The 57,671-nt window shown below is 44.6% G+C and carries 49 protein-coding genes, 1 pseudogene and 2 riboswitches; of the genes and pseudogenes, 41 read left to right on the plus strand and 9 right to left on the minus strand.

Translation table 11 applies throughout. The features are described from left to right. Positions 1 to 71 precede the first annotated feature (71 nt). From UF75_RS01860 to UF75_RS01975, 24 genes are all read left to right on the plus strand, one after another. On the plus strand, positions 72 to 383 hold the full coding sequence (locus UF75_RS01860; protein ID WP_045572902.1) for a PadR family transcriptional regulator: 312 nt from the start codon (positions 72 to 74) through the stop codon (positions 381 to 383). 27 nt (positions 384 to 410) lie between these two features. After that, positions 411 to 1,046, plus strand: a complete 636-nt coding sequence (locus tag UF75_RS01865; protein ID WP_045572903.1) for an ABC transporter ATP-binding protein — start codon at positions 411 to 413, stop codon at positions 1,044 to 1,046. A 2-nt stretch (positions 1,047 to 1,048) separates the two neighbouring features. Continuing rightward, positions 1,049 to 1,828, plus strand: coding sequence for an iron export ABC transporter permease subunit FetB (gene fetB / locus UF75_RS01870; RefSeq protein WP_045572904.1), 780 nt, complete (start codon positions 1,049 to 1,051; stop codon positions 1,826 to 1,828). 71 nt (positions 1,829 to 1,899) lie between these two features. Beyond that, the gene (locus UF75_RS01875) at positions 1,900 to 3,633 is read left to right on the plus strand and encodes a sigma-54-dependent Fis family transcriptional regulator (RefSeq protein ID WP_045572905.1); all 1,734 of its coding nucleotides are present in this window, start codon (positions 1,900 to 1,902) and stop codon (positions 3,631 to 3,633) included. 299 nt (positions 3,634 to 3,932) lie between these two features. Continuing rightward, positions 3,933 to 5,504 (plus strand): acyl CoA:acetate/3-ketoacid CoA transferase, encoded by a 1,572-nt coding sequence (locus tag UF75_RS01880; RefSeq protein ID WP_045572906.1) that lies wholly within the window; start codon positions 3,933 to 3,935, stop codon positions 5,502 to 5,504. Positions 5,505 to 5,508: 4 nt separating this feature from the next. Then, complete coding sequence (fabG, locus tag UF75_RS01885) at positions 5,509 to 6,255, plus strand: 3-oxoacyl-ACP reductase FabG (protein WP_045572907.1); 747 nt, start codon at positions 5,509 to 5,511, stop codon at positions 6,253 to 6,255. 215 nt (positions 6,256 to 6,470) lie between these two features. Then, entirely contained in the window at positions 6,471 to 7,868 is a 1,398-nt protein-coding gene (locus tag UF75_RS01890; RefSeq protein WP_045572908.1) for a GntP family permease, read from the plus strand. Between the two features lie 492 nt (positions 7,869 to 8,360). Beyond that, on the plus strand, positions 8,361 to 9,941 hold the full coding sequence (locus tag UF75_RS01895; protein ID WP_045572909.1) for an acyl CoA:acetate/3-ketoacid CoA transferase: 1,581 nt from the start codon (positions 8,361 to 8,363) through the stop codon (positions 9,939 to 9,941). Then, the gene (gene fabG, locus UF75_RS01900; protein ID WP_045572910.1) at positions 9,938 to 10,684 is read left to right on the plus strand and encodes a 3-oxoacyl-ACP reductase FabG; all 747 of its coding nucleotides are present in this window, start codon (positions 9,938 to 9,940) and stop codon (positions 10,682 to 10,684) included. Before UF75_RS01895 ends, fabG (UF75_RS01900) begins: the two co-directional genes overlap by 4 nt. 23 nt (positions 10,685 to 10,707) lie before the next feature. Next, a complete protein-coding gene (locus tag UF75_RS01905; RefSeq protein WP_045572911.1) occupies positions 10,708 to 11,886 on the plus strand; it encodes an acetyl-CoA C-acetyltransferase in 1,179 nt (392 codons plus the stop codon). Between the two features lie 62 nt (positions 11,887 to 11,948). After that, on the plus strand, positions 11,949 to 13,343 hold the full coding sequence (locus UF75_RS01910; RefSeq protein ID WP_045572912.1) for a GntP family permease: 1,395 nt from the start codon (positions 11,949 to 11,951) through the stop codon (positions 13,341 to 13,343). A 604-nt stretch (positions 13,344 to 13,947) separates the two neighbouring features. Next, positions 13,948 to 14,466 (plus strand): cob(I)yrinic acid a,c-diamide adenosyltransferase, encoded by a 519-nt coding sequence (locus UF75_RS01915; RefSeq protein ID WP_045572913.1) that lies wholly within the window; start codon positions 13,948 to 13,950, stop codon positions 14,464 to 14,466. Then, on the plus strand, positions 14,463 to 15,419 hold the full coding sequence (gene meaB / locus UF75_RS01920) for a methylmalonyl Co-A mutase-associated GTPase MeaB (protein WP_045572914.1): 957 nt from the start codon (positions 14,463 to 14,465) through the stop codon (positions 15,417 to 15,419). Before UF75_RS01915 ends, meaB begins: the two co-directional genes overlap by 4 nt. Continuing rightward, positions 15,412 to 17,049, plus strand: a complete 1,638-nt coding sequence (locus UF75_RS01925; RefSeq protein ID WP_045572915.1) for a methylmalonyl-CoA mutase family protein — start codon at positions 15,412 to 15,414, stop codon at positions 17,047 to 17,049. The genes meaB and UF75_RS01925 overlap by 8 nt, the downstream gene beginning before the upstream one ends. 21 nt (positions 17,050 to 17,070) lie before the next feature. Beyond that, positions 17,071 to 17,490: a cobalamin B12-binding domain-containing protein gene (locus tag UF75_RS01930; RefSeq protein WP_045572916.1), complete on the plus strand. Its 420-nt coding sequence runs from the start codon at positions 17,071 to 17,073 to the stop codon at positions 17,488 to 17,490. A 337-nt stretch (positions 17,491 to 17,827) separates the two neighbouring features. Continuing rightward, complete coding sequence (locus UF75_RS01935; protein ID WP_045572917.1) at positions 17,828 to 18,454, plus strand: TetR/AcrR family transcriptional regulator; 627 nt, start codon at positions 17,828 to 17,830, stop codon at positions 18,452 to 18,454. Between the two features lie 71 nt (positions 18,455 to 18,525). After that, positions 18,526 to 19,542 carry an HlyD family efflux transporter periplasmic adaptor subunit gene (locus UF75_RS01940; protein WP_045572918.1) on the plus strand — a complete coding sequence of 339 codons (1,017 nt, stop codon included), beginning with the start codon at positions 18,526 to 18,528 and terminating at the stop codon, positions 19,540 to 19,542. Between the two features lie 14 nt (positions 19,543 to 19,556). Then, on the plus strand, positions 19,557 to 20,330 hold the full coding sequence (locus UF75_RS01945; protein ID WP_045572919.1) for an ABC transporter ATP-binding protein: 774 nt from the start codon (positions 19,557 to 19,559) through the stop codon (positions 20,328 to 20,330). Then, on the plus strand, positions 20,330 to 21,475 hold the full coding sequence (locus UF75_RS01950; RefSeq protein ID WP_045572920.1) for an ABC transporter permease: 1,146 nt from the start codon (positions 20,330 to 20,332) through the stop codon (positions 21,473 to 21,475). The genes UF75_RS01945 and UF75_RS01950 overlap by 1 nt, the downstream gene beginning before the upstream one ends. Before the next feature lie 338 nt (positions 21,476 to 21,813). Continuing rightward, positions 21,814 to 22,500: a peptidylprolyl isomerase gene (locus UF75_RS01955; RefSeq protein ID WP_045572921.1), complete on the plus strand. Its 687-nt coding sequence runs from the start codon at positions 21,814 to 21,816 to the stop codon at positions 22,498 to 22,500. A gap of 71 nt (positions 22,501 to 22,571) precedes the next feature. Beyond that, on the plus strand, positions 22,572 to 23,765 hold the full coding sequence (locus UF75_RS01960; protein ID WP_045572922.1) for an aminotransferase class I/II-fold pyridoxal phosphate-dependent enzyme: 1,194 nt from the start codon (positions 22,572 to 22,574) through the stop codon (positions 23,763 to 23,765). Positions 23,766 to 23,987: 222 nt separating this feature from the next. After that, positions 23,988 to 25,346: an MATE family efflux transporter gene (locus UF75_RS01965; RefSeq protein WP_045572923.1), complete on the plus strand. Its 1,359-nt coding sequence runs from the start codon at positions 23,988 to 23,990 to the stop codon at positions 25,344 to 25,346. A 193-nt stretch (positions 25,347 to 25,539) separates the two neighbouring features. Next, positions 25,540 to 25,632: riboswitch (cyclic di-GMP riboswitch) on the plus strand. A gap of 153 nt (positions 25,633 to 25,785) precedes the next feature. After that, complete coding sequence (locus UF75_RS01970; protein WP_045572924.1) at positions 25,786 to 26,487, plus strand: DUF2225 domain-containing protein; 702 nt, start codon at positions 25,786 to 25,788, stop codon at positions 26,485 to 26,487. A 96-nt stretch (positions 26,488 to 26,583) separates the two neighbouring features. Next, complete coding sequence (locus UF75_RS01975) at positions 26,584 to 28,752, plus strand: Tex family protein (RefSeq protein ID WP_045572925.1); 2,169 nt, start codon at positions 26,584 to 26,586, stop codon at positions 28,750 to 28,752. 188 nt (positions 28,753 to 28,940) lie between these two features. Here UF75_RS01975 and UF75_RS01980 read toward each other — a convergent pair whose 3' ends face one another. Together UF75_RS01980 and UF75_RS01985 are read right to left on the minus strand one after the other, a co-directional pair. After that, positions 28,941 to 29,618 (minus strand): HD-GYP domain-containing protein, encoded by a 678-nt coding sequence (locus tag UF75_RS01980; protein WP_082074969.1) that lies wholly within the window; start codon positions 29,616 to 29,618, stop codon positions 28,941 to 28,943. 26 nt (positions 29,619 to 29,644) lie between these two features. Then, positions 29,645 to 30,004: a response regulator gene (locus UF75_RS01985; protein WP_045572926.1), complete on the minus strand. Its 360-nt coding sequence runs from the start codon at positions 30,002 to 30,004 to the stop codon at positions 29,645 to 29,647. A 122-nt stretch (positions 30,005 to 30,126) separates the two neighbouring features. Here UF75_RS01985 and UF75_RS01990 point away from each other — a divergent pair, with 122 nt between their 5' ends. From UF75_RS01990 to fdhF, 12 genes are all read left to right on the plus strand, one after another. Then, positions 30,127 to 30,483, plus strand: a complete 357-nt coding sequence (locus UF75_RS01990) for a helix-turn-helix transcriptional regulator (protein ID WP_045572927.1) — start codon at positions 30,127 to 30,129, stop codon at positions 30,481 to 30,483. A gap of 290 nt (positions 30,484 to 30,773) precedes the next feature. Beyond that, on the plus strand, positions 30,774 to 31,706 hold the full coding sequence (locus tag UF75_RS01995) for a DMT family transporter (RefSeq protein ID WP_045572928.1): 933 nt from the start codon (positions 30,774 to 30,776) through the stop codon (positions 31,704 to 31,706). Beyond that, positions 31,672 to 32,853 (plus strand): amidohydrolase, encoded by a 1,182-nt coding sequence (locus UF75_RS02000; protein ID WP_045572986.1) that lies wholly within the window; start codon positions 31,672 to 31,674, stop codon positions 32,851 to 32,853. Before UF75_RS01995 ends, UF75_RS02000 begins: the two co-directional genes overlap by 35 nt. 3 nt (positions 32,854 to 32,856) lie before the next feature. Further along, positions 32,857 to 33,792, plus strand: a complete 936-nt coding sequence (locus UF75_RS02005) for an EamA family transporter (RefSeq protein WP_045572929.1) — start codon at positions 32,857 to 32,859, stop codon at positions 33,790 to 33,792. A gap of 322 nt (positions 33,793 to 34,114) precedes the next feature. Beyond that, a complete protein-coding gene (gene tsaE / locus UF75_RS02010; RefSeq protein WP_045572930.1) occupies positions 34,115 to 34,642 on the plus strand; it encodes a tRNA (adenosine(37)-N6)-threonylcarbamoyltransferase complex ATPase subunit type 1 TsaE in 528 nt (175 codons plus the stop codon). After that, positions 34,639 to 35,364, plus strand: a complete 726-nt coding sequence (tsaB, locus tag UF75_RS02015; protein ID WP_045572931.1) for a tRNA (adenosine(37)-N6)-threonylcarbamoyltransferase complex dimerization subunit type 1 TsaB — start codon at positions 34,639 to 34,641, stop codon at positions 35,362 to 35,364. Before tsaE ends, tsaB begins: the two co-directional genes overlap by 4 nt. Beyond that, positions 35,357 to 35,824 (plus strand): ribosomal protein S18-alanine N-acetyltransferase, encoded by a 468-nt coding sequence (rimI, locus tag UF75_RS02020; protein ID WP_045572932.1) that lies wholly within the window; start codon positions 35,357 to 35,359, stop codon positions 35,822 to 35,824. Before tsaB ends, rimI begins: the two co-directional genes overlap by 8 nt. Continuing rightward, complete coding sequence (tsaD, locus tag UF75_RS02025; RefSeq protein ID WP_045572933.1) at positions 35,824 to 36,849, plus strand: tRNA (adenosine(37)-N6)-threonylcarbamoyltransferase complex transferase subunit TsaD; 1,026 nt, start codon at positions 35,824 to 35,826, stop codon at positions 36,847 to 36,849. Before rimI ends, tsaD begins: the two co-directional genes overlap by 1 nt. 801 nt (positions 36,850 to 37,650) lie before the next feature. Next, positions 37,651 to 38,250, plus strand: coding sequence for a 5-formyltetrahydrofolate cyclo-ligase (locus tag UF75_RS02030; RefSeq protein WP_045572934.1), 600 nt, complete (start codon positions 37,651 to 37,653; stop codon positions 38,248 to 38,250). 11 nt (positions 38,251 to 38,261) lie between these two features. Beyond that, positions 38,262 to 38,744 carry an NADH-quinone oxidoreductase subunit NuoE gene (gene nuoE, locus UF75_RS02035; RefSeq protein ID WP_045572935.1) on the plus strand — a complete coding sequence of 161 codons (483 nt, stop codon included), beginning with the start codon at positions 38,262 to 38,264 and terminating at the stop codon, positions 38,742 to 38,744. 12 nt (positions 38,745 to 38,756) lie between these two features. Further along, positions 38,757 to 40,553 (plus strand): NADH-quinone oxidoreductase subunit NuoF, encoded by a 1,797-nt coding sequence (nuoF, locus tag UF75_RS02040; RefSeq protein WP_045572936.1) that lies wholly within the window; start codon positions 38,757 to 38,759, stop codon positions 40,551 to 40,553. A 57-nt stretch (positions 40,554 to 40,610) separates the two neighbouring features. Further along, a complete protein-coding gene (gene fdhF, locus UF75_RS26735) occupies positions 40,611 to 43,292 on the plus strand; it encodes a formate dehydrogenase subunit alpha (RefSeq protein ID WP_082074970.1) in 2,682 nt (893 codons plus the stop codon). Positions 43,293 to 43,400: 108 nt separating this feature from the next. Here fdhF and thiC read toward each other — a convergent pair whose 3' ends face one another. From thiC to UF75_RS02080, 6 genes and pseudogenes are all read right to left on the minus strand, one after another. Continuing rightward, entirely contained in the window at positions 43,401 to 44,678 is a 1,278-nt protein-coding gene (gene thiC, locus UF75_RS02055) for a phosphomethylpyrimidine synthase ThiC (protein ID WP_045572939.1), read from the minus strand. Further along, a pseudogene (thiE, locus tag UF75_RS02060) lies at positions 44,679 to 45,376 on the minus strand (thiamine phosphate synthase). It lies immediately after the preceding gene. Next, positions 45,373 to 46,503 carry a 2-iminoacetate synthase ThiH gene (thiH, locus tag UF75_RS02065; RefSeq protein WP_045572940.1) on the minus strand — a complete coding sequence of 377 codons (1,131 nt, stop codon included), beginning with the start codon at positions 46,501 to 46,503 and terminating at the stop codon, positions 45,373 to 45,375. The pseudogene thiE and the gene thiH overlap by 4 nt, the downstream one beginning before the upstream one ends. Positions 46,504 to 46,506: 3 nt before the next feature. Beyond that, complete coding sequence (locus UF75_RS02070) at positions 46,507 to 47,310, minus strand: thiazole synthase (RefSeq protein WP_282433532.1); 804 nt, start codon at positions 47,308 to 47,310, stop codon at positions 46,507 to 46,509. Between the two features lie 4 nt (positions 47,311 to 47,314). Beyond that, positions 47,315 to 47,515 carry a sulfur carrier protein ThiS gene (gene thiS, locus UF75_RS02075; protein WP_045572941.1) on the minus strand — a complete coding sequence of 67 codons (201 nt, stop codon included), beginning with the start codon at positions 47,513 to 47,515 and terminating at the stop codon, positions 47,315 to 47,317. A 129-nt stretch (positions 47,516 to 47,644) separates the two neighbouring features. Continuing rightward, positions 47,645 to 47,745: riboswitch (TPP riboswitch) on the minus strand. 123 nt (positions 47,746 to 47,868) lie between these two features. After that, positions 47,869 to 48,177 (minus strand): DUF6506 family protein, encoded by a 309-nt coding sequence (locus tag UF75_RS02080; RefSeq protein ID WP_045572942.1) that lies wholly within the window; start codon positions 48,175 to 48,177, stop codon positions 47,869 to 47,871. 352 nt (positions 48,178 to 48,529) lie between these two features. On the opposite strand from UF75_RS02080, the gene UF75_RS02085 reads away from it, so the two are divergent. Next, complete coding sequence (locus UF75_RS02085) at positions 48,530 to 49,588, plus strand: biotin/lipoate A/B protein ligase family protein (RefSeq protein WP_242860075.1); 1,059 nt, start codon at positions 48,530 to 48,532, stop codon at positions 49,586 to 49,588. After that, positions 49,564 to 50,676, plus strand: coding sequence for a geranylgeranyl reductase family protein (locus UF75_RS02090; protein WP_045572943.1), 1,113 nt, complete (start codon positions 49,564 to 49,566; stop codon positions 50,674 to 50,676). The genes UF75_RS02085 and UF75_RS02090 overlap by 25 nt, the downstream gene beginning before the upstream one ends. Before the next feature lie 33 nt (positions 50,677 to 50,709). Here the strand turns inward: UF75_RS02090 and UF75_RS02095 are convergent, their stop codons facing one another. Further along, the gene (locus UF75_RS02095) at positions 50,710 to 51,756 is read right to left on the minus strand and encodes a lipoate--protein ligase family protein (RefSeq protein ID WP_045572944.1); all 1,047 of its coding nucleotides are present in this window, start codon (positions 51,754 to 51,756) and stop codon (positions 50,710 to 50,712) included. A 490-nt stretch (positions 51,757 to 52,246) separates the two neighbouring features. Between UF75_RS02095 and UF75_RS02100 the strand changes: the two genes are divergently transcribed. From UF75_RS02100 to UF75_RS02110, 3 genes are all read left to right on the plus strand, one after another. Continuing rightward, entirely contained in the window at positions 52,247 to 54,217 is a 1,971-nt protein-coding gene (locus tag UF75_RS02100; RefSeq protein WP_045572945.1) for a sigma-54-dependent Fis family transcriptional regulator, read from the plus strand. 168 nt (positions 54,218 to 54,385) lie between these two features. Next, complete coding sequence (locus tag UF75_RS02105) at positions 54,386 to 56,260, plus strand: sigma-54-dependent Fis family transcriptional regulator (protein WP_045572946.1); 1,875 nt, start codon at positions 54,386 to 54,388, stop codon at positions 56,258 to 56,260. Between the two features lie 391 nt (positions 56,261 to 56,651). Further along, positions 56,652 to 57,428 (plus strand): glucose 1-dehydrogenase, encoded by a 777-nt coding sequence (locus UF75_RS02110; RefSeq protein WP_045572947.1) that lies wholly within the window; start codon positions 56,652 to 56,654, stop codon positions 57,426 to 57,428. Positions 57,429 to 57,671: the final 243 nt, after the last annotated feature.

Consider the following 57,671-nt stretch of genomic DNA (forward strand, 5'->3'; position numbering starts at 1 on the left):
AAATGATGTTAAGATGATATCAAATACCGATATTGATATATGATATCAAATAATGATTATAGGTGATGTAAGTGGAAGAGCAAATCTATCGAAAACTATTCTTAGGGTTTATTCAGATTCACATCCTCCATCATGCCCAAAAAGAGGCTATTTTCGGTTCTTGGATGTTAGAGGAACTTCAAGAGCACAGATATCATTTAAGCGCAGGGACTCTGTATCCCCTTCTACACACCATGGAATCTGCTGGTTTGCTGGAAAAAGAAGATAAGAATGTAGAGGGGAAAATCCGAAAGTACTACAAAACAACTGAGAGAGGTAGCAAAGTATTACTGGAAGCAAAAAAGAAAGCCTATGAACTTTTTAAAGAGATAAAAGACGAGTGAAATATAGTAAGGAAGTGGTTGGCGCATATGTTTACACTGCGTGGTTTGAAATATAAAGAAATTTTAGATATCGTCGAACTGGACATTCATGAGCATAGAATCACCTGCATCGTGGGGGAAAGCGGAAGTGGTAAAACCACGCTGTTAAGGCTTTTAAACCATTTAATCAGCTGTGATGAAGGGGAAATCTGGTTTCAGAATACACCCCTATCTAAGTGGGATCCGGTTGAATTAAGACGGAAAGTCATGATGCTTTCGCAGATGCCGGCAATTTTTGAAGGAACGGTAAGAGATAACTTGTTGATTGGATTTAAGTTTTGCGAAAAGCCGCCAGTAGAGGATGGTCAACTGCTGGATGTTTTGAAAATTGTTCGATTGCCTAAAGATCTTTCACAAGATTCCAATTCCTTATCCGGAGGGGAGAAACAACGTTTAGCCATGGCAAGAGTACTGTTACTGGGACCGCAAGTTTTCCTTCTGGATGAACCCTCCTCCGCACTAGATGAAGAGACGACTCAATTTGTGATGGAACAACTGGTCCACCATGTCAAGCGCTTAAACAAAACTATGATTATGGTCACCCACTCCAGAGCTGTAGTTCAAGCCTTTGCCGAGCATGTCGTTGAAATCAAGAAAGGCAAAATTGTAACAAGGGAGGGCTAGCCATGCAAGGAAGCATCGACTTGTCGATTTGGCAATTGACAGCGGCATATATTTTTATTCTTTTGCTCATCCTCATTGTTAGACTCAAAGGGATTCCGAGAGAAAAAGAAATTCTAATTTCTTCTCTGCGGATGACGATTCAACTGGTACTTGTCGGTTATATACTTGCTTATGTTTTCGAACATAGCCATCCCTTTTATGCCCTCGTTATTACCGCCATTATGCTCATCTTCTCCATCTATAACATCTTTAACCGGACCAAATCGCCGTTGTCACCTGAGATAAAAAAGATTATCGCCCTTTCCATGACTTTGGGCATCCTCGTCAGTCTGATCTATTTCGTTCTTGTAGTATTGCAGGTGTCCCCTTGGTACGAGCCGAGATATGTCATTCCGATCGCAGGCATGATTATTGGCAATTCGATGACGGGCATCTCCCTTGGCGTTAAAACGCTTGTAGAAGGAATGACGACCCATAAACAACTTGTAGAAGCGGCTTTGATTCTTGGTGCGACACCAAAAATGGCCTCTAAGCAGATTGTGAATAATGCGTTTGATGCCGCAATGCTGCCAACGATTAATTCCATGGTTGGGATGGGCATCGTCTTTTTACCGGGCATGATGACCGGTCAAATTCTTGGCGGGGCTTCGCCCGTTGTGGCAATTGAGTATCAAATCGCAGTGATGCTGGGTATTGTTGGCAGTGTTTCATTGACGGTACTCCTTTTCGTACAGTTAGGCTACAAAACGTTTTTCAACTCCCGCTGCCAGATAAAGTCTTAATAAAGAATGAATTTGATTTACAATAGTATAGGACGGCCAAACGAATATCCGTAAACAGGAGGGAAATTGGAATGGAGTCTCACCAAATCATAAAACTAAATCGAATTTTTCAAGCAATTAATGCTGGCATCATTGTGATTGATGATCAGGATATAGTCTGTTATTGTAACATAACTGCGGCAAATTTTATGGGATTAGACGTAGAAGGTATTCTTGGTAAGAAAATAATTGATCTGATTCCAAATTCTAAACTTAACAGCGTGATTCAGGATGGAAAATCCAATTCTGAACAACTGTTCATCGGAGAGCGGATGTTTATTACGAACCGTTCTCCGATAAATCAAGCCGGAGAAACAATCGGTGCGGTGGCAGTTTTTCAGGATGGCAGTGAATTACAAAGTGTCTTATCTCGTTTAGATAATACGCAAACTAGCCTGACGAGCTTGGAAAGTATTTTTGAACAGGCCTATGACGGCGTTATGGTGGTCGACTCGAACGGCTTTATTACCCGGATTACGAAGAGCTACTGTCGGTTCCTTAATATTGAGCAAGAGGACGCGATAGGGCAATACTGTACTGATGTTCTCCCGAATAGTCGCATGCACATTGTTGCCCAGACTGGAGAAGCAGAAATCGGAGAGGTCATGGTCATTAATGGTAAAGAAGCCATGGTGATGCGCCTTCCTTTGAGAGAAGAAGGGAAAATTATTGGTGCAGTGGGGAAGGTTATGTTTCGCGATGTCCGGGAACTTCGAACATTAGCGGAAAAGTTGGATTTATTGGAGAACAAGCTTAAATTTTATGAGAAAGAATTAAAACACTATCAGAAATACCGCTACACATTTAGTAATATTATTGGTCAAAGCCCAGCCATTCTTCGGACGAAAGGTCTGGCAGAAAGGGCGGCTCACGGGAAGGCGACCGTCCTTTTGCGTGGGGAGAGTGGAACAGGTAAAGAGCTCTTTGCGCATGCCATTCACGCCGCGAGTACGCGCCATGACCAACCATTTGTGCGAGTGAATTGTGGAGCAATTCCGGCGGAACTTTTGGAGGCAGAACTTTTCGGATATGAGGAAGGGGCCTTTACCGGGGCTAAGAAGGGGGGCAAACCCGGAAAATTCGAATTGGCTAACCGAGGGACTATCTTTTTAGATGAGATCGGCGACCTTCCGCTTGCTATGCAAGCCAAAGTGTTACGGATCTTACAGGAGAAAGAAGTCGAACGAGTTGGCAGCAATCGCTTGCAGCAGCTGGACATAAGGGTTATTGCTGCCACGCATCGAGACTTGGAAAAAATGATTGGGGAAGGGGAGTTTCGCCGGGATCTTTATTATCGACTCAATGTCTTTACAGTGACGATTCCGCCTTTACGAGAGCGAGAGGGGGATGTCATGCTTTTAAGCGAACACCTCTTGGCGAAATTCCAACACGAACTGGGACTATCCTTAAGAAAGCTCGATCGTTGGGTTGTTGAACTATTTCAGCTTTACGCCTGGCCCGGGAACGTTCGTGAACTTCAAAATGCGCTTGAAAGAGCGATCAATGTGGCGGAAGGGGGTATGATTCAGCTTAAGGATCTTCCCTTATATCTTCAAGACTTAGAGGGACGTCGTGGAAACACAGCCCTGCAACCGTTAGCTCTAGAACTAGCAGAGGCAGAGCGTAAGGCCATAATAAAGGCCATGAAGACAACGGGTGGAAATAAAACGAATGCCGCGGAGATCTTAGGAATTCATCGAACCAACCTCTACCGGAAAATGGAGAAATACGGCTTAGCTGGAACGGATAGTGAAGGATTAGTGTAGCGATTTTGCGACGGGTTGCAAAATCGCTACACTAATCCTAAAATCAGGAATAGAGAGAGCTTTCACGTTTAAGAGTCGCATAAATGTAGCTTTTTAGCTACATTTATGCGACTCTTAAAGCACAGCCTTTGTATAATGAAACCCCTGAAGGATAAGGCCTTCAGGGGTTTTATAAATCTTGGCATAAATCTTGCTTAGTAATAAATTATTCGTAAATTTAGATTTTTCTGTTAATAAGAAATGAAGGCAGTGCTTGAGATTCAACAATTCCTGGAGAGGGTAAGACAGGAGGGTGAGAAATGAAGAAAGCAGTCTTGACAGCAGAGGAAGCGATTGCCTTGATTAAAGACGGAAGTATGGTCGCCGTCGATGGATTTGTAAGCATTGGACACCCAGAAGAATTGACGACCGCTTTGGAAAAAAGATTTGTCGAGACGGGTACACCCCGAAATTTATCCCTGGTGTATGCAGCTGGACAGGGAGATGGCAAGGATCGTGGCATGAACCATTTGGCGCATGAGGGTCTGATCAAACGCGTCGTGGGTGGGCACTGGAACCTAGCGCCTAAGTTAGGGAAGATGGCGGTTGAAAATAAAATTGAAGCCTATAATTTTCCTCAGGGGGTGATTACCCATCTCTTCCGAGATATTGCAGCCGGTAACCCGGGGTCGTTAACCCATATTGGCTTGGAGACCTTTGTCGATCCCCGTAATGGCGGAGGAAAACTGAATCAAGTCACCCAGGAAGATTTGGTGGAGCTTACCAGTTTTAGGGGTAAGGAGTATCTCCTCTATCATTCCTTCCCGATCGACGTAGCCTTGATACGAGGAACGTCGGCTGATGAATTCGGCAATATCTCGTTTGAACGAGAAGCACTCACCCTAGAAGGCCTCTCGATTGCCCAAGCGGTAAAAAACAGTGGCGGTATCGTGATTGTACAGGTGGAACGTGTTGTTCAAGCGGGAAGTATCAAGGCCAGAGATGTCCAGATTCCTGGTATTTTAGTGGATGCCGTGGTGATCGCCAGCCGACCTGAGTTCCACATGCAGTCGTTTGGCGAGCAATATAATCCCTCCTACAGCGGAGAAATACGCTTTCCCTTAACCGAACTCAAAGCAATTCCCCTTGATGAGCGTAAGATTATTGCCCGAAGAGCTTTTATGGAAGTAACCCCGGAAGCCATCGTGAATTTAGGAATTGGAGTGCCTGAAGGGGTCGCGTCAGTGGCTGCGGAAGAAGGGGTCTTAGACCAATTCGTCCTAACCGTGGAATCTGGTCCGATAGGAGGAGTCCCTGCTGGAGGGGCAAGTTTTGGAGCCAGTTTTAATCCGGACTGTATTGTGGATCAACCGTATCAGTTTGATTTTTACGATGGCGGAGGTTTGGACATCACAGTTCTGGGGATGGCTCAGTTGGACAGACAAGGTAATGTCAACGTCAGTCGGTTTGGGACGCGCATTGCTGGGGCAGGTGGGTTTATCAACATCTCTCAAACTGCTAAAAACGTTATTTTTTGTGGATCCTTCACAGCCAACGGAGCAGAGGTCGAGGTTAAGGAGGGCAAACTCGTCATCCTACACGAGGGGAAAATCTCTAAGCTAATTCAAGATGTTGAGCATATCACATTCAGTGGGAATTATGCGCGAAAGAAAGGGCAGAGGGTGCTATATGTTACGGAAAGGGCCGTTTTTTCCTTAGGAGAACATGGTCTAGTGCTTGATGAAATTGCCCCGGGTATTGATCTTCAAAGAAACATCTTAGATCTGATGGATTTTACGCCCATTATCTCGGAATCATTAAAAACAATGGATTCCAAACTGTTTTATCCAGAACTCATGAAACTGGCGAAGAACTTAGTGAAAGAAGTGTAACAAGATGAAGATAAACGATAGAGTTGCTTTAATTACAGGAAGCGGTCAAGGGATCGGTAAGGCCATTGCTCTCAAGTTTGCCCGTGAAGGCGCTAAGATCGCGGTCAATGATATTAAGTTTAATGAGGCAAAGGCACTAGAAACCGTCGAGGAACTCCGAAAACTAGGGGTGGAAGCTGAGCTTTTCCTCGCGGATGTCAGTCAAGAAGACAACGTGAGCAACATGGTGGAAAAAATTATTGCCCGGTTCAGGCGGGTGGATATTCTCGTCAATAACGCTGGGATCAATCGGGATGGACTGCTTCATAAAGGAAATCTAGCCAACTGGGAGGCGGTTATGGCGGTCAATCTAACCGGACCGTTTATCTGTACGAAAGCAGTGCTTCCGTCCATGCGCGCGCAGGAATATGGACGAATTGTCAATCTTTCGTCGCTGACAGCCCGCATAGGAATCTTTGGAACGGGCTACTATGCTACTTCAAAAGCTGGGTTGATTGGCTTAACAAAAGTCACGGCTGTTGAAAATGCGACTAAAGGAATTACCTGTAATGCCTTGGCGCCAGGCTATATCAATACGGACATGATGAATAAATACCCTGACGATCAATTAAAAGCACTAATCTCAAAGATCCCGGTGGGACGTTTTGCTGAACCGGAAGAAGTAGCGGACGCAGCCCTTTTCCTTGCTTCAGACTCCTCCTCCTATATCACGGGGGCGGTGCTCGATATTAATGGCGGAGTTTATATTTGAAATATTTGATAGGGTAAAGGACGGGAGTACGTGGTCTTTAATGGAGCCTTAGCGCTTCATTGAAGGATAGAGTAAAAAGGAAATTATTTTAGATCCATAGACGTGACAAGGATTTTGACCACTTTTAAATTAAGAAGGGGGGTGATTAAAGAAAAGCTGGTTTTGCAATTGCAAAATGTTAGTCGCGAACATAATTAAATTGGAGGTGTATTTTATTGGCGGTTCTTGGAATTATCTTGAGTTTGATTTTGCTGATGTACATGGCTTACCGTGGTTTTTCCGTTATCTTTTTTGCGCCAGTCTTTGCGTTGTTGGCAGCCGTACTCTCGGGCATGGCTCTAATGCCAACCTATACAGAAGTATTTCTCCCTAATCTGGCGAATTATGTTAAGGTCTATTTCCCATTCTTCCTACTCGGTGCCGTTTTCGGGAAAGTCATGGAAGAATCCGGGGCAGCTGAGTCGATCGCTAAAGCAATTGTAAATAAACTTGGACCAAAACAGGCAATTTTGTCAGTGGTCTTATCAGCAGCCATTCTTACTTATGGAGGGGTTAGCCTTTTTGTAGTTGCTTTTGCTGTTTATCCCTTCGGAGCTTCCTTATTTAGAGAAGCAAATATTCCAAAGCGACTTTTACCAGGAACGATCGCTCTAGGTGCTTTTACGTTCACTATGACATCCATCCCTGGTACCCCACAGATCCAAAACGCGATTCCCATGAAGTTTTTCAACACGGATTTGTATGCTGCACCAGTGTTTGGTACGCTAGCTGCCCTGATGATCTTTGGAGCAGGTCTGTACTGGTTGGAATATCGCAAACGGCAAGCTATTGCTGCAGGAGAAGGCTATGGTCAGCATACTCTTCAGGAGCCTGATCAAGTTCCTGACAAACACCTCCCTAATCCCTATCTGGCTTTATTGCCCTTGCTATCCGTCTTAGTGGTCACGCTATTTTTGCAAAAGTTTATTTTTCCAGCTTGGAATATCACAGATTGGGTTACTCAAGCACCTTATAATATTGCGAAAGCTGGAGTTGTCGGAACCATGAATAACTGGGCCTTGATCATTGCTCTCGTAGTAGGAATAACGATTGCAGTCCTAATCAATCCTAAAACCATGAAAGGAAATCTCGCTAAAGCGATCAACGCCGGAGCAATCGGCTCTTTGTTAGCTGTCATGAATACTGCCTCTGAAGTTGGTTATGGCAACGTTATCAAAACTCTACCTGGTTTTAAGACGATTGCTGATTTCTTATTAGGCATTGGGCAAAACGGCAGTCCGCTACCTTCCGAAGCAGTTACGGTTAATGTCCTGGCTGGTATTACAGGCTCTGCCTCTGGTGGCATGAGTATTGCGTTAGATACCTTTGGGAAACAATATTTAGAATGGGCGAATAGGGTCAATGTCAACCCCGAACTCCTGCACAGAGTTGCGAGCGTAGCCTCAGGCGGGATGGATACCATGCCTCATAATGGGGCAGTTATCACGCTGTTGGGAATCGTTGGCTTAACGCATAAAGACTCGTATAAAGACATTTTTGTCACGTCCCTGTTGATACCGGTTGTGTCTTGCTTTATCCTCATTTTCCTCCAAAGCATCATCGGTTTTATCTAAAATAGAGGGAGTCTTAAATTGAAGTTTAACACGCGTTGAAAACACACCACCAAGATCCGGAGTGTCATTAGACTTTGGGTCTTGGTCATATTTTTTTTAAAAACATTGCAATCAGTTATTGTTGAGAAACGGCTCAACATTACAAGGCTTAGCTGAGAAATTATAAGACACTTTTGAGTGTAGCGCTATCGATACGTGTTGCAATAACGCAACAATTAAATAAAATACAGAGAAATACAGGACTTTTGTCGAAAGCAGCGAGTAACATGTAGCTAATTTGCTACATGTTACTCGCTGCTTAATTTTGAGGTATAGTGGAAAAACTCAGAGAACTTAAGCTTTTTCTGTTTTTCTTGTGTTTGGCATGGATATTGCTTATATCTACATTGTCCGCAAATTTCGACATCTCTACATGAGGCAGTAAAAGGTGACTGGCTCGGCGAGGCCTCGAATGATGCCGGATACCTTAAAAGTTAGACAGGGGGGAAATAGATGAAGAAGGCGATTTTGACGGCGGATGAAGCGATGGCGTTAATCAAGGACGGTAGCATGGTCGCCATCGATGGATTTGTAAGCATTGGACACCCAGAAGAATTGACGAGCGCTTTGGAAAAAAGATTTGTCGAGACGGGTACACCCCGAAATTTATCCCTGGTGTATGCAGCTGGACAGGGAGATGGCAAGGATCGTGGCATGAACCATTTGGCGCATGAGGGTCTGATCAAACGCGTCGTGGGTGGGCACTGGAACCTAGCGCCTAAGTTAGGGAAGATGGCGGTTGAAAATAAAATTGAAGCCTATAATTTTCCTCAGGGGGTGATTACCCATCTCTTCCGAGATATTGCAGCCGGTAACCCGGGGTCGTTAACCCATATTGGCTTGGAGACCTTTGTCGATCCCCGTAATGGCGGAGGAAAACTGAATCAAGTCACCCAGGAAGATTTGGTGGAGCTTACCAGTTTTGGGGGTAAGGAGTATCTCCTCTATCATTCCTTCCCGATCGACGTAGCCCTGATACGAGGAACGTCGGCCGATGAATTCGGGAATATCTCGTTTGAACGAGAAGCACTCACCTTAGAAGGCCTCTCGATTGCCCAAGCGGTAAAAAACAGTGGCGGTATCGTGATTGTACAGGTGGAACGTGTTGTTCAAGCGGGAAGTATCAAGGCCAGAGATGTCCAGATTCCTGGTATTTTAGTGGATGCCGTGGTGATCGCCAGCCGACCTGAGTTCCACATGCAGTCGTTTGGCGAGCAATATAATCCCTCCTACAGCGGAGAAATACGCTTTCCCTTAACCGAACTCAAAGCAATTCCCCTTGATGAGCGTAAGATTATTGCCCGAAGAGCTTTTATGGAAGTAACCCCGGAAGCCATCGTGAATTTAGGAATTGGAGTGCCTGAAGGGGTCGCGTCAGTGGCTGCGGAAGAAGGGGTCTTAGACCAATTCGTCCTAACCGTGGAATCTGGTCCGATAGGAGGAGTCCCTGCTGGAGGGGCAAGTTTTGGAGCCAGTTTTAATCCGGACTGTATAGTGGATCAACCGTATCAGTTTGATTTTTACGATGGCGGAGGTTTGGACATCACAGTTCTGGGGATGGCTCAGTTGGACAGACAAGGTAATGTCAACGTCAGTCGGTTTGGGACGCGCATTGCTGGGGCAGGTGGGTTTATCAATATCTCTCAAACTGCTAAAAAAGTAATCTTTTGTGGGACCTTTACTGCCAATGGCTTAAAGGTAGAAGTTAAGGAAGGGAAGCTCGTCCTCCTTCAAGAGGGAAAAATTTCTAAGCTGATTCAAGAGGTTGAGCATATCACCTTCAGTGGAAACTATGCCAGCAAGAAAGGTCAGACGGTGTTGTTTGTGACTGAAAGAGCCGTGTTTAGACTCGGCGAACAAGGGCTTGTGCTTGAAGAAATTGCCCCAGGCGTCGATCTTCAAAAAGACATTTTAGATTTGATGGATTTTACACCCATTATTTCGGAATCGTTAAAAACAATGGACTCCAAACTGTTTTATCCGGAACTGATGAGAATCGGTGATGAACTGAATGAAAGGTGTGCAGCAAAATGAAAATTAAAGACAGAGTTGCCTTAATCACGGGAAGCGGTCAAGGGATTGGCAAAGCCATCGCTCTTACTTTTGCCCAAGAAGGAGCAAAAATTGCGGTCAATGATATTTCGTTTAATGAGGTCAAGGCGCTGGAAACTGTCGAGGAACTCCGGAAACTTGGAGTAGAGGCAGAGCTTTTCCTAGCAGATGTCAGTAAAGAAGACGAAGTAAACAGCATGGTGGGAAAAATTATCGAACGGTTCGGAAAAGTAGATATCCTTGTCAATAACGCCGGAATCAATCGGGATGGACTTCTTCACAAAGGGGTTCTCACGAACTGGGAGGCTGTCATGGCGGTCAACTTGACTGGACCTTTTATCTGTACTAAAGCGGTGTTGCCGTCCATGCGCACGCAAGGATACGGACGAATTGTTAATCTTTCCTCGCTTACTGCTCGTATAGGGATCTTTGGGACAGGGTATTACGCAACTTCCAAAGCTGGATTGATTGGTTTAACCAAAGTGACAGCTGTCGAAAATGTAAGTAAAGGAATTACCTGTAATGCCTTAGCGCCAGGATATATCAATACGGACATGATGAATAAATACCCTGAAGAGCAGTTAAAGGCACTGATCGCTTCGATTCCAGTGGGGCGTTTTGCTGAACCGAAAGAAGTAGCGGATGCAGCCTTGTTTTTAGCCTCAGATTCTTCGGCCTATATCACAGGTGCAGTGCTGGATATCAATGGTGGAAGTTTCATTTAAATGATACTCAAGGAGGATGGGACATGAAAGAAGTTGTGATTGTAAGTGCTGTTCGTACGCCGATTGGCTCGTTTGGTGGATCGTTGGGACAGATTCCGGCGGTCGAATTAGGGGCACTGGTCATTAAAGAAGCCCTGCGACGTGCTGGTGTATCGCCCGAACAGGTGGACGAAGTGATTATGGGAAATGTCTTGCAAGCGGGCTTAGGACAAAATCCTGCTCGCCAGGCCGCCATCAAGGCGGGTATTCCTCAGGAAGTACCTTCATGGACCCTCAATAAGCTTTGTGGATCCGGGCTTAAATCGGTTGAGAGTGCTGCTCAGGCCATTATGACCGGCGATGCCGAGATCATTGTTGCTGGTGGAATGGAAAGTATGTCAATGGCACCGTATGTCCTGGAAAAGGCTCGTACGGGTTATCGCTTGGGAAATGGCACTATGATTGATACCATTCTTAGGGATGGGTTAATGGATGCCTTCGATGAGATTCACATGGGGATTACAGCAGAAAACATTGCGGAGCAGTTTGAAATTTCCCGTGCTGAACAAGACGCTTATGCGCTGCTGAGTCAAAACCGGGCAGAAGCAGCCATGAAGTCCAGTGCTTTTGACGAAGAGATTGTTCCTGTCTTGATTCCACAGCGTAAGGGAGAACCCATCGTCTTCAATAAAGACGAATTTCCCAAGCATGGCACAACCTTAGACTCACTGACCAAACTGCGTACAGCTTTTAAAAAGGAGGGAACAGTGACGGCGGGGAACGCTTCGGGTATTAATGACGGAGCTGCCGCAGTTGTCATAATGTCGAAGGAAAAGGCCCTTGAATTAGGGTTACAACCGCTGGCTTCCATCGTATCGTTTGCTTCCGCTGGTGTGGATCCTAAAATTATGGGTACTGGTCCGATTCCGGCCAGCCGCAAGGCATTGTCCAAGGCCGGGCTCACCATCGAGGATATTGATCTGGTAGAAGCCAATGAAGCCTTTGCTGCTCAAACGATCGCAGTTGCCCGAGAACTGCAACTAAAAACTGATCAAACCAATGTTAATGGTGGGGCAATTGCTTTAGGTCATCCGATTGGTGCCAGTGGGACACGAATTCTCGTAACGCTCTTGTACGAAATGAAGCGGAGAGATGTTAAACGAGGTCTCGCCACCTTATGCATCGGGGGAGGACAGGGTACTGCTCTGATTGTCGAGAGGTAATCACCAACAAAAGATGATTTAAAAGACCAGAAGAAAAGAAAAAAGTTATTGGAGGGGTAATAATGGCGGTTTTAGGAATTCTCTTGAGCTTAGGCCTTTTAATGTTCATGGCTTATCGCGGCTTTTCGGTCATCTTCTTCGCTCCTGTTTTTGCAATACTAGCGGCCATATTTTCGGGAATGGCAATTATGCCAACGTATACGGAAATATTCCTGCCCAATCTTGCAAACTATCTGAAAGTTTACTTTCCATTCTTCCTGCTCGGAGCCGTGTTCGGCAAAGTGATGGAAGAATCGGGTGCAGCTAAAGCAATTGCTAAAGCTATTGTCAATAAACTGGGGAAGAAACAAGCAATGCTTTCCGTGGTTTTGTCCGCAGCGATTCTCACGTATGGTGGGGTAAGTCTTTTTGTAGTAGCGTTTGCTGTCTATCCGTTTGCGGCTTCGATCTTTAAAGAAGCAGATATACCTAAACGACTGGTTCCGGCAACAATCGCCTTAGGGGCCTTCACATTTACGATGGATGCTCTTCCGGGGACTCCTCAGATTCAGAACTCGATCCCAATGAAATTTTTTAACACCGATCTTTATGCCGCCCCCATCTTTGGAACCTTAGGTGCTATTATCGTTTTAGTGTGTGGCATTGCATATTTGGAGTGGCGTAAACGTACGGCTCAAGCAGCAGGAGAAGGGTACGGGACAGATCATAAGAACGAACCTGAAATGGTAGATGATCGTAACTTGCCTAACCCAATATTAGCGACCCTACCGTTGATTTCGGTACTCGCGGTTACTCTCATTTTGCAAAAGCTCGTTTTCCCGAGTTGGAATATCACCTCATGGGTAACTCAAGCCCCTTATAACATCGCCAAAGCAGGGGTTGTGGGAACCATGAATAACTGGGCACTCATGATTGCACTTGTTGTTGGTATTGTTCTTGCCTTGGTTATTAATCCTTCCCGGATTAAAGGGAATCTAGCGAAAGCGATCAATATGGGTGCTATCGGTTCGTTACTCGCAGTAATGAACACAGCCTCTGAAGTCGGTTTTGGTAACGTTATCAAATCCCTGCCAGGCTTCCAAACCATTGCTCACGCCTTAATGGGTATTAATGGCGGAGGTAGCCCATTACTGTCCGAGGCAGTCACTGTCAATGTCTTAGCAGGGGTGACTGGTTCCGCTTCTGGTGGGATGAGTATTGCATTAGACACGTTTGGTAAGTCCTACTTGGATTGGGCGACAAGAGCCAATATCGATCCTCAGTTACTGCACCGTGTTGCATCGATGGCTTCCGGGGGAATGGACACCTTGCCTCATAACGGAGCAGTCATCACGCTTTTGGGGATTGCAGGTCTCACGCATAAACAATCCTATAAAGATATCTTTGCGATTACCCTCCTGAAGACGGGAACCGTCTTTGCTCTCATTCTCTTACAAGGGGTTTTCCATTTCGTCTAAAAATTTGATAATAGTTACTGTGGTGTAAGACAGACTCAACTAGAAGCAAGGGGTTGTAGCAAACTGGAAAACAAGTTTGTTACAGTCCCTTGCTTTATGCGTAGCATAGAGAAAGATGAGCAAGTATACCGAAATAGCGAACAAAAACGCTAAGAAAGCGAAATTACATTTAATGTCAACAAAAAGATACACGTATCCATTTGTTGACATGCCTCCGAAGTCAGTAACTATAAAGCGGATTGCGAGTTCTATTTCTCTAAAAGTAAACAAGCGTGTACATATTGAGAATATAGGCATTTTTGGATTCGCAAGGGCAAAAGGCTGCAACTCTGGCATTAAATAAGAAAGAATATTATAACCATAATGATATAATCAATGGTATAATAATTGCATATAAAATTCAATATATTCGGAATAGAATAATCAAAGATGTTTACAATTAGACCAAAATAAGGGAGGCAAACTTCAAAGACACTGTATTAACGCTTGGAAGACAAACTTTTGACAATTAGGCCTAGTAACCTTCTGAAACTTGAGTTTTCACAATTATAAAGTAAAAGGCAGAAGGTTTACAAATTAACTAAAGAGAAAGGGGGTAAGAGGGGTGTCAGGACTTATACTGGTTTATACTGGGAATGGCAAAGGCAAGACCACAGCGTCTTTGGGACTATGCATGAGAGCGCTTGGACATAACCAAACCGTTGGATTTCTTCAATTCATGAAGGGAAGTAAGAACTACGGAGAAGTAAAAATAGCCAACTTGTTTTCCAACTTTACCTTGGTACAGTCAGGGCAGGAATCCTTTGTCTCGTACGAAAATCCAGATCCAGTGGACATTCAGATGGCCCAAGAAGGGATTAAAATTGCCAAACAATGGTTTGAAGAGGATAAGTTTGACCTTATTGTACTTGATGAAATCCTGGTTGCAGTTGCCTACAAATTATTATCGGTTGAGCAGGTCTTAGATTTAGTGCGAAATAGACCCCTTCGCCTCAATTTGGTTATGACTGGACGTTATGCAGCACCCGAGATTATTGCAATTGCAGATACAGTCACAGAAATGACTGAGCAAAGGCATGCTTATCAACGTGGGGTAGAGGCAAAGGCAGGGATGGAATTTTGAATAAAGAACTATTGGACCAATGGCTGGCACGCCTCTTTGACCGAGATCGTAGGGCCACAGCCAAACTAATTTCTTGGGTCGAAGACGATGTTGAGCGAGAGTATATTATGCGTGCTGTCCTAAAACAAACTGGACAACAGATGGTTGTAGGAATAACAGGGCCTCCAGGAGCGGGAAAAAGTTCGTTAGTTGAGGCTTTGACAAAACTTTATCGCGGTAAGGATGAAAGGGTTGGGATTGTAGCCGTCGATCCTAGTAGTCCCTATTCTGGTGGGGCTATTTTGGGAGATAGGATTCGAATGCAGGCTCATGGGACAGATCGGGATGTCTTTATCCGAAGCATGGGGACCCGTGGACATTTAGGGGGAGTCACGCGTTCCACGTCCGATGTCTTGCGTATTTTAGAGGGTGGAGGCTATGGGCGGCTTCTTTTGGAAACGGTTGGAGTCGGCCAATCTGAACTGGAAATTATGCAAATTGCAGATACGGTCGTGGTCGTACTTAACCCGGGGACCGGGGATGGAATTCAGGCTATTAAAGCAGGGATTATGGAAGTCGCCGATGTTTTTGTGATTAATAAATCAGATTTACCAGGGTCGGAACGAATGAAGAATGATATTGAGATGATGTTAAACTTAAATTGTGACGGGAAAGCTTGGCGCCCACCTGTCGTCCTAACGAGCGTTATTGACCAAAACGGGCTGGAGACTTTGCGAGAAAAGATCGAGGCCCATCAATTGTATATGCTGGAGTCTGGGCAAAGGGATGAGCGCCGTAAGGAACGTCTTCGTCAGGAAGTTTGGCGCCATTGGAAAGATAGGCTACAGGTAACGTTCGAAAATGTTTGGCAAGTAGCCCAAGAAAAATGGGGAGATCTAGAAAATGGGGATTCCTATGAATTAGCTGGGGAGTTATGGCGAAGGGTTTTAAGGGAGGATAAATGGCATGAGTAATAACTTCTTGAGCTGGAAAGCGAACTATGACGCCAAAAAGGAGCGGAAAGGCCCCTTCTTTACAGTGTCGAGTGTTCCAATTGACCCGCTTTATGCACCAGGGCATACAGCAGAGATTGATTATGAACGAGATTTGGGAAATCCGGGGGAGTATCCCTACACACGCGGAGTCCGTTCAAATATGTACCGCGGTCGACTTTGGACGATGCGGATGTTTGCCGGGTTTGCCACGGCCAAAGAATCGAATGAACGGTATAAGTTTTTACTCAGTCAGGGCCAAACGGGTTTGAGTGTGGCCTTCGATATGCCAACCATTATGGGTTATGATTCGGATCACCCGCGCGCTTACGGAGAGGTTGGTCGGGTGGGTGTTGCTATTGATTCACTGCAAGACATGGAAACGTTGTTTAGGGATATCTCACTCGATAAGGTCAGTACGTCAATGACCATTAATGCACCCGCCTCCATCATTTGGTCTATGTATGTGGTGGCCGCGGAAAAACAAGGGATCTCAGCCAATAAATTAACCGGGACCATTCAAAATGATATTTTAAAGGAATACATTGCGCAAAAGTCTTGGATCTTCCCTCCAGATCCTTCAATGCGTCTGATCACGGATATTTTCAAGTTTTCTAAAGAGCATGTGCCGAAGTGGAATACCATTAGTATCAGTGGTTACCACATTCGAGAGGCAGGGGCGACCGCTCTTCAAGAACTAGCCTTCACGCTCGCTGATGGCTTCGCCTATGTCGAAGCAGGGGTTAAAGCTGGATTGGATGTGGATGACTTTGCTCCTCGTTTGTCGTTCTTCTTTAATTCCCACACGGATTTCTTCGAAGAAATTGCCAAATATCGGGCTGCTCGCCGGATCTGGGCGCGCCATATGAAAGAAAAATACGGGGCCAAAAAGGAAGAGAGTCTACTGATGCGCTTCCATACCCAAACCGCGGGCTGTTCTCTAACGGGCCCCCAACCAGAAAATAACATTGTGCGCACAGCGTATCAAGCAATGGCCGCCGTCCTAGGGGGAACTCAGTCGCTGCATACCAATTCCATGGACGAGGTTTTGGCGTTGCCCTCGGAAAAGGCAGCTCAGATTGCTCTACGAACCCAACAAGTGCTTGCCTATGAAACAGGGGTCGTAAATACCATTGATCCGTTGGCTGGGTCCTATTTTATGGAGACCTTGACCAATCAAATGGAGGAAGGGGCTGAAGAGTACTTTCAAAAGATTGATGAATTGGGAGGGGTCCTAGGCGCAATTAGGGAGAACTTCTTCCAGCAAGAAATTGCGGATGCAGCTTATCGCTATCAAAAAGAGATCGAAACTAATGAGCGTATTATTGTAGGCATTAATGACTTTGTCAATGAGGGAAAAGACAAGATTGATTTATTAAAAATTGATCCTGAAGTTGAGCTTTCGCAAATAACCAGGCTTAAGGATTTAAAACAAAGCCGGGATAACATCCGTGTTCAGACAACCTTGTCGGATTTGAAGGAAGCAGCCCAGGGAACGGATAATTTGATTCCGAAGATCATGGACGCCGTGCGGGCTTATGCCACTGAGGGAGAAATGGTTGCTGTCCTCAAAGAGGTCTTCGGAGAGTATCGAGAACAAGCCGTATTTTAGGATAGTTGGGAGAAAAGGACGATGAATAAAACTCGAATACGTGTCCTGGTGGGTAAACCGGGATTGGACGGACATGACCGAGGTGCTAAAGTTATAGCCCGCGCACTGCGTGATGCCGGAATGGAAGTCATCTATTCCGGATTGCATCAAACCCCAGAACAACTCGTGGAAGCGGCGATCCAAGAAGATGTCGATTTAATAGGGGTCAGCGTTCTATCTGGAGCGCATATGACGATTTTCCCAAGAATTAAGGAACTGCTCAAAGAGCAGAATGCTGAAGACATTCTGCTCATGGGTGGGGGGACGATTCCAGAGGAAGACATTGTTACCCTAGTAGAGGCTGGTCATGCGGAAGCCTTGTTTACACCGGGGGCAACAACGACCGAAATTGTGAGTTGGATTAGGGATAGATTAGAGGCTAGTAAAGAGGTTAGTGTCTGAGTAGAGATAAATGGAATATTATTTATAAAAGGGAGCCTTTTCAATCAAAGTGGAAAGGCTCCTTTCGACAGTTATCCGCCAGAAATGATAGGTAAAAGTCTGATGTCTGAACCTCAATCGCATTAATCAGCTCACGAGTCTAAACCTCTACAATTGTCAATGTCGTGTATTCTCTTATGGATTTTTTTAGGATTGAAACGTTTCTAAATCAATGATGATCCATTTAAAAAAAAGAGTTTCGAGTTCCTGATTGACAGGAAAGTTGAATCTGTTATTATAGGAGTGAGTAATCACTCATTATGAAATTAGTAATAATTTTATTTAATTGGGAGGACTTATGAACTCAAATCGTGCAACTAAACGAATAGAAAATGGTAGAAGGAAAACAGCGGAAGAGCGGCGCCAAGATATTCTCGAAGCAGCGCTCAATATTTTTACACAAAAAGGGTATAATGGTTCTACCACAGCAGAAATAGCCCGCGCAGCGTCTGTCGCTGAAGGGACCATTTTTAGGCATTTTGCTACTAAGAAAGAGTTACTAATTGCGGTATTAGAACCAAAGATTCTGGTCGGGTTAATCAATTTAGACAAAGAACACAGAGAATACACCCCTACTGAATTTTTCAGGTGTTTTCTCAAGAATCGCCTGGAGCTGATTAAAGAAAACAACGGTCTTTTTCGCTTTATGTTTGCAGAAGCTCAGTACCACAGTGAAGTGAGGGAGGCCTTATTTAAAGCGATCCTAGAGCAGGGGATAGGTATCATCAAGCCCTGGTATGAAAAGGGTGTCGAACAAGGTGAGTTTAGACCTCTCCCATTTATACCGACGATGCGGAGTTTTATGGGGATGGCTTTGTTTTACGGGATATTCAATGGCGCTTTCCCTGGGTTACCTCAGGAAGAAACCTTGGAAGAGGCGGCCGATCAGATGCTTGAGCTTTTTTTAAATGGGTTGCTCGTTTAAGTAAGAATGAGAGAACTCTAGCCCTCGGGGAGATTTTCGGAGCGATGTTCAAGGAGCGGGAGGAGAAAACCATGAGAAAAAAGGTTGGATTCGTATTCATAGTTCTTGTTCTTATTACTCTGGCGGTTTTGGGAAATCGGTATTTTAACCGTTCTACAGACTCAAACACCTATTCTGGTACGATTGAAGGAACTGAAATTCCAGTGCAACCAGAGCTTGGTGGCAGAATCGTGGAGTTGTTAGTGAGAGAAGGTCAGGTCATTAAGACCGGAGACATCATTGCTAAACTAGATGACACTCAGGCTAAGATTTCCTTGGATATCGCGAAGAGCCAACAAACCCAGGCCCAAGCAAAACTCAACGATCTTTTAGGGGGAGCACGGGTGGAGGAAATCCGACGTCTTGAGAACGTGGTGACCCAGGCGAAGGCTAATATGGCCGCTCTGGAACAAAGTCTTAAATTTGAAGAAGATACTCTGACCATTGATCAGAAATTGTATGAAAGTGGTGCAATGAGTAAACAGGTCGTGGATGCTCAGCAAAATAAACTTGCTACCTTAAAGTCCCAATATCAGGGCGCACAAGCTGGTGTAAATGTAGCACAGGCCAGTCTGGACCAAGCGCAAGCGGGGTATACTCAACCGACTATTCAAGCTCAGAAAGCGGCCGTTGATATTGCGGCTCAGTCTGTTAAAACAGCTGAACTGGGTTTAAGCAAACTTACTATTAATAGTCCTGCAAGTGGTCAGGTACTCTATCAGAATGTCGAATTTGGACAAGTTGTCAATCCCGGCACAACCCTGGCGACGATTTTGAATCCTAATGATTTATGGATTAAAATATATATCCCTGGGGCTAAGCTGAGTCAGATAAAAATGGGTGGGACGGTATCGATTGTAGCGGATTCATACCCTAATAAGACGTTTAAAGGGCAAATTCAATATATTAGCAATCAATCGGAATTTACTCCGAAGAACATTCAAACAAAGGAAGAACGAACGACGACAGTTTATGCTGTTAAAATAAGCATTACTGAAGGCAAAGATCAGTTGAAAGCCGGTATGCCAGCAGATGTAACCCTGGAGTAAAGGAGTGAGGCAGAATGAGTTTAGCGATTGATTGCCAGGGTTTGCTCAAACGGTTTGGCTCGTATACAGCAGTTCAAGGCGTAAGTTTCCAACTTCCAACTGGAGCCATTATGGGCTTTGTGGGGCCAAATGGTGCCGGAAAAACCACGCTCATCCGCATGCTATGTGGAGTTTTGGTGCCGACTGAGGGTCAGGCTACGGTGCTGGGTTATGACGTGTTGACTCAGCCAGAGGAAATCAAACAACGAATTGGCTATATGTCCCAGAAGTTTAGCCTCTACGAAGATCTAACCGTACGTGAGAATCTTGACTTTTATGCCGGGGTATATAGTCTCTATGGGAAAAAAGCTCAAGAACAGAAGAATCGGGTCATTGAACGGATCGGCTTGGGTGAGCGAACCGCTCAGTTAGTTTCTTCCCTCTCGGGTGGTTGGAAGCAAAGAGTGGCTTTAGCTTGCGCGCTACTGCATGATCCCCAACTGCTCATTCTTGATGAACCGACGGCAGGGGTAGATCCAGTTTCGCGGCGTATTTTCTTGGATTTGATCCACCAATTAGCTAAAGAAGGAATGACGGTTCTTATCAGTACCCACTACATGGATGAAGCGGCCACCTGTGACTATTTGGGTTTTGTTTTTTACGGGCGGTTAATCGCCTTTGGTTCGCCTGACGATATGAAGAAAAAAGAGGCTAAAGATAATTTAGATGATCTCTTCATCTATTATGTCGAACATGAAGCCTCGGATGATCCTCGCAATTTCGTCCGCAAGAAAGGAGGACGAGGCTAATGGGGGGATTTTCTTGGGTGCGATTTTTGGCAGTCTTAAGAAAGGAATTCATTCATATCCGACGAGACCGCGCCAGTTTAATCATGGCTATTGCAATGCCGATTGGAATGCTCCTCCTGTTTGGTTATGCCGTCAATACGGATGTAGACCACCTTTCTACCGTTGTTTGGGATCAATCTCAGACTGCTGATAGTCGAGATTTTATAACCTCAATCCGAAACACTCAATATTTAGATCCCGATGAATATGTCCAAGGATATCATCAGATCGAAGGCTACCTAGATAGCGGTAAGGCTCGGGTGGCAGTCATTATCCCGCCTGATTTTGGCAAAGAACTACAAAGGGATAATGGTCAGGGTGACGTACAAGTTTTAGTGGATGGATCAGATCCTACAATTGCTCGGGCGGCTATGTCCGCGGTTCAGATGCTGGGACTTAATAAATCTCTGGAGATTCAGGGGGTACGACTTGCAGCTCGTGGTGCAGCAGCAGGTACCAACATGCCGCTTAATATCGAGACCAGAGTCTGGTACAACCCAGACATGAAGTCGATGGTCTTTAATATTCCGGCTTTGATCGGTCTAATCCTACAGAATGTGATAGCTATGTTAACTTCGTTCTCGATTGTGAGAGAAAAAGAACGCGGTACCATGGAGCAAGTAGTCGTGACTCCTATTCGTTCACTTGAGTTGCTGATGGGTAAGCTTCTTCCGTTCGTGTTGATCGGATTTGTTTCTCTGACCTTGATTTTGGCAACGGGAATATTCTGGTTTGGAGTTATGCCAGCAGGTAGTATCCCACTGCTAGTGTTCTTATCCACCATCTTTCTATTTACTATTCTTGCCATCGGGCTCTTGATTTCCAGTGTTGCTAAGACTCAACTTCAGGCCATGCAAATGACCTTCATCTTGATCTTGCCCTCGATCCTATTGTCGGGTTTTATCTTTCCTAGGGAAACGATGCCGATCCCATTAAAGATTTTAGGGGGCCTATTTCCGTTAACATATTTTCTTAATATCGTGCGGGGAATCTTCCTCAAAGGGGTGGGGATGGAGTATCTTTGGCAGGACACGCTCATTTTATGTGCGTTTGCTATTATCTTGGTGGGAATCGCCGCCAAGAAGTTTAAAAAGAATTTAGATTAGGAGGGCGTGAAGTTGCGGAGGGTGTGATGTTGCTCCACTCACCCACGGCGCCATCGCTACCACGCTTGATTACGAGGCAAGGAGCGACATACCTTCATGGTAATACCTGAGGTGTGTCGCTCCTTGCCATCCATGGCGGCACTCTAATCTCGAACGTTCTGTTCGAGTCATGGACAAGCCCTGTGCAAGTCAAGACTCGTCCCCACCTTGCCCATAACTTGCACATGAATTACTTATGAGTTAGATTAAGAAAAATGGTATAATGTTTTGGGTAATCGTAAGACTCAAATTAGTTAAAGAAAATCTTGTGGTAAGAGGATTATTGGAGGGAGCAAATCATGAAGAAGTTTAAACTTGGGTTATTATTTTTAACGTTAGTGATGATCTTAACGACCATCGGGTGCGGATCACAGACCCCTAACACTAGCAGTTCACAACCGACGAATAAGGATAATACACAAAGCCAAACACAGAGTCAAGTAGAAACACCGATTGTCAAAAACAATCCTATTGTCACGATTACCATGGCAAGTGGGGAACAGATAAAAGTGGAGCTTTACCCTAATGTTGCCCCCAATACTGTGAGAAATTTTATATCTCTAGCGCAAAAGGGGTTTTATAATGGGTTGATCTTTCATCGAGTAATTCCTAAGTTTATGATTCAAGGCGGGGATCCCAACGGAAATGGTACTGGTGGACCAGGATATAGCATTAAGGGAGAGTTTACAAACAACGGTTTTACCAATAATCTGAAGCATGAACGTGGCGTAATCTCCATGGGTAGAACTCAACAGGATCGTAATTCGGCGGGCTCTCAATTTTTTATTATGACTGCTACTGTCCCGGACTTAGATAAAGACTATGCAGCCTTCGGCAAGGTGATTAGCGGTATGGAGGCTGTCGATAAAATTGTCAATAGTCTGAGGGACAAAGCGGATAAACCCCTGAAAGAACAGGTTATGAAAAGCGTAACGGTTGACACACTGGGGGAAAAATATGCTGAACCCGAAGTGATTAAAAAATAATCAGTATCAATGTTATGTTTTTTAGTAAATTGGTCAGCGAAACACTAGAAGAAAAGGAACGGAGTGTAGTAATGCTATCACCAGCGAAACGTCTTGAGGGTTTAGGAGCATCGGTTTTTACAGAAATGGATAATTTGAAAAGAGAACTAGAAAAAGAGGGCAAAGCATTAATTAATCTAAGCATTGGCAGTCCAGACCGAGCCCCAGCCATGGAAATCCGCCAGGTTTTGAGTCAGGCTGTCTTTGATGAAACCCAATATGGGTACACCTTGACTCGAGGAACCGAAGAATTCCGCAAGGCTTGTGCAGCGTGGTATTTAGAACGATTTGGAGTGGCACTCAATTCTGAAACTGAGGTGCTGCCTCTAATGGGTTCCCAGGATGGGCTTGCGCATATTTTCTTAGCTTATATTAATCCTGGCGATTTGGCCTTAATTCCCGATCCCGGTTATCCGATTTATACGGCCGGGCTGATCCTTGCCGGCGGAGAAAAAGTGGCGTTCCCACTCTTAAAGGAAAATGGCTTTTTACCAGATCTTCGCAAGATTGATCCAAACATAGCCCGTAAGGCAAAACTAATGCTCTTAAATTACCCGAATAACCCTACTGCAGCGGTGGCTAGTCTTTCATTCTTTGAAGAGGTTGTAGAGTTTGCGAGGAAGTATGATCTTCTTATCTGTCATGATGTTGCTTATTCTGAATTAGCCTTTGAAGGATATCGACCTGTAAGCTTTCTGCAAGCTCAAGGGGCGAAAGAGGTTGGTATCGAATTTCATTCTGTCTCTAAAACCTATAATTTAGCCGGGGCCAGACTAGGGTTTGTGGTTGGAAATGCTGATGTGATAGGAACTCTCGCTCAACTTAAATCAAATATTGATTATGGTGTGTTTGGTCCAGTCTTAAAGGCGGGTGCCTTTGCCCTCAGTTCTGTGCAGGACTCTATCGAAGAGAACCGAAATGCCTATCAAAGACGGCGGGATATTTTGATTGAAGGCTGTAGCCAAGCCGGTTGGAACATACCGATTCCCCAAGGTTCGATGTTTATTTGGGCACCTGTTCCTACTAAACAAGATTCAGTTGCTTTTGCGAGGGAACTTGCTCGTGAGGCAGGCGTGATTGTTGTGCCTGGACTGGCCTTTGGAGAACACGGTGAAGGATATGTGAGAATAGCTATGGTTCAAGATGAAAGCGTCCTACAGGAAGCAGTTCGGCGAATTCAGCGGTTTCTATTAAAAGGTGGACTGAAAGGACTAGGCACAATTTGATTGCAGATGCGAGTGCAGAGTACGTGAGACCACTACCCCTTGTTAGAAGGGGTAGTCTCACGATTGGATGAACACTTAAGGGCTTACTTAAAGTGAGTGCTACTAGGAGGTATAATCACGACTTAAAGTTGTGGTTATACCTTTTCCTATCCAGAACTGTATAAATGATGAGATTCTGGTATAATAACTATGCACATTAGAAGAAACAGTGAAGGAGATTCTATGAACCGTTCACAACAACTTGGGGAGGAAAAGGTAGGAAAGCTTCTGCTTAAATTCTCCATACCAGCCATTATCGGTATGTTAGTTAATGGTCTTTATAATATTGTGGATCGGATTTTCGTCGGTCAAGGTGTAGGCGCATTGGCGCTTTCAGGGACTGCAATCAGCTTTCCTTTTACGCTAGCCATTATGGCTTTTGGAATGTTAATTGGAATTGGTGCAACAGCAGTAATCTCTATCCGGTTAGGACAACAGAAAAAAGAAGAAGCAGAGCAGATTGTGGGTAACGCGTTTGTCTTACTATTGGCAATTTCCTTAATAATTACTCTTTTAGGATTTGCCTTTATGGATCCACTTTTGCTCCTTTTCGGAGCGAGTAGTGACGTTCTCCCTTACGCTAAGGAATATCTAACAGTTCTCTTGTGGGGCGCCGTTTTCCAGACCATTGGTTTTGGCATGAACAATTTTATTCGTGCAGAAGGAAATCCCAAGGTTGCTATGTATACCATGATTCTGGGAGCAGTTTTAAACACAATACTCAATCCGATTTTTATCTTTGTATTACACCTTGGCGTTGCCGGATCGGCTCTTGCTACGGTTATTTCTCAATTTATTACTGCAGTTTGGGTGTTATCATACTTCCTCGGAAAACGGGCATTACTTAAACTCCACGTTCGAAACCTTAAACTCAAATGGGCTTTTGTTAGAGATATTTTGGCAATTGGGGTTTCTCCATTTTCCATGCAAATAGTGGGCAGTGTCGTGACTGTGCTTTTAAATAAAGCATTGGTTAATTACGGTGGAGATTTGTCAATTGCTGCAATGGGTGTAATAAATAGTATTGCAATGCTTATATTTATGCCGGTTTTTGGAATAGGACAAGGAGCTCAGCCGATTCTAGGGTACAATTACGGTGCGAGGAGATATGATCGAGTTAAGCAGACACTAAGGCTATCCATAATGGGTGCCACTGGTGTGATGGTTTTCGGCTTTATTCTGGTCGAATTATTCCCTGTTGCGCTAATGGCGCTTTTTAGTAAGGATACTGAACTCATTCGTATTGGGTCAAATGGGCTACGTATTTTTTTAATAATGCTTCCGGTGATCGGCTTTCAAGTGATGGCGGTGAATTACTTTCAAGCAACGGGCAAACCTAGAAAATCCTTATTCTTAAGTTTATCGAGGCAATTGATATTCTTGGTTCCAATGATCTTAATTCTCCCCAAATTTTGGGGATTAACAGGTGTTTGGTTAGCGGGACCGGTGGCGGATTTAGCTTCCTCTGGTCTCACGGTGCTATGGTTACACAAGGATCTTAAGCAGTTGGATACGGCATTTATAGAACACTCTATCCAATAGGCAAAAGGTATCTGCCTGTACAAGAAGGTTCGGCGCTCACCAAATACATAATGCTTGTGAACATGGGAGATTCAATTTTAATGAGTTGAAATGAAAATTTTACAATTAGTGGAAATTAGTAAGTTTCTAATTATATTGAAGGAATACCACTTTCTATGTCGAATGAGTAAAAGTAAGAAATTAATTCTTTAATAATCATAAGAGGCAAATCTATCGAAAGGTAGAGACGCAAAGCCACGGGTCTAAGGGTAGTACTTCGTACTATTACGATAGCCGGGTTGCAGAATGTGCATTCTAGATGTCTATCTGCTGAGGGTTCGGTAGGTAGGTTTTTTTTTACCAGAATGACGTAACGATGTCTAAATTATTTGAATGCCATAGCTTTTTATTTAAGTGATAAGATGCATAGACATGAAATTATTACTAGGGGGACTCTCGCATGCAGCCAATAGAACCATTTTATGAAAAGAAGTTGACTTGTGTTTTTTGCGGGAAGCCGTTCACGACACAGAGAGTGCGTTCGCGCTTTTCGATACCTCATCAAGTCGACAGTGATTTTTGCCCTCATTTTCGAGACGGAAATTACAATCCGCATTTTTATTATGTTAATGTTTGTCCAGACTGTGGTTTCGCCTTTTCTGAAGAGTTTTCCGATCAATTTCCAAAAGGATCCAAGGAAATTATTCGTTTTCAGATCACGGGTCATTGGACTAAAAGAAACTTCGGACATGTCAGGGATATTCATCAAGCGTTAGAATCCTATAAACTAGCAATTCTAGCAGGCTCTCTAAAGCAAGAAAAAAATGCTGTTCTAGCAGGACTTTGTCTGCGTTTGGCTTGGCTCTACCGGACAGAGAATAATACTGACCAAGAAATGCGTTTTATGGGTTTAGCGCTCAATGCATATGAAGAATCGTTTGTACATTCTGATTTTGCGGGTTCCTCAATGTCAGAAATAGACGTTTTATATATGATAGGTGAGCTTAGCCGTCGTTTAGGACAATATAAGAAGGCCATTACTTATTTCGCTAAGGCCATTGAGCATAAAAATGCCAAAGATGAACCAAAAGTTATTAATAGGGCGAGAGAACAATGGAAAGTTGCAGTAGAAGAAAACCGTCAGGGAACTACTCAAAAATGATTTAAATGGATAATTTTGTTCAGTTCGCTAAAAATGGTATAATAACTTCAATGTGTTTTTAGGACTTACTATAAGGATCTAGGGAGGTATTAACCTTTGGAGTTTAATCAAGTCATTGCCCAAGAATTGGGACTTAAGATATCCCAAGTGAAAGAAGCCGTTGATTTATTGGATGGGGGAAATACCATCCCTTTTATTGCCCGTTACCGCAAGGAGGTAACAGGGGAATTGGATGAAAATGTTCTGCGCGATATCGTAGATCGGTTAGACTATTTACGCCGTTTGGATCAGCGGAAAACAGAAGTCATGCGACTCATAGACGAACAGGGTAAGCTTACGGAAGAACTGTCTACCCAAATAATGTCTGCAACTGTTCTTCAGGACGTTGAAGATCTCTACCGACCCTATAAACAAAAACGCCGTACACGGGCGACGATTGCAAAGGAAAAGGGCCTCGAGCCGTTGGCGGAATGGTTGTTAGTGCAGTATATCAGAGGAGATCCTCAAGTAGAGGCAGAGAAATATCTGAATACTGAATTAGACGTCAATTCCTCGGACGAAGCTTTGGCCGGTGCAATGGATATTATCGCCGAGACGATTGCCGATGATGCAGCTCTTCGAAAACGGATTAGACAAGAAACCTTTCGCATTGCGGATGTCGTTGCTGCCTCAATCGCGAAGAAAGCGAAGGAGCGGTCACCCTTTGAGATGTATTACGATTACCGGGAGCCTGTTCGAAAAATTCCCCCGCATCGTGTTCTAGCCCTTAATCGAGGAGAAAAGGAAGAATTTCTTTCTGTCAAAATCGATGCTCCGCAAGAAACCCTACATAGACTTCTTGAATTGCGCTATGTCAAAACGGGGCCGTGTGCGCCATGGGTTCAAAAAGCGGCACTTGATGCTTATAAACGATTGATCGAACCCTCGATCGAACGGGAAGTGCGTGCTGAACTGTCTGCTCAAGCGGAAGAGCAAGCCATTAAAGTATTTGCCGCTAATCTGCGCCAGCTTTTACTTCAACCACCCGTCCGTGGGAAAATGGTACTTGGACTTGATCCAGGGTTTATTTCAGGCTGTAAGTGGGCGGTTGTAGATGAAACAGGAAAGCTCTTGAAGGTTGGAGTTATTTACCCACATCCGCCACAGAAGAAACGTCAAGAGGCTAAAGAGATATTACGGAAGGCAATAGCGGAGTTTGATGCAAATCTTATTGCCATTGGGAATGGTACCGCCTCTAGAGAAACGGAAGAGGTCGTGGCAGAAATGATTCGGGAAGATGGGATTTCTGCAGAATTCATTTTGGTGAGTGAAGCCGGGGCATCTGTGTACTCCGCCTCTAAACTGGCAGGTGATGAATTTCCAGACTTCGATCTTTCCCTTCGGAGTGCAGTGTCTATTGCCAGAAGGCTACAAGATCCCCTAGCAGAACTCGTAAAGATCGAACCGAAGGCTGTAGGAGTCGGACAATATCAGCATGATGTTCAGCCTAAACGCTTAGAGGAGTCCCTCCATGGAGTCGTGGAATCCTGTGTGAATGTCGTTGGAGTTGATTTAAACACCGCCTCAGCTTCATTGCTCCAATACGTAGCAGGTTTAAAGTCAGCAGTTGCCAAAAACGTTGTAGCCTGGCGGGATGAACATGGAAAATTTAGCCGTCGTGATCAGCTTAAGAAAATTCCACGGCTGGGAGCCCAAACGTATATTCAGTGTGCGGGGTTTATTCGCCTGCCGGATGGAGTTAATCCTTTGGAAAACACACCTGTTCATCCGGAATCGTATGAGCTAGCGGAAAATATCCTAAAAAAAATCGGGCACACTTCAGAGGATTTGCGAGCGAGGCTCGCTGAAGTGCGCAAGAAACTGGCTGTATTAGAGGCTCAGGAGTTGGCCAGTGAATTTGATGCCGGGGTTCCGACGATTCGAGATATTTTAGACGCTCTGCAAAGGCCCGGTAGAGATCCACGGGAAGATTTACCTCGACCGTTACTACGGCGAGATGTCACACGTATGGAGGATCTTAGCGAAGGGATGGTCTTAGAGGGGACAGTACGCAATGTTGTGGATTTCGGAGCGTTTGTGGATATCGGTGTGAAGCACGATGGGTTGGTTCATATTTCCCAGTTGTGTGATAAGTTCATCAAACATCCCATGGAAGCCGTCGCAGTTGGGGATATTGTCAAGGTACGTGTGATCGGGATAGATAAGGGAAGAGAACGTGTGAGTCTATCCATGCGAGATAGTTCGAACCCAATTAAGCCTATCTGATCAGAACTACAAGAGCGTCATGGTTTCAAACTTTATAGAAAGAATAACCACGGCTTAATAAGTCGTGGTTATTCTTTTTACATATAAATCAGTGTACAACTATCAGCGTCTCCCAAATCAAGTTTGCACATTGAGTTTTGCTTAATACCGATTTTGGAGAAATCTCCACTGTAAGAAACAGACAACTATTATTTATCTCCGAGTTTTAAAGAGACCTCTTGCTTGATCATCTCGACAAAAGTTTGTCCTAGGTAAGGGTCGAACTGTCTCCCTGATTGTAGCTGTATTTCCTCTAAAGCTACCTCAAGGGTCATAGCTCTTCGATAAAGCCTACCGGATGTCATGGCCTCGAAGGCATCAGCTAAGGAAACAATTCGTGCCGCAAGTGGGATCTTTTCTCCTCGAAGCCCTTGTGGATAACCTTTTCCATTGTAGTGTTCATGATGATGAAGGGCAATGGGAATAATAGAGTGTAAAGCTCGGGAAGGCTCTAATATTCGAGCGCCAATCTCGGGATGTTTCTCAATCCTGACATATTCATCGGCTGTTAATGCCCATGGTTTAAGCAAAATATCGTCTCTGATTCCGATTTTACCAATGTCGTGGAGCAAAGCACCTATACGGAGTTGTTCGATTTCTTCTTGAGAGAGTCCTAACTGAATGCCCAACATGACAGCGTATGTCGTCACCAGAACTGAGTGTTCCCAAGTCTCTATGTTCTTTGCGGCAAGTGCCATTGCTAAAGTCTGCAAAAATTCGCTGAGTGATAGTACTTTTTTACTTTCAAGCGCAACATTATCGACACTATCGAGAAAGAATTCTTGAATCTGGAACGAATCTATTATGCTGCTTTTCCCTGAGCGCATGCGCCACCTCCAATATAAGTACGGGTTTATTCAAAAACTATTCGAACCTTATGTATAAGTTCGTAAATATCAAATGGTTTCATCAATACATCTTGTGCCCCTTGCTTCTTAGCTTGTTCCTCTATCTCCTCTCCGCTAACCATGATCACAGGAATGTCCTTAGCGAGCCCATCCTTCTTTAGCAATTGTAATACATCTAAGCCACAGATATCAGGCATGTTATTATCGAGTAAAATAAGAGATGGTTTGTATTCAGATAAGGCATACCCTAAACATTCGTCACCACTGCCCACCTGTTTAGATTCATAGCCTGCGTTAGATAGTACCTCCGCAAACAACCTGCGAATGTATCGCCTATCATCTACTACTAATATGTATTCGACCACGATCTTTCTCCTCCCAATTATATATTATATGACTATTAGTATATGTTTTCAACATATTTTACAAACTTATAGTATGTGAAAGAGTTGAACTCTGACCTTTACAATGGTAATGAGGTGATAATATGGAAAGTATCCGAAAAGTTGTAGGAAAAAACATACGGTTCTACCGTCTAACTAAAGGCTTCACACAGGAATTCCTTGCTGAAAAACTCGATGTAAGTAGTACATATATCGGTTATCTGGAAAGAGGTCAAAAATCCCCCTCATTGGAGCTGATTTCTAAAATATCAAAAGCACTGGAAATTGAACCTGCTTTACTATTAAGCTCACCCGACAAGGGGGATGATGAACTGAAACGTTTAATATCACTTTTATCTGGCAAAGCACCATACTCTGTTGCCTTCGTCCATAATATTGCCACCGCTTACTTTAAATCCCTCGAAGACCATGACTACCAAAAGGACCAGTTGCATCGCTGATGAGCGGTTCATTTAAAAAGGTTTCCTCTTTTTAACATCAAAAAATACTATTTGATTTTTCTTGATGGACATATCATTACGCTGACAATATACGTAACTCTGATTTGTGTAAAAGAACTTGTCCATGTAATTAGTTACTGGTCGTAACTGGAATTCTTTTTAATCCCGAGCTGTGATAATATCAATAGTCTGATATAATGATCAAATGGGTTTATTAGCGCTTTTGGGGATTGCGGGTTAGACAATCCTTCCAAGTGAGAGAAAAGATTTGAAAAAGAGGGTCATTTTACGTGCAGAAGGTTAAAAAAAGGCGTTTGCAGGGAGTTGGAGCTGTCCTTGTGGCGGGAACCGGTTACGCCTTAATGTCCATACTAGTTAAGGGGGCTTTCCAGCTTGGGCTCGGCCCAATTCAGGTGATTGCTCTGCAATCATGGATTGCGTCGATCCTCCTACTTCTCTATGCTGTGTTCTTTAAACGAGAGGTATTTATAGTTCCACTTCATACTTTGTGGTTACTAGCCTTACAAGGCTTGGTCGGCGCCTTTGGAACCAGCCTCTTATACGCGTATGCGCTCATGTTTCTTCCTGTCTCTGTGGCAATCTTACTTCTTTATCTTTATCCGGCGTTAGTTTTAGCGGCGGGGGTAATAATTTGGCACAAAAAGGTTGGCCGCCAAGAGCTGGTAGCTTTTCTTTTAACCTTGTCAGGAACCACGCTGGCAAGTGGAATTTTCTCGGGAGTGAGTGAAGTCGCGTTAGTAGGGATCATTCTGGGTTTGGCTTCTGCGATAGCCTACGCTACCTTTAACATTGTCGGGGAATTAGTCTTAGCTAAGGTATCCCCTTTAGTGGCTATGTGCTTTACCCAATGGGTTTGTGCTATAGCCCTGTTGTTTGTCATGAAGGGAGATGTCATGAATATTCCTTGGCAGAACGCTCAAACTTGGAAAATTGGCATCTTACTAGCGACGGTCGCCTCCATAATTCCGTTTTACATGATTCTGCTGGGAATTGAGCGATTAGGGGCAGATCAAGCGGCTATTCTCAGTACGTTTGAGTTACCGATGACGTTTCTTATGGCAGCCGTTTTCCTAGAAGAGTTTCCTAAAGTGACACAATTAATAGGTGGGAGTTTAGTTTTAGGTGGAATATTTTTATTAAACTGGAGGAGTAAAGGTGAACAAAGAAATGAAGAAGCTTTTTATCAAGAACGGTCAGATTAAAACAATGACCGGACGAGAATTTATGGGGGATATTCTAATTGAGGGAACAAAAATAACGGCCCTTGAAGAAACTTCGGTGATCGACGCTCCAGCAGATGCAACTGTAATTGATGCTATGGGTTGTCTTGTTATGCCAGGCATGATTGATGCTCATTGTCACGTAGGAATTGGAGAAGAGATTTACCGGTGGGAAGGGGAAGACTTCAACGAAATGACGGATCCTGTGACTCCGGACATGCGAGCGATTGATGGAATTAACCCAGAAGATGAGGGTTTTCGCGATGCTCGTTTAGGGGGTGTGACAGCCGTTTTTACGGTGCCTGGCAGTGCCAATGTCATTGGAGGAACGGGGGTCGTCATGAAGACAGCTGGGAAAATCGTGGATAAGATGATTGTTCGCGATCCTGCTGGTTTGAAAGTGGCCTTTGGTGAAAATCCCAAGATGGTGTACGGCGAACAAAAAAAGATGCCCATGACTCGAATGGGTACAGCAGCCCTTCTGCGTCAGGCCTTGGTCGATGCGCAGGTGTACCGAGATAAATTGGAAGAAGGCAAAACAGATACCGATAAACTTCCGGAACGAGATTTAGGCTTAGAAACTCTGGTCCAAGTGATTAACCGCGAAATTCCATTGCGTGCGCATGCTCATCGTGCGGATGATATTATGACGGCCATTCGTATTGCCCGAGAATTCAAGGTTGATCTAGTCATTGAACATTGTACAGAAGGTCATAAAATTGCCGAAGAACTTGCAGAGCTTGGCTATCCGGCAGTGGTGGGTCCGTTGTTGACGAACCGTTCCAAAGTGGAACTTAAGGATAAGTCCTTTAAAACTCCTGGCATCTTGGCTAAAGCAGGGGTGAAAGTGGCGATTATGACGGATCACTCGGTCACACCGATTGAACAACTTCCACTTTGTGCTGCTTTAGCGTGCAAAGCGGGGATGGATATCGAGGAGGCTTTACGCGCCATTACGATTAATCCGGCCGAAATCTTAGGTGTGTCTGATCGGATAGGGTCACTTGAAGTTGGGAAAGATGCGGATATTGTGATTTGGAGTGAGCATCCCTTGATAATTACCGCACGTCCGCTCTATGTGATTATTGACGGTAAGATTGTGAACCCTGAACCAAGGGAGGGTGATTAAGTCATGAGTTCTAAACCCTCTCCTGGACTCCCAATTGTTGCGGGTATCGGAATGGCCATAATTTGGGGATTTTCCTTTTTATTTACCAAGGAGACTCTCGATCATACCTTTCCGCTCCAACTATTGGGCTTTCGCTTCGGGGCTGCAGCTCTATTATTGAGCTTGTTGAAATTGACGGGTCTAATTCGGATTGAACTTAAAGGAAAACCGATCTCATCCTTACTCCTACTGGCTCTTTTTCAACCGGGTCTTTATTTCATTGGAGAAACTTGGGGTGTTAAGTGGACTTCGGCTTCTGAAGCCGGTATGGTTATCGCTTTGGTCCCAGTTTCCATCGCAACCATGGCCGCGATTTTTCTAAAAGAGAAACTCAATACTAAGCAAGTCCTTTCGATCGGTGCCTCTGTCGTGGGCGTGATGATCATTGTGTCAGTGCAAGGGACCCTTCAGTTTGGAGAGCATCTCTGGGGAATTCTGGCGCTTCTCGTAGCGGTGCTGGCTGCGGGAGCCTACGGTATTTTATCAAGACATTCCTCAGCGAGTTTTAATCCCTTGGAGATCACCTTTGTCATGATGTGGTCCGGAACAGTGATCTTTAATGTATTAGGTGTTGGACAAAGTGCACTCCAAGGGGATTTAGTGTCTTATCTAAAACCACTTCAATTGACGAGTGTGCTATGGGCAATTTTCTACCTAAGTGCGATTTCGTCAGTGCTGGCATTTTTCCTTTCCAATTATATGTTTGCTGCCTTGCCCGTTTCTCAAACCGCACCGATTTTAAATCTTATTACGGTTGTGTCGGTTTTTTCTGGAGTGTTTTTTCGAGGAGAGCAGTTTGGCTGGATCCATGCTATCGGGATTACTTTGATTATACTGGGAGTTTGGGGTACGAATGTTTTTGGCAGAACTAACTTAACACCCCTTTCGGAGAGCGCATAGCTGTTGCGAGGTTCGATGCACGAAGCACGAAATTCGAATTTCTAAGAGCAGATACCGGATAGCGACATTCGGCGACTGGATGAGATCTGAGAAAACTTATAATGAGTTTGGTTCTAGGTAACACTAAATTAAGGTCCGAGGTTTAAGTTTCGAAGTTCGTATTGGGATTCTGCCTATATCAAGTGTTAGTTCTGAAAGCTTATTTTGAGTTTAGAGTTAGGTCAAACTAAATTAGGTTTTAATTAATCAAAACTTGGAGAAGAAAAAAACTCTTATGAAAGGAAACGGTTAAGGTTTGTCCAAGTTTTCTTAATCAATCATTATGGACTATAGAGTTAAGAGTGCTACAGTAGAGCAAACTCGGGAGTGGGGGAAACAGCTAGGAGCGCGTTTGCGGGGAGGAGATGTCGTAGCTTTGAGCGGAGATTTGGGTGCAGGTAAAACGGCGTTTGCTCAAGGAGTTGGCGAGTCTTTAGGAGTCAAGGGTTCCATGACTAGTCCAACGTTCACCTTTCAACAAGAGTATATCGGACGAATTCTAAATTCGGGGATGGGGATCGAGACCCAGACAGAGACTGAGATCCGTTTGATTCACATGGATCTATATCGTTTACAGCGTCCAGAAGAAGTGGAAGTGATCGGGGTGGAAGATGCGTTTGTAGAGGATGCTGTCTGTCTGATTGAATGGCCCGAAATAGCGGAGGATCTTTTACCAGAAAGTCGATTAGACATTCAAATTATTGGTAGTGGCGAAGCTCCCCGCGAAATTATCTTTCGCGCACGGGAGCATGATTGGGAGCTGCGCTTAAAGGACCTGAATATTTTAGGAGAGGTTCGAAGGATCCAATGAAATACTTAACGATTGATACGACGACAAAAGTAACGGCAGTAGCCTTGGCTGAAGACGGGCGGCTGGTCGGAGAAGGATTTTTACATACCTCAAGAACGCACTCAGAGCGTATCATTCCGATGCTTGATCAATTGCTAACTGCTGCAGATTGGTCACTACAGGAATTGGATATGATCGGTGTAGTACGTGGACCGGGTTCGTTTACTGGAATACGGATCGGAATCGCTACAGCACAGGGCCTTGCCCAAGTGTTAAAGCTTCCGCTGATTGCCGTTGTGTCCCTCGATACTCTGGCCTGGGCGGGCTTAGGGAGAACGGAAGACATTGTTCCCCTTTTAGATGCGCGCAAAAATGAATGGTATACGGCACGTTATCGCTGGACGCGCGGCGAAGAGAAGGCTGAGTGTTTAACACCCCCTCAAGCGTTGCCTAAAGATCAATGGCTAGAACAATTGAGGGTATTGGACCGTCCAATTTGCTTCGTTGGAGATGCAATTGCTAAAGCTAAGGTTCAAATCGAGGAAGTGTTAGGCGAGCGAGCCTTGATTTTACCGGACTATATTAATCTACCCAGGGGTGCGTATGCCGTTCAAGCAGTTTGGCAACGTTGGCAAGAAACGGGCGTAGGGGAACGGGTAGAACCGTACTACATCCGCTTTTCTGAAGCAGAGGTTAATTGGGCAAAGAAAGAGGAAGCGCGAAGGAGCGAGGGGCATGAATAATGGGATTGTACGTCCCATGAAGATCAATGATCTCCAAGTCATCCTAGAGATCGAGCGCGACTCGTTTGCTACCCCTTGGTCCATGCAAGCTTTTAAAGCAGAGCTTATCGATAATGAGTATGCGCGCTATTATTGTTTAGAGTTGGACGGTCAGACGATCGGGTACATGGGACTCTGGTTCATCCTTGATGAAGGGCATATTACGAATATCGCCATTACTCCAAGCTACCGAGGGCAACATTGGGGGGAGTTTCTCATGCGTAATGTGATGAAGAAAATGGTGGATGCGGGTATGGAACGAATGACTCTAGAAGTCCGTGCTTCAAACAGCCCTGCCCAGTCCTTATATAGTCGCTTAGGCTTCACCACGGCAGGAGTTCGTAAAGGGTATTATGCAGATAGTGGGGAGGATGCCTGGATTATGTGGGCGGAATTGCGAAGGGAAGTGAATGTGACGTGATGGAGAAGTCAAACCATGAAGTGATAATTTTAGGGGTTGAGACGAGTTGCGATGAGACTTCGGCGGCCGTTTTAGTCAACGGGACCGAATTACGCAGTCATGTCATTTCATCCCAAATCATGACGCATCAAAAGTATGGCGGAGTTGTACCGGAAATTGCTTCGCGCGAGCACAGTCTACATCTTCAACCCGTTGTCCAGCAAGCCTTAGATGAGGCTATGATGACGTTTAAGGATTTGTCAGCTATTGCGGTGACCTATGGCCCTGGATTGGTCGGATCCTTATTGGTCGGGGTTTCAGGAGCCAAGGCCATGGCCTATGCCGCTGGAGTTCCGCTAATAGGCATTAATCACTTAGAAGCGCATATCTATGCCAATTTTTTGCCGCATCAGGACATCGAGTTCCCCCTCCTAGCCCTGTTGGTCTCTGGAGGGCATACACATCTGATTTTCTTCGAAGCACACGGGCAGTACAAGATTTTGGGGCGCACGCGAGATGATGCGGCTGGAGAAGCTTTAGATAAAGTCGCGAGAACTTTAGGATTAGGTTATCCAGGAGGTCCTCAGATTCAGAGAATCGCTCAAGAAGGGGATGCGCAAGCCTTTAAGTTCCCTCGAGCTATGTTAGAACCGGATAGTTTGGATTTCAGTTTCAGTGGTATGAAATCCGCGGTTTTAAATACCTTAAATTCTGCCCGAATGAGGGGAGAAACACTTAGTGTTCCGGATATTGCTGCCTCCTTCCAGCAAGCAGTAGTGGATGTATTAGTCCGAAAAACCATGCTGGCCATCAAAAGAACCAGAGTCAAGACCCTGCTTCTTGCCGGTGGTGTAGCCGCTAATAGTTTGTTACGCCAAACGTTGTCCGAAACGTTGGGCAAGCAGAGCGTAAGGTTGGTGTATCCACCCCCCATCTTATGTACGGATAACGGAGCCATGATCGCGACAGCAGGGTATTATCATTATTTAGCGGGAGACTTCGCACCTTGGACCCTTAACGCAGTTCCGGGGCTAAACTTGACGTAAATTGGGCTCTCCTGTTTACGATTGCTGATTACGTTTCTAATTTTGATACAAAGTTAAGTATGGAATCCTTAAAAAAGCTAACGCAATATGATATTGAAACTGTAATCTGCTATCATGGCGGTATCTGTAAGGACGGCATCAACAAACGCATAGAAGAACTGGCGAACGGATAATAACATTGCCAATCATGACGGACTCACAAAATACCCATGACCAAAGGATAATTATCAAGGTCATGGGTATTTTATCTGTTTTTACACCTCAAAAAGGAACAGGAAGCTTCATTGGGGCGGCGTTTTTGTTCTTCAGTTATCGCTGAAATGCAAGACGAGTGCAAGTCGAGAGTGCAAGTCGAGAATGCAAGTCGAGAACCGTCCCCAACGTGCACATGGAAGCATATGTTCTGTGGATAAGGTAGAGCTGTGGATAATGGGGATAAGTCTGTAGATAAGTCAGGGGTGCGGCTTTGGAGTTTTACCCCTAATTCGCACATTTAGGATATTATTATCCACAGGACCTGTGGATAATGTGGATAACATTGGTACAAGGCGGAATTGCCTGTTTTAAAATGTGGATAATCTTGTGGGTTGAACTACACCAAGGTAAGAGGTAATATTGAATCATCTAGATAGTATGTTTGGAGATGACTAATTTTTGATCTATATTTTGAAAATAAAAAAGGGTTTCTAACATTAAAAAATTACTAAATATTTAATTAAATATATCTTTGCGGAAGGAATTTGCCTTTTTTGATCGAATAATTTTAAACGTACGAGATTTTACCGAAAGGGTAGCTCTAACATGAATGAGGAAAAACGGAATACAAAAAGTGAAGTACGCAAATCGTGTTTAAAACAGCGGGCCGCTTTGGGGGAGAAAGAGAGAAAAAGTTATAGTTCGGTGATCCAGCAAAGACTTAGAAATTTACCTGAATTCCAAACAGCTCAAGTAGTCATGTTATTTCTTAATTTTCGCGATGAAGTTGAAACAACTGACTTAGCTGAGGAAACGATTGCCTGTAAAAAACGGCTTATATTACCTCGTTGCGCTCCCCAGGGAATACTTCTTCCACTTGAAGTACACGATCTAGCTATGGAGCTTGAACCGGGGGCTTGGGGAATTCGTGAACCCAAACTTTCTAATGAACAGGTAGAGCCATCAGTAATCGATTTAATCATCGTGCCTGGGGCGGGTTTTGATCAACAAGGGAATCGGTTAGGGTATGGGGGCGGTTATTACGATCGCTTTTTTATGTTGTTAAATCCCTTGACACCTAGGGTCGCTCTTGGTTTCGAATGTCAGGTTATTTCACATGTACCCGTGGACCAACATGATGCCAAAATGAACATGTTAATCACGGAAAAAAGAGTTTATGATTTTAGAATGATAGGAATTCAATAGGGGGGATTTATTTGAGCACCGCGTGTGAAGAGTTAGTGGATCCAAAGCAAATTCAGCTTGATGAAATCATCGAAAAGTATCGACATGAGAATGGACCGCTTATCCCAATTTTACAAGGAGCCCAAGGGGTGTATGGCTATTTGCCAGCTCATGTGCTTAAACACATTAGTAAGGCGATTCGTATCCCATTGGCAAGGATATACGGTGTGGTCACGTTTTACGCTCAGTTCCGTCTTACACCTGTAGGGAGAAATCTAATCAATGTTTGTTTAGGAACGGCTTGTCATGTTCGTGGAGGGGCCAAGGTACTGGAAACTATTGAAAAAGAACTTAAGATTAAAGATGGCGCTACAACGGACGATGGGCGGTTTACTTTGGAAATCGTAGCTTGCATTGGAGCGTGTGGTCTTGCGCCAGTAATATCGATTAATAATGAGGTTCATGGACGATTAGTACCGGAGAGCATTGCCGGGATATTTGCTAAATACGAGTAGGGGGATAAAGGGATGGCTGAAAACCAACGAATTCTAGTTTGTGCAGGGACAGGATGTGCCTCTTCGGGAGCACTTCCGATCATCGATATCTTGAAAGAGGAGATCAAGCGGCAAGGACTTGAAGGAACCGTAAGCGTCGTTGGTACTGGGTGTCAAGGATTTTGTGAAAAAGGGCCGACGCTCGTTATTGAACCACAGCATATCTTATATACTCGAGTTGCCGCAGAAGATGTCGCGGAAATTGTTGCTCAAGATATTATAAACGGTGAACGTGTAGAACGTCTTCTGCTTCTTGATCAAGTAACTCAAAAGCCTGTCAGTTCACTTTCAGATATTCGATTTTTCGCTAAGCAACATCGAATTGTTCTTCAAAATTGTGGTGTGATTGATCCCAAGAAGATTGGAGACTATACTGCACGGGATGGCTATAAAGGCATCCAAAAGGCGCTAAAAGAAATGTCACCCGAAGAGGTACTCGAGGAAGTCAAGAAATCAGGACTTCGTGGTCGTGGTGGCGCTGGATTCCCAACAGGAATGAAGTGGGGTTTCTGCCGTCAAACGCCTAGTGACAAAAAGTATATTATTTGTAATGCAGACGAAGGAGATCCAGGAGCCTTCATGGATCGCAGTGTCCTTGAGGGAGATCCACATTCGGTCATTGAGGGTATGCTTATCGGAGCGTATGCCATTGGGGCGGACGAAGGGTATGTATACTGTCGTGCAGAATATCCATTGGCTATCAAACATTTGGAAATTGCGATTAAGCAAGCACAAGAAGCTGGTTATTTAGGAGATAATATTCTAAACTCGGGCTTTAATTTTCATCTGAAAGTATTTGCTGGAGCTGGAGCTTTTGTCTGCGGGGAAGAAACAGCTTTGATGGCTTCCATCGAAGGTAAACGCGGTATGCCAAGAGTTCGGCCACCTTTCCCAGCTGTTAGTGGGCTATGGGGAAAACCCACCAATATCAATAACGTTGAAACCTGGTCCAATATTCCTCACATTTTGCGCAATGGGGCAGAGTGGTATGGCCAATTTGGGACGGAGAAAAGTAAAGGCACTAAGATTTTTGCTTTGACCGGCAAAGTCAATAATACAGGCTTAGTAGAAGTTCCTATGGGCACGACTCTTAGGGAGATCATTTTTGACATTGGGGATGGAATTCAGAACGGAAAAGCCTTTAAGGCAGTTCAAATTGGAGGTCCCTCAGGTGGATGTTTGCCTGAGAGTATGCTTGATCTTGCTGTCGATTATGATACCTTGACGCAAGCTGGGGCTATGGTTGGCTCTGGGGGACTTGTCATTATGGATGAAACCACTTGCATGGTGGATATAGCGCGATACTTCTTAAACTTTTCCAAGAAAGAATCGTGTGGGAAATGCACCCCCTGTCGAGAGGGAACTACGCGGATGTATGAGATTCTCGATAGAATCACCAAAGGTGAGGGTAAAGAGGAAGATCTTGACACCTTAGAAAATCTTGCCCTAACCATTAAGGAAACCTCCCTGTGTGGACTGGGTCAATTTGCACCAAGCCCCATTCTTGCAACTCTAAAATACTTTAGGCATGAGTATGAGGCTCATATTCGAGATCATAAGTGTCCGGCGCATAACTGTACAGCCTTGCTGAGTTATACCATTGATGTGGAGAAATGCAAAATGTGTAGTCTCTGTGCTAAAAACTGTCCGGCTAACTGTATTACAGGGGATAAGAAGACCAATACCCCGTATGTGATTAATGAAGAGGCTTGTATCAAATGCGGAACTTGTCTGGAAAAATGCAAGTTTGGTGCAGTTAGTAGAGCTTAGTCAATAAGGGTCCCAAAAACTATCCAGAATGGACAAACTGAGAGGAGTTGAAACACTTTGGAGTGGCTTACAATAACAATTGATGGTCGTGAAGTCAGCGTACCTAAAGGGACGACCGTACTTGATGCCTGTCGTATGAATAATATTCCTATTCCAACCTTGTGTCATGCCCCGGAGCTTACCTCTGCGGGCGCATGCCGTTTGTGTGTCGTTCAAATCGAAGGGATGCGCAATCTTCCCCCGTCTTGTGTGACTCAGGCAGCCCAAGGCATGAAAGTAGAAACTCAAAATCCCAAAGTTCGCAATGCACGTAAAACGATCTTGGAACTATTGGTCGCTAATCATCCGTTAGATTGCATGACCTGTCAGAAAATGGGGGATTGCTCTTTAGCTGAGTATGCCTATGAATATGGTGTAACTGGTGAAATTTATCAAGGAGAAAAACGTAATCTCCCGATTGACAGTGGAAATCCCTTCATCTTAAGGGATCCCAACAAATGTATCATGTGTGGAAAATGCATCAAAGCGTGTACTGAAATTCAGGGCAAAAGCATTTTAGACTTTTCACATCGAGGGTTTAATACCCAAGTGGGTCCAGCCTTTAATTTGCCCTATCACGAATCCGATTGTGATTTCTGCGGATCCTGTGTCTCGGTTTGTCCAGTAGGAGCCTTAGTAGAAAAGCAAATGGTCGGCAAGGGACGTCCATGGGAAGTATCTAAAGTTCAGACGACTTGCCCGTTTTGTGGGGTAGGATGTAACTTTGACCTGAATGTTAAAGACGGGAAAGTCATTGGGGTGACCTCGAATCCGGATGCACCTGTCAATGGCAAGGCTTTATGTGTCAAAGGTCGCTTTGGGATGGACATGATTTATAGTGACAATCGTGTGACCACTCCTCTGATCAGGAAAGATGGAGTATTAGTTCCAGCAGACTGGGATGAGGCTTTAGATTTAATCGCCACGAAGTTAGGTGAGATCAAGAAGACCTATGGTCCTAACTCTATTGCGGCCCTAAGTTCTGCCCATTGTACGAACGAAGAAAATTATCTCATGCAAAAATTCATGCGCGCGGTCATCGGTACCAACAATATCGATCACTGCGCAAGGACCTGACACGCTCCCACTGTGGCCGGTCTGGCCACTTCATTTGGTTCCGGAGCGATGACTAACTCCATTAATGAAATTCCGAATACAAAGGTTATGTTTGTGATTGGTTCCAACGCGACTGAGGCTCATCCTGTGATTGGGACAAAAATGAAGCAAGCGCTCGCTAAGGGTGCCAAGCTGATTGTAGTCGATCCTCGCCGCATTGATCTGGCTGAACGTTCGGATGTTTGGTTAAGGCTTCGTCCGGGTACGGATATCGCACTAATCAACGGAATTATGAACATTATTATTGCCAACGGCTGGGAAGACCGTGCGTTTATCGAAGCACGGACAGAAGGGTATGAAAAAGTTAAAGAAACCGTTCAAAAATATACTCCAGAAGTCGTTAGTCAAGTAACGGGAGTTCCTGTAGAGCAGCTAGTAGAAGCCGCTAAACTTTACGCAACCGCGGAAACAGCACAGATTTTTTATACCTTAGGGATTACGGAGCATACCTGTGGTACAGATAACGTCATGAGTTTGGCGAACTTAGCCATGCTTACAGGTAACATCGGTAAGGAGAGCTCGGGTGTTAATCCAATGCGTGGGCAAAATAATGTTCAGGGTGCCTGTGATATGGGAGCATTGCCCGACGTCTATCCCGGCTACCAAAAGGTCGCCAACCCTGAAGTACAGGCAAAATTTGAAGCCGCTTGGGGAGTTCCGCTTGACCCAAATCCTGGTTTTATGATTCCAGATATGTTTGAAGCCGCCGTTAGTAAGGATTTACGGGCTTTGTATGTTTTGGGAGAAGATCCTGTTATTACAGATGCTGATGCGAACCATGTGCGCAAAGGCCTTAAGGCTCTTGATTTCCTTGTTGTCCAAGAAATCTTCTTGTCCGAAACAGCTAAATTGGCCGATGTTGTCTTACCAGGGGCTAGTTATGCTGAGAAGACTGGCACATTCTCAAATACTGAGCGGCGGGTGCAAATGGTCAATCAAGCCATTAAACCGATCGGGAATGCGAAGACAGATGGGGAGATCATTTGTGAACTTGCAACTCGTATGGGTTATCCCTTCGAGTATCAATCTTCGGAAGAAGTCATGCAGGAAATTGCCAAGCTTACCCCTATATTTGCAGGAATTACCCATCAACGTTTAGGAACTCAGGGACTTCAGTGGCCGGTACCTCATGCTGAACATCCCGGAACTAAGTTCTTACATGAAGGGAAATTCAACCGGGGTCTAGGGCAATTTGTGGCGATCGATAATCAGCTTCCTGCTGAATTGCCGGATGAAAAGTATCCGTTCTTACTCAGTACGGGGCGTAAACTTTCCCATTATAACGTTTTCACTCAACACTCTCCATCTCTGGAAAACTATTCGCCTGAAGAGTTGGCAGAGATTAACCCGACAGATGCTAAACGACTCAAACTCAAAGAGGGTGAAGTCGTTCAGGTATCCTCCCGTCGCGGTGAGCTGAAAACTAAAATTATAATTACGGAACGTGTGCCCGTGGGTATGGTCTTTATGACCCTGCACTATTTTGATTCCCCAACCAACGTACTAACCAATGGAGCGTTTGATAAAGTCACCAAAACGTATGAGTATAAAGTGTGTGGCGTTCAAATTTCAAAACTTAGTTGATACTAAAAAATGGGCCTTCAATACCGATAGCGAAGGCCCATTTTTTGTCGTGCAGTTCTATAAAGGAAAACTTTCTTCAGGTGGAGTTTCAACTCCATCGGATCAAACCTATTTGTCCATAATACGGTTCATGAGGCGCATCGAACACATTTCTCCGCACATGGTGCAGCTGTCCTGATGCTCAGGGGCGGATTCTTTACGATAACGCTCTGGTTTTTCACGGTCTAAGGCTAGACAAAACATTTTCTCCCAATCCAAATCTTGTCTAGCCTGGCTCATTCTCTTGTCCCATTCGGCTGCTCCAGGTATCCCTTTGGCAATATCCCCGGCATGTGCTGCAATCTTGACTGCTACGATCCCTTCCCGCACGTCGTCCAAAGTGGGCAAACGAAGGTGTTCGGCGGGCGTTACATAGCAGAGAAAATCTGCTCCTGCCGAGGCGGCTAAGGCTCCGCCGATTGCACTGGTGATGTGATCGTAACCAGGAGCCACGTCTGAGACTAATGGCCCCAAAATGTAGAAGGGCGCTCCGTGGCAAAGTTTTTTCGCCAACTGAACATTAGCCACTACTTCATGCAAGGGAACGTGGCCGGGTCCTTCAATCATGACTTGTACATTGCGTTTCCAAGCCCTTTGAGTCAATTCTCCCATCACGATCAATTCGGAAATTTGGGCTCCGTCTGTGGCATCGGCAATGCTTCCAGGTCGGCAAGCATCTCCTAAACTTATCGTCACGTCATAGGTTGTGCAGATATCCAGGAGATCATCAAAATACTCGTAAAATGGGTTTTCCTGCCCGGTCAATTCCATCCAGGCATACAGTAAAGACCCGCCCCGGGAAACGATGTTGGTAACTCGGGAGGTCTGACGGAAATGCTGGGCAGTTTCCCTGTTGATGCCGGCGTGGATGGTCACGAAATCAACACCGTCTCGGGCGTGCTGTTCCACCACGGCTAAGAATTCTTGGGGTGTAATGTCTTCCAACTTCTTATCTAAATAGCCAAGGGCATCATACATAGGAACAGAACCAATCATTGCTGGGGACATGTCGATGAGCCGGTGGCGAAATTCAACGGTTTTGCCATAGTTGCTTAAATCCATAATTGCTTCCGCTTTCATGTCCAGAGCCATACGTACTTTGGACAACTCACTGTCGAGATTGGCACAGTCTGGGGAGATACCTAAATTGACGTTAATCTTCGTCTTAAGTCCAAGACCAACGCCCTCCGGACTCAGAGAGGTGTGATTATGGTTAGCTGGGATGACAATGCTGCCCGCCGCTACCCGGAGCCTAATTTCTTCAGCAGTAAGCCCCTCTTTGTCAGCGACTGTTTGCATTGCCGCAGTGATTACTCCATTTTTAGCCTGTTCCATTTGTGTACTCATCTAATCACACTCTTTCTTATATTTTTCTTGTAGTTGTGTTTCCATAATGCGCTGTAAACGTTTAATCTTACTCTTAATATCCGGATTGCTCACAATCTCGTTGACTAAGGCCACTGTCCGGGCCCCGTCTTGATCACTTCAGCTAGATTGTGTTCCTTGATTCCGCCGATCGCGACAAAGGGGATCTCCAGATTCTTGACGACGTAATCTAAATAGTCTAGTCCTACCGGATCACACACATCAATTTTGGTATTGGTGGCAAACAACGGTCCTACTCCAATGTAATCAGCGCCACCGCTCACGGCAGCCCATGCTTGAGCTGGTGAATGGGTAGAAACTCCAATCATGAGATCGGGGCCGACTAACTCGCGTACTTTTGATAACGGCAAGTCGTCTTGTCCGATATGTACGCCATCTGCGCCCACCGCCAGAGCCAGATCTAAGTGGTCGTTGATAATGAACAAGGCACCGTATTGCTGTGTCATAGCCCGCAGCGCTAGACACTCCTCATACATGATCCTAACTTTCTTGGCCTTCTCTCGGTATTGAAGGATTGGAACGCCGCTGGCCAAGATCTCACTGGCCACTTCAATATTGCTCCTGCCTTGAGAGTGGAGTTCAGAGGTAAGGGCATAGATGCCAGCGGGAAGGGTACGCCTTTTTGAAATTCCATTTAGTTCAGCTATTAAATGGTTCATTGTGCTACAACATTCCTTTCCCGCATATTTACCCAGTCACAAAAAGTGGGTAGATAGCCTTTGGCCCGGATCATTTGTACCACTTCTGGAACGGATCGTTCGTCAGCAATTTCAAATTGGGCACTGCCTACGTTGTCTGTTTCGCTATAACCACCGACGGAAGTGAGAGCACCGGCCGACATTCGAGTAATTCCGAGGGGAAGCAAATTTTCCCGCATTTGCGGACTTTCCCGGGTGGATAAAGTAAGTCCCGCCCGGGGTAGAAATAGCCGGTAAGCCAAGATAATTTGGACGAAGAGAGCATCCGTAACGGGTGCAGCAGAGGAGTGAAAACTGCCGGCATAGGGTCTGAGGCGCGGCACAGAGAGTGCGACTTCAACCCCGGGATAAGTCCTTTGCAAGTAATCAGCATGGAGAGCCGAATAAAATGCATCCCGCCGCCAGTCTGAGAGACCCAAGAGTGCTCCTATGTTTACGGCAGAGATTCCGGCTTCACACGCTCGGTCTGGTGCCTCCAAGCGGTAGTGATAATTGCGCTTGGGCCCGGCGGGGTGTACCTCCGCATAGGTGATTTCATCGTAGGTTTCTTGAAAGAGAGTGACAGAATCAATCCCTGCCTCGTATAAACGTCGGTATTCCTCAGTGGATAACGGATAAACTTCAAGCCCCAGAGAGGCAAACATGGGCCGCAAAGCATGGACACATTCTTCCATGTAAGCGGGTCCGCTTTGGGTGCGAGATTCTCCCGTCAAGAGCAGCAAATGCTGCAGCCCGGTCGAAGTGATGGCTTTCCCTTCCTTAAGGGCTTGTTCGACGGTTAGCTTGCAGCGTACAATCTTATTGCCAGCATGGAAACTACAATAGACGCATTGGTTACTACAAAAATTAGCGAGATACAGAGGAGTAAACAAACCCATCGTGCGGCCAAAATTGCGGATGGTTAAAGCCTGAGCCTTTTTGGCCATGGGTTCCAAGTAAGATAGGGCAGCTGGGGAAAGCAAGACCGCTAAATCTTGAGGGCGAAGAGTCTCTCGGGCCAACACTCGCTCGACATCGGCGCCCCTAAAACTTGCCCAATGCGACTCGGTGAGCCTGGGTTGCCATTCCGTGATTTGCTCGTAAAACATCCGTTAACCCTCCTGCAAAAAGCCGGTTAAGGGGGAGGAAGCAGCGGCTTCGATCCGTCGTTCACCCGGTCCCGCTAAATAGCCCATACGTCCTGCGGTTACGGCTAAGCGGAAGGCCTGAGCCATGAACACCGGATCTCCTGCCGTGGCAATCGCAGTATTCACAAGCACTGCGGCTGCACCCATTTCCATAGCCTCGGCTGCCTCTGAGGGTCGTCCAATGCCCGCATCGACAATGATCGGCAGAGAAATCTCTTCGATCAGAATCCGGATGAGTTCTTTGGTTTGCAAACCTCTGTTGCTGCCAATAGGAGCTCCTAGGGGCATGATGGCTGACGCCCCGGCATCCTGCAGGCGCCTGGCGGCACCCAGATCTGGACTCATGTAAGGCAGTACCACAAAACCTTCCTTGACAAGTTGTTCCGTGGCCCGTAGCGTCTCCCAATTATCCGGCAATAGGTAACGCTGATCCTGTACAACCTCAATTTTTACCCAATTCCCGCAACCAGCAGCTTGAGCCAAGCGAGCGATTCGCACGGCTTCTTCAGCTGTGCGCGCACCGGAGGTGTTGGGTAATAAAATGGTGTTTGGGGGCATGTAGTTGAGAATATTCTCTTGGGGGTTTTTCCAATCGACCCGGCGCAAAGCCATAGTTACCACTTGGCTGCCGCTCGCTTCCAGCACCTGAGGCACTATTTCATGAGACGAAAATTTGCCGGTTCCTACGAACAGTCTGCTGTGCAAATTCGCTCCTCCGATGAGTAAACTGTCATCCGATGGATTAACACTCTGTATGGTATCGTTCACGGTATCAGCCACCTCCCATAAAAATTAAGATTTCCAAACGGTCGTCAGCCTGCAAAAGAGTACTCTGCCAATGTTCTTGCTTCAGAATTTTCCCATTGAGCTCTACGACCGCCGCTTTGAGGGTCACCGCATTGTCAGTAAGTAACTGGAAGACGGTACATTCCAAGGGGATTTCCTGCGCTTCACCGTTGACAACAATTTGCACATACAGCCCTCCTTTCCCTTGATCACGTATGTGTTTGCCGGGGTTCCCGTCTTACTGTCATGGTACTAGGGAGGATAAAGATATAAAAAAATGAGAACTGTGGTAAGCAATTCTCATTTATACTTCTATAAGCATAACGATTAGCTTTCCTCCGCTGGTATTAACCAGATCAGGTTCAAAGGGATCGAGTTTCCTCATCTCAGCCCCGAGGGGCACCCCTAGCATACGACGTATTTAGTTGAGTGGGATTAATACTTATCCTAGTAAATATTAATCCCCATTATATAACTAATAGGTAGAGGTGTAAATAAATCCTGTGAACATTAGTGATTTATCCTCACAGCCCTTGGTGGTTAAGTTTGGAATAGATCATCCCCGCTTTTTCCGCTCAACCCGGGGTGGCAATCAAATCGTACTGTACCCACTGGGATTTTATGTTCTACAGCTTCAACAATTTTTGCCGTTCCAATGTTACCAAATCCTCCGCATAATTCCAACGCCTGAACTCCTTCAGTAACCAGTTGTTGTGCAAGATGAACAGCTTCTTGGTAATTTTGGACTCCCCGTATAAGTAGGGTAACCTGTGGGGTTTGAATCTCCGCTTGATGTTGTGAAGGGTTGGCTTGAGGTGCAAGAAAAATAAAGGCGGCTTTTAATGACAATTAAATCACATCCTCTCCATACTTAAATTTAGTTTGAGATTCACAGAGTAGAACAGGAAAACAAGCAGCAACCTGTGATAACTATAATAAACATGCAATTCATATGCCAAGAAGTTTCATTGGGCTTGGCATATGAATTGCATTCATAGAAATAAAAAAGATATAGGGATGAAAATAAAAAAAGAAGATAATGCCGACCTTCGTACTATCCGAAGGCTAAAATTGGCTAAATTACAACGTGTCTTAATAAAAAGAGGCACTATTCACTGTTCGATTTTCGTCCACTGTTCGAAAATCGAACAGTGGACATGATCAACAAACATCTAAATCAAAATAAAGGAGGACTTTAGTGATGATGAATTGGCGACTAATTGACAATAATCCATTAAATTCGGCCGACCACATGGCTTTGGACGAGGTCCTGCTTGCTTCCCGAAGCGCAGGAAAATGCCCGAATACATTGCGTTTTCTCCAATTTTCTCCCCGTTGTGCCCTATTGGGTTTACATCAAGCGGTAGAGTTAGAAATTGATGAAGAATATTGTCGGAGAGAAAGTATTGAAATCAACCGTCGTATCACAGGAGGGGGCGCAATTTTTTGGGGACCGTCCGAACTAGGATGGGAAATTTATGCAGGTAAGGATTGGCTGTCGGGCAGAAATCTCGATGAGGTTTATAAGTTGCTGTGTGACGTTATGGTCAAAGCTTTAGCCGATCTTGGTGTAAAGGCAACGTTCCGGCCCCGTAACGATATTCAAGTTGGTAATCGTAAGATCTGCGGTACAGGGGGAGCCGAATTAGGCAATGCCTTTGTCTTCCAATGTTCTTTACTCGTTGATTTTGACGTTGAGAGCATGGTCAAGGTACTTAAAATTCCAATGGAAAAAATAAGTGATAAGAATATTATCGCGGTAGAGGACCGGGTAACGTGGCTTAAAAGAGAGCTTGGTCAGGTTCCGGATATGTCCAAGATTAAAGAAGCGATTTGTGCGGCATTTGCATCTGTTATGGATATGCAATTTATTAGAGACGAACTTAATCCATGGGAAGAGGCATTATTTCGAGAGAAGAGAATGTATTTCCATTCTCCTGAATGGATTTATAAAGTTAGTTTACCAACTGAGGCGGGAGAAATAAAGGAAGCTTGCCTTAAAACACAAGGCGGATTAATCCGGGTGGTTGCCAAGACGGAGTTAAAGGCTCGAGTTTTGAAGAGCGTATTACTTAGCGGGGATTTCTTTACCCATAATCCGTCAGTCATTTTTGAGCTTGAGGCCCGCTTAAAGGATTGTCCCCTGGGAGGGGACAAAATTGAGGAGATAATCAGGTCTTATTTTAAGGATTACCCGGATCAAATTCCCGGTGTAAGTGCTCAGGACGTGGAGTCATGTGTGCGCAGAGCCTTAAGATGAACGCTGAGTTTGAAATTGACGAGCTTCCTATTTTGGCTAATGCAGATGTTGTAGTAATCGGAGCTGGCCCAGCAGGTAGCTCCGCAGCGGCTACAGCGGCTGCCGGTGGGGTTTCGGTGTTGATGTTAGACAAAAAAGAACAAATAGGTTTACCAGTTCAATGTGCAGAGTATGTACCATTGAGTTTAGCTGCAGAAGTACCTGTTCCAGCGGATTGCATAGCTCAAAGGGTGGAAGGTTTCGTTACCTATATTCATCGAGAACAAGTGGCTCAAACACGGGCACCTGGTTACATACTCAACAGGGATGTCTTTGATCGTTATTTAGCTGAGAGAGCGGTTCAATCTGGGGTTAAGTTATTTACTAAAGCACGGGCAGTAGCGGTTACGGATCAGGGTGTTTTAATCAATAAGCAAGGAAAATTATCCGTGGTTAAAGCGGGGATTATTATAGGTTCGGAAGGACCTAAATCCGTGGTAGCCCAGGCAATACACTGCCCACCTCAAATTTTGGCCTATGCTAAGCAAATCACGGTCAAGTTAAGGAAAAGGGCGCAATGGGCTCAAATTTACTTTAGTCCATCCATTCCCGGCGGATATGCTTGGCTCTTTCCTAAAAATGATCTGGCAAATGTCGGGGTTAGCATTGATTTAAGTTTAGGCGGCAGTGTAGCAACCGCTTTAGCAGAATTTCAACAATATTTATTCAAAGAAGGGGTGATTAGTGAAGAAGTGATACGAACGACTGGTGGAGCGATTCCTATCGGAGGACCCCGGTTAAGGATGCAACAGAAAAACATAATGTTAGTTGGGGATGCGGCAGGACATACTCATCCTATCAGTGGAGAGGGGATTTTCCCAGCAATAGTGGCTGGGAAAATCGCGGGTTCTTTAGCAGTTGACAGTATTCGAACGGGAGACATTAACGTGTTGACACAGTATCCTCGGCAGTATTTGATAAGATTTGGGGAATTTATACAAAGGGGTTTTAAAAGAAAAGTAGAATATAATACCAATTGGGAAAAGACAGATTTTTCTGTCTTAGTACGAAAAACTTGGTTTGCATTCCCAGAGTACTTTGAAACTTAGATTGGTAGTTTAACCGTCATACTGAAGGGATCATCACGCAGTTCCAGCAGCGTTTTTCCCGCTTAGGGTAAGGGCAAGATTTTTTGCCTGAAAGGGGTTTAAGACATGTGCTTCCATACAAGCTTCATTTAATGTATTAAAATCCATCTTTTTTCCGAGGAGGGAGTATTCCAACCGTCGCAAACGTAGGGGAGGGATTAAGCGATTGGAGTCACTCAAGGTTATATTGGTAATTCGTTGACCAGCGAGGACTAAACGGCATGTCAGGTCAGTACCATCAAGAGAGACTTGGTATTCTCTGATATAACAGTTTTCCGCTACTTTAATCTCCCGATAGAGGAGGCGACGCCCGGCTTCCATGAGCCATTCTTTGGATTGAAACATAGGGGTGAGTTTGCGGATTTGTTCAAGAACCTGATTGTCTAGTTGGGTTGAAGTAAGCGAGAAGGCTCCTGTGAAGTTAGTTTTGAGCCTTTCGATAACTTCCTCTTTACATACGGCTCTCCCCATTTCCGACTGCAATGTCGTGAGGTTTGCTTGCATTTGATGTAAATACTCCTGGCGGAAATCCTCTGATGGGACACGGATAATAGAAGACATAACCTCAAAATTGAAATCCATTAGAATATTCCCAACTAAGACATTACACTCTCCGATTTGACCTGCGCCATTGCCAGAAATCTTTTTGGAGTTAACAATTAAGTCACAAGGCGAGCGTATCTCCGCCGCTAAGTTGAAATCCCTGAGCGTTTGCACTACTGGTTCGAGGAGCTTCTTGTAAAATCGCTCCCGGTTGGTGGGGATGTCTGGATTTTTTCGGTGAAGAACAATTTGGAAAAAAATCTGCCTGTGATCTAAATAGACTAATCCGCCTCCAACTTCGCGACGAAATAGGGGGATCCCGAATTCTTTACAAGCTTTTAAATCGACTTCACTGGGTATATCCTGATGGAACCCTGCACAGACATAAGGTGTTGCCGGGGTACAGAGTATTAACGCCTCCCGGTTTAGGTGGGCAAGAGCGTGATAAATAACCTGTGATTCAAACCAAGTCACTAGGTTAAGATTGTAAAATTCCATAACGAGTACTCCTAACAGTGAATTTTGCGTTCATAAACTTCTTAATGCAAATTCTATGCCAAGAAAAAATTGCAGAGTATGTGGCACAAGTTGAAGACTTGGCATCAATTCTTTGCACATTTGACGAAACAAGATAAACTCTGGCCGCGTGAAATAGAGAAAATGCAAGCGAAATAAGACTTTGTAAACAATTCCCTCTTCTTCGAAACAAAGTATCGTATAATAAAGGCGTAATTATTTTATTAAATAATTTGTGTTTGGGATTTTTTTGACTTTTTCTGTGAGAACTGATTTTAGTGTTGTTCACTCTCCAATAGTAAAGTCTTGGATTGATGTGCTAGGGACGGGGTCAACCCGAAGGATGGTAGTGGCCAACATTTTAGAATACATAAGTTTAAGGCATCGATGGAAAAAACCAGAAATTGAAGGTAATGGTTTTTTCGAGTCTAAAACCATTCGTGAGCAGAAAAGGTTTTAGGAGGGGCTTAAGATGTCCAAGCAATCCATAAAATGTGTAGAAGATTCGTTAGGGGCATGGAGAAACTTTATCGAGGGCGGCATGGGTGATGCAACGGTTACACGCTCAGAGATCCTTGAATCATGGTATCGCTGTAAGAAACTTGGCATAAACCCCTATGATGGTAAAGGTAAGGACACGTTGGACCACGAAAAGTTGCAACAACTAATCAATCATAACTCTAGATTAGTAGAGGTAGCCAAACCTTTCATGCATACCGTTTACCAAAGTGTAAAGGGTTCGGGATTCATGGTCGTGATTACAGACAAGGAAGGGAGGATTTTGCACACTTGCGGCGATTCTGGGATATTGGACAAGGCTGCAGGTACAATTCGGTTTATAAAGGGTACAAACTGGTCAGAACAGGCCGTTGGGACTAACGCGATCGGAACAGCGTTGGCCATCAATAAAGCCATTCAAATTTCAGGGTCTGAGCACTTTTGCCAATCGCATCATTGCTGGACGTGTTCTGGAGCACCGATTCATAATTCTCTCGGGGAGATTATCGGATGCTTTGATATCTCCGGCCCCGCCGAATGTGTGTATTCTCATACATTGGGTATGGTTGTAGCGGCGGTAGAAGCCATAGAAAATCAATTGCGGAAGGAAATAATCCAGGAGGAAAAGAACCGAGCATATGAATTATTGAGTGCAGCAACAGAGAGCGTGACTGAAGGCTTGCTGGCCGTGGACAATGAAGGCCGGATTATTCATATCAATCAGGCTGCCCAAAAAATGTTCGGCTCGAGCGAAAAAATAGAGACAGGCCAACTTTTGAAATCGATCCTCGGCCCTAACGAGAAGTTCAGTGAAATGGCTAACCAACTTCTCTGGAAAACGGATGTGGAAATTGTGCACGAACAAGGACGGGACCGAATCCATTGTACATGTTCAGCCCGTCCATTTTCTAAGAAAGATGGCTCAATTGCTGGTGTGGTGTTTACCTTGCGGGAAATTAATAAGGTTCGCCGTTTGGTAAACAGGATGGTAGGAGCTACTGCCCGTTTTTATTGTAAGGATATTGTAGGGGAATCTAAAGTGATAAAAAGTGCCTTGAAATTAATTTCTATCGCCGCGAATTCCCGTTCAAACGTTCTTTTGACAGGAGAAAGCGGTACGGGGAAGGAATTATTTGCCCAAGCGATCCACAATCATAGCGGTCGCTCGGAGGGGCCGTTTGTCGCAGTCAATTGTGCAGCTCTGCCACGAGAACTAATCCAAAGTGAACTTTTCGGTTATAATGAGGGAGCCTTTACTGGAGCAAGGCGAGGGGGAAATCCAGGAAAGTTTGAATTGGCCAATGAGGGGACCATCTTTTTAGATGAAATCGGTGATATGCCCATCGAATTGCAGGTGAACCTTTTGCGGGTATTACAAGAACGAAAAGTGACCAGGGTTGGAGGAGACAAAGAAATTCCGGTTGATGTGCGCATCATAGCTGCTACCAACAAGAATTTGCTCAAGGATATTGATGAGGGACGCTTTCGCCAGGATTTATTCTACCGTTTAAATGTATTTAGCATTCATATCCCTCCTTTAAGGGAAAGGGAAGAAGATATCGAACTCCTGACAATGTATTTGATTAGAGTTTTTTCGGAGAGCCTGGGCAAACAGATTAAAGGAGCAGAAACGGAATTTTTACAGGCAATCAGAAATTACTCTTGGCCTGGGAATGTCAGGGAATTGCAAAATGCCGTGGAGTTCGCCATTAATATAGCTGAAGAAGATTATCTTACCGTTAAAGAATTGCCTCGTACTGTTGTTAGCTATCCACGGTCGGCAAGAACTGAAGGCGATGTTATTTCTTTGTTGGAAATAGAACGGATTGCCGTTGAATCCACTCTGAACCAGTTTAACGGTAATATTACGCAAACTGCCAAAGCTTTAGGAATCGGACGCAATACTTTATATGACAAGCTAAAAAAGTTAGGGGTCAGAGTTTAGACGGTTAACAAGTGCATTAGTCCACACCATGGACTAATGGGGCGTAAGCTAGGTCTTTCAAATTAAAGACATTTGGAATAGGAAATAATAATTATGTTATAAAAAACAGAATAGTACAAAAAATAGCTTCTTTTTACAGTGGGATTTTTTTACAAGGAGGAAATATTAATGGATTTTAACGGGGAGGAAATTAATTTACTGGATGTTATTGACTTAGAATTTTTGCAGCAGTTTCAGGACACTTTTTCTCGTGTTACAGGTGTTGCCGCTTTAACATTTGATAAGAATAACAACCCAGTGACTCAGCCGATAAATTTTATTGATATTTGTATGAAGTATAATCGAAGCTGCTCTGAAGGTTTGAAACGTTGTGAAATTAGTGATAAGAAAGGCGCTGAAGAATCAACCAGAACCGGAAAGCCTGCGGTGTACCACTGTGAAAATGGCATGGTTGATTTTGCCGCTCCTATAATGCTGAACGGCGTACGAATCGGAGCAATCCTGGGAGGACAGGTCTTAGCAGATCAACCGGAAAAGGAAAAATTTATAAAACACGCCGAAGTGCTTGGAGTAGATCCTAATGAGTATTTAGAAGCTTTAAATAAAGTCAAAATTATTCCGGAAGAAAAAATAAAGGAAGCAGCAAATTTACTTTATTTGGTAAGTTCAAAAATTTCAAAAATGATAGAAAATCAGTTACGCAAGGAAGAACTTCAAGAGGAAAAAAACCAGGCTTACGAATTGTTGGCTGCCGCGACCAGTAGCGTTACGGAGGGATTGATGGCCGTAGACAACGATGGAAAGATCATTCATATTAATCCAGCAGCTTATACCATTATGAGATTGTCTGACAAAGATGTCGTTGGCAAACCATTGAGTTTGATTCTTGGTCCTAACAATAAATTTAGTGAAATAGCCAAAAACTGCATCTGGAACACTGATGAAGAAATTGTCCTGGATCAAGGCGGGGAGCGCATTCATTGCACAAGTTCTTCCAGGCCGATTTTGAAGGAAAACTGTACAATCGCTGGCGTAGTGTTTACGTTGCGGGAAATAAGAAAGGTGCGTAGTTTAGTCAACAGAATGGTAGGGGCAACTGCCCGCTTTACCTGTTTAGATATTATCGGGGAAAGTGAGGGAATGAAGAAAGCATTTAAGCTGATCTCGGTTGCGGCTAATTCCCGTTCCAATGTATTACTTACAGGTGAAAGTGGAACTGGTAAAGAGCTGTTTGCCCAAGCGATCCACAATCATAGCGGTCGCTCGGAGGGGCCGTTTGTCGCAGTCAATTGTGCAGCTCTGCCACGAGAACTAATTCAAAGTGAACTATTTGGTTATAATGAGGGAGCTTTTACCGGGGCTAAGCGGGGAGGAAATCTTGGTAAGTTCGAACTTGCCAATGAGGGGACCATCTTTCTGGATGAAATCGGGGATATGCCCATAGAATTGCAAGTAAACCTTTTACGGGTCTTACAGGAACGGAAAGTAACGAGGGTTGGTGGAGAAAAGGTAATTCCTGTTAACGTCCGGATTATTGCAGCGACCAACAAGGATCTGATGAGGGCCGTCGAGGAAGGACGTTTCCGAGAAGATTTGTATTACCGCTTAAATGTATTAAACATTCACATCCCACCCTTAAGGGAGAGAGGGAAAGATATTGACCTCTTAACCATTCATTTAATAAACATTTTCTCAGAAAACTTGGGTAAAGAGATCGGTGGAGCTGAGCTGGAGTTTTTCGAGGCCATTCGTAATTATTCCTGGCCTGGGAATGTAAGAGAATTACAAAATGCGGTGGAATATGCCATGAATGTGGTTGAGGGGGAATATCTCAGTGTTACGGATTTACCCCGCAGTATACATCGGCAGCCGAACTTTCTGCAAGAGGTGGGGGAGGTCATCTCATTAACAGAAATAGAGCGGATTACTGTTGAGTCAACATTAAACCGGTTTAATGGCAATATTACCAAAACGGCAAAAGCTTTAGGAATTGGACGCAATACGTTATATGACAAGTTGAGGAAGTTGGGGGTTAGAGCATAGAATGGATTTAACACTCTTGACGTGAATGAAGTGCCCGGAAAGCGAACACTGTTCGTTTTTTGGGCATATTTTATCGTCTTTAATGGGGAGTTTGCTACGACGATCGATTTGTTGAATGATTGGCGGCCTTCTGCAGAACCCGTGTTCGTTATTTGGTCAATTTTTTGAAAGTACATAATGTAGGAGATAGTGCCCACCGAAGAGAAGTTATAGGCCTTTTTTTTGGAATGAATGGTTTGGCATGGAACTTGCGTTAACATCCATTAACTAGCCGGAAAGGGGGGAGTAATTAGTGCTGGAGGACAAGGGTATTTAGGGGCGAGAAATCATGGATTAACTATTACTTTTTTAAGAGTTCTGAAGACTGCGAGGAATGAGGGAGGAAATGAACATGAAGCTGAAGGGTAAAGTGGCCATTGTCACCGGGGCAGGGAGGGGTATCGGGAGAGGAATTGCTATACGATTAGCGCAAGACGGGGCTGAAGTGGTGGTCAACGATATCAATAGTGAGACGGTGAACAAGGTAGTAAAAGAAATTGAAGCATTGGGGAGAAAAGCGTTAGCAATCGTAGCTGATGTCAGCAACGGGCCGGCGGTTTACGCAATGGTAGAAAAGGTAGTAGCGGAATTTGGTAAACTGGACATAATGGTAGCTAACGCTGGCATTGCTCAAGTTAAACAGGCTATCGAGATCACAGAAGAGGACTGGGACAGGATTTTCGCCGTAAATGCTAAAGGAATATTTTTATGCGACCAGGCTGCAGCCAAGCAGATGATCAAGCAAAAGAGAGGAAAAATAATTAATTGCGCTAGCATAGCCGGGCATTCCGGGTTTGGCCTGTTGTCTTCCTACAGCGCTACCAAATTTGCGGTAGTGGGATTTACCCAGGCTTTAGCCAAAGAACTGGGGCCTTACGGAATTAATGTCAATGCCTATTGCCCGGGGATCGTTGGTACCGATATGTGGGATCTAATCGACGAGAAGATGGGTATTTACCTAGATTTGCCTAAAGGGGAAACATTGAAAAAATTCTCAGAACTCATAACTCTCGGTCGGGTGGAGACGCCAGAGGATGTCGCTTGCTTGGTTTCATATTTGGCGTCTGCTGATGCCGACTATATGACGGGTCAAGCCATTAATATTTGTGGTGGCGTTATAATGAGTTAACATATAGGTTAAGTTAGCTACTATGTAGTTTCTCGGCTGAGAGGTTAACGTTTTTCATAGGTCAGCTTTTTGAGCAACCTTAATGTGACTCAAGAATAGGCCAGAAGGAAACAAAAGTGCCTGGGAAGCGAACTGCGTTCGTCTTTAAGTACTTTCTGTTTTCATGCCAAGGGATAAGGAGAAGGGACAAGGTAATCGGACGCAATACTTTATATGACAAACTAAAAAAGCTAGGGGTTAGCA

The organism is Desulfosporosinus sp. I2 (genome assembly GCF_000960765.1).
Taxonomy (GTDB): Bacteria; Bacillota; Desulfitobacteriia; order Desulfitobacteriales; family Desulfitobacteriaceae; genus Desulfosporosinus.

Excerpts from the sequence above, each read along its gene's own strand:
- UF75_RS01895 (WP_045572909.1), top strand. The coding sequence starts at position 8,361 with ATGAAGAAGGCGATTTTGACGGCGGATGAAGCGATGGCGTTAATCAAG.
- UF75_RS02090 (WP_045572943.1), top strand. The coding sequence starts at position 49,564 with ATGTGTGCGCAGAGCCTTAAGATGAACGCTGAGTTTGAAATTGACGAG.
- UF75_RS02100 (WP_045572945.1), top strand. The coding sequence starts at position 52,247 with ATGTCCAAGCAATCCATAAAATGTGTAGAAGATTCGTTAGGGGCATGG.
- UF75_RS01935 (WP_045572917.1), top strand. The coding sequence starts at position 17,828 with ATGAACTCAAATCGTGCAACTAAACGAATAGAAAATGGTAGAAGGAAA.
- thiC (WP_045572939.1), bottom strand. The coding sequence starts at position 44,678 with ATGAGTACACAAATGGAACAGGCTAAAAATGGAGTAATCACTGCGGCA.
- UF75_RS02000 (WP_045572986.1), top strand. The coding sequence starts at position 31,672 with ATGAAGAAGCTTTTTATCAAGAACGGTCAGATTAAAACAATGACCGGA.
- tsaD (WP_045572933.1), top strand. The coding sequence starts at position 35,824 with ATGGAGAAGTCAAACCATGAAGTGATAATTTTAGGGGTTGAGACGAGT.
- fabG (WP_045572910.1), top strand. The coding sequence starts at position 9,938 with ATGAAAATTAAAGACAGAGTTGCCTTAATCACGGGAAGCGGTCAAGGG.
- UF75_RS02030 (WP_045572934.1), top strand. The coding sequence starts at position 37,651 with ATGAATGAGGAAAAACGGAATACAAAAAGTGAAGTACGCAAATCGTGT.
- UF75_RS01955 (WP_045572921.1), top strand. The coding sequence starts at position 21,814 with ATGAAGAAGTTTAAACTTGGGTTATTATTTTTAACGTTAGTGATGATC.
- tsaE (WP_045572930.1), top strand. The coding sequence starts at position 34,115 with ATGGACTATAGAGTTAAGAGTGCTACAGTAGAGCAAACTCGGGAGTGG.
- UF75_RS02105 (WP_045572946.1), top strand. The coding sequence starts at position 54,386 with ATGGATTTTAACGGGGAGGAAATTAATTTACTGGATGTTATTGACTTA.
- UF75_RS01965 (WP_045572923.1), top strand. The coding sequence starts at position 23,988 with ATGAACCGTTCACAACAACTTGGGGAGGAAAAGGTAGGAAAGCTTCTG.
- thiH (WP_045572940.1), bottom strand. The coding sequence starts at position 46,503 with ATGTTTTACGAGCAAATCACGGAATGGCAACCCAGGCTCACCGAGTCG.
- UF75_RS01970 (WP_045572924.1), top strand. The coding sequence starts at position 25,786 with ATGCAGCCAATAGAACCATTTTATGAAAAGAAGTTGACTTGTGTTTTT.
- UF75_RS01865 (WP_045572903.1), top strand. The coding sequence starts at position 411 with ATGTTTACACTGCGTGGTTTGAAATATAAAGAAATTTTAGATATCGTC.
- UF75_RS01940 (WP_045572918.1), top strand. The coding sequence starts at position 18,526 with ATGAGAAAAAAGGTTGGATTCGTATTCATAGTTCTTGTTCTTATTACT.
- UF75_RS01930 (WP_045572916.1), top strand. The coding sequence starts at position 17,071 with ATGAATAAAACTCGAATACGTGTCCTGGTGGGTAAACCGGGATTGGAC.
- UF75_RS01905 (WP_045572911.1), top strand. The coding sequence starts at position 10,708 with ATGAAAGAAGTTGTGATTGTAAGTGCTGTTCGTACGCCGATTGGCTCG.
- nuoF (WP_045572936.1), top strand. The coding sequence starts at position 38,757 with ATGGCTGAAAACCAACGAATTCTAGTTTGTGCAGGGACAGGATGTGCC.
- fetB (WP_045572904.1), top strand. The coding sequence starts at position 1,049 with ATGCAAGGAAGCATCGACTTGTCGATTTGGCAATTGACAGCGGCATAT.
- UF75_RS01980 (WP_082074969.1), bottom strand. The coding sequence starts at position 29,618 with ATGCGCTCAGGGAAAAGCAGCATAATAGATTCGTTCCAGATTCAAGAA.
- UF75_RS02110 (WP_045572947.1), top strand. The coding sequence starts at position 56,652 with ATGAAGCTGAAGGGTAAAGTGGCCATTGTCACCGGGGCAGGGAGGGGT.
- UF75_RS01875 (WP_045572905.1), top strand. The coding sequence starts at position 1,900 with ATGGAGTCTCACCAAATCATAAAACTAAATCGAATTTTTCAAGCAATT.
- tsaB (WP_045572931.1), top strand. The coding sequence starts at position 34,639 with ATGAAATACTTAACGATTGATACGACGACAAAAGTAACGGCAGTAGCC.
- UF75_RS02085 (WP_242860075.1), top strand. The coding sequence starts at position 48,530 with ATGATGAATTGGCGACTAATTGACAATAATCCATTAAATTCGGCCGAC.
- UF75_RS01910 (WP_045572912.1), top strand. The coding sequence starts at position 11,949 with ATGGCGGTTTTAGGAATTCTCTTGAGCTTAGGCCTTTTAATGTTCATG.
- UF75_RS01925 (WP_045572915.1), top strand. The coding sequence starts at position 15,412 with ATGAGTAATAACTTCTTGAGCTGGAAAGCGAACTATGACGCCAAAAAG.
- UF75_RS01990 (WP_045572927.1), top strand. The coding sequence starts at position 30,127 with ATGGAAAGTATCCGAAAAGTTGTAGGAAAAAACATACGGTTCTACCGT.
- rimI (WP_045572932.1), top strand. The coding sequence starts at position 35,357 with ATGAATAATGGGATTGTACGTCCCATGAAGATCAATGATCTCCAAGTC.
- UF75_RS01950 (WP_045572920.1), top strand. The coding sequence starts at position 20,330 with ATGGGGGGATTTTCTTGGGTGCGATTTTTGGCAGTCTTAAGAAAGGAA.
- UF75_RS01960 (WP_045572922.1), top strand. The coding sequence starts at position 22,572 with ATGCTATCACCAGCGAAACGTCTTGAGGGTTTAGGAGCATCGGTTTTT.
- UF75_RS01945 (WP_045572919.1), top strand. The coding sequence starts at position 19,557 with ATGAGTTTAGCGATTGATTGCCAGGGTTTGCTCAAACGGTTTGGCTCG.
- UF75_RS01880 (WP_045572906.1), top strand. The coding sequence starts at position 3,933 with ATGAAGAAAGCAGTCTTGACAGCAGAGGAAGCGATTGCCTTGATTAAA.
- UF75_RS02095 (WP_045572944.1), bottom strand. The coding sequence starts at position 51,756 with ATGGAATTTTACAATCTTAACCTAGTGACTTGGTTTGAATCACAGGTT.
- UF75_RS02005 (WP_045572929.1), top strand. The coding sequence starts at position 32,857 with ATGAGTTCTAAACCCTCTCCTGGACTCCCAATTGTTGCGGGTATCGGA.
- fabG (WP_045572907.1), top strand. The coding sequence starts at position 5,509 with ATGAAGATAAACGATAGAGTTGCTTTAATTACAGGAAGCGGTCAAGGG.